Source organism: Streptomyces sp. CNX435 (genome assembly GCF_059570575.1).
In genome coordinates, this window is record NZ_JCANTA010000026.1 from 1 (window position 1) to 57,671 (window position 57,671).

Annotated in this window: 45 protein-coding genes (1 of these 45 running past the window's edge); 19 read left to right on the forward strand and 26 right to left on the reverse strand. The window is 73.3% G+C overall.

The features are described from left to right. The 3 genes from T328_RS30505 to ispH all read right to left on the reverse strand — a co-directional run. Positions 1-773 (reverse strand): AMP-binding protein (locus tag T328_RS30505; protein ID WP_496499453.1); only part of this gene is annotated, 773 nt, incomplete at its 3' end. A gap of 171 nt (positions 774-944) precedes the next feature. Beyond that, positions 945-2,093: a flavodoxin-dependent (E)-4-hydroxy-3-methylbut-2-enyl-diphosphate synthase gene (ispG, locus tag T328_RS30510; RefSeq protein ID WP_496499454.1), complete on the reverse strand. Its 1,149-nt coding sequence runs from the start codon at positions 2,091-2,093 to the stop codon at positions 945-947. Between the two features lie 111 nt (positions 2,094-2,204). Further along, positions 2,205-4,265: a 4-hydroxy-3-methylbut-2-enyl diphosphate reductase gene (gene ispH / locus T328_RS30515; RefSeq protein ID WP_496499455.1), complete on the reverse strand. Its 2,061-nt coding sequence runs from the start codon at positions 4,263-4,265 to the stop codon at positions 2,205-2,207. A gap of 560 nt (positions 4,266-4,825) precedes the next feature. Here ispH and dxs point away from each other — a divergent pair. Next, on the forward strand, positions 4,826-6,745 hold the full coding sequence (gene dxs, locus T328_RS30520) for a 1-deoxy-D-xylulose-5-phosphate synthase (RefSeq protein ID WP_496499456.1): 1,920 nt from the start codon (positions 4,826-4,828) through the stop codon (positions 6,743-6,745). 120 nt (positions 6,746-6,865) lie between these two features. Here the strand turns inward: dxs and T328_RS30525 are convergent, their stop codons facing one another. Beyond that, entirely contained in the window at positions 6,866-7,777 is a 912-nt protein-coding gene (locus T328_RS30525; protein WP_496499457.1) for a sigma-70 family RNA polymerase sigma factor, read from the reverse strand. A gap of 262 nt (positions 7,778-8,039) precedes the next feature. Between T328_RS30525 and T328_RS30530 the strand changes: the two genes are divergently transcribed. The 8 genes from T328_RS30530 to T328_RS30565 all read left to right on the forward strand — a co-directional run bounded on the left by T328_RS30530 (position 8,040) and on the right by T328_RS30565 (position 20,053). After that, positions 8,040-9,137 carry a type III polyketide synthase gene (locus T328_RS30530; RefSeq protein WP_496499458.1) on the forward strand — a complete coding sequence of 366 codons (1,098 nt, stop codon included), beginning with the start codon at positions 8,040-8,042 and terminating at the stop codon, positions 9,135-9,137. Between the two features lie 59 nt (positions 9,138-9,196). Continuing rightward, entirely contained in the window at positions 9,197-9,709 is a 513-nt protein-coding gene (locus tag T328_RS30535) for a cupin domain-containing protein (protein ID WP_496499459.1), read from the forward strand. A 33-nt stretch (positions 9,710-9,742) separates the two neighbouring features. After that, a complete protein-coding gene (locus T328_RS30540; protein ID WP_496499460.1) occupies positions 9,743-10,957 on the forward strand; it encodes a DegT/DnrJ/EryC1/StrS family aminotransferase in 1,215 nt (404 codons plus the stop codon). Continuing rightward, the gene (locus tag T328_RS30545; protein ID WP_496499461.1) at positions 10,954-11,961 is read left to right on the forward strand and encodes a methyltransferase; all 1,008 of its coding nucleotides are present in this window, start codon (positions 10,954-10,956) and stop codon (positions 11,959-11,961) included. Before T328_RS30540 ends, T328_RS30545 begins: the two co-directional genes overlap by 4 nt. Positions 11,962-12,105: 144 nt before the next feature. Next, positions 12,106-14,511, forward strand: a complete 2,406-nt coding sequence (locus tag T328_RS30550) for a LuxR C-terminal-related transcriptional regulator (protein ID WP_496499462.1) — start codon at positions 12,106-12,108, stop codon at positions 14,509-14,511. Between the two features lie 182 nt (positions 14,512-14,693). After that, complete coding sequence (locus T328_RS30555; protein WP_496499463.1) at positions 14,694-15,566, forward strand: hypothetical protein; 873 nt, start codon at positions 14,694-14,696, stop codon at positions 15,564-15,566. Beyond that, positions 15,563-17,692: a bifunctional serine/threonine-protein kinase/ABC transporter substrate-binding protein gene (locus T328_RS30560; protein WP_496499464.1), complete on the forward strand. Its 2,130-nt coding sequence runs from the start codon at positions 15,563-15,565 to the stop codon at positions 17,690-17,692. The genes T328_RS30555 and T328_RS30560 overlap by 4 nt, the downstream gene beginning before the upstream one ends. 12 nt (positions 17,693-17,704) lie before the next feature. Further along, positions 17,705-20,053, forward strand: coding sequence for a bifunctional serine/threonine-protein kinase/ABC transporter substrate-binding protein (locus T328_RS30565; RefSeq protein ID WP_496499465.1), 2,349 nt, complete (start codon positions 17,705-17,707; stop codon positions 20,051-20,053). Positions 20,054-20,213: 160 nt separating this feature from the next. Here T328_RS30565 and T328_RS30570 read toward each other — a convergent pair whose 3' ends face one another. The 8 genes from T328_RS30570 to T328_RS30605 all read right to left on the reverse strand — a co-directional run bounded on the left by T328_RS30570 (position 20,214) and on the right by T328_RS30605 (position 32,363). Continuing rightward, complete coding sequence (locus tag T328_RS30570) at positions 20,214-21,263, reverse strand: TIGR03086 family metal-binding protein (protein WP_496499466.1); 1,050 nt, start codon at positions 21,261-21,263, stop codon at positions 20,214-20,216. After that, positions 21,260-21,649, reverse strand: coding sequence for an ArsR/SmtB family transcription factor (locus T328_RS30575; RefSeq protein ID WP_496499467.1), 390 nt, complete (start codon positions 21,647-21,649; stop codon positions 21,260-21,262). Before T328_RS30575 ends, T328_RS30570 begins: the two co-directional genes overlap by 4 nt. Positions 21,650-21,795: 146 nt before the next feature. Then, entirely contained in the window at positions 21,796-23,994 is a 2,199-nt protein-coding gene (locus T328_RS30580; protein WP_496499468.1) for a glycoside hydrolase family 127 protein, read from the reverse strand. A gap of 192 nt (positions 23,995-24,186) precedes the next feature. Next, a complete protein-coding gene (locus tag T328_RS30585) occupies positions 24,187-27,141 on the reverse strand; it encodes an MGH1-like glycoside hydrolase domain-containing protein (protein WP_496499469.1) in 2,955 nt (984 codons plus the stop codon). Positions 27,142-27,172: 31 nt separating this feature from the next. Further along, the gene (locus tag T328_RS30590) at positions 27,173-29,167 is read right to left on the reverse strand and encodes a glycoside hydrolase family 127 protein (RefSeq protein WP_496499470.1); all 1,995 of its coding nucleotides are present in this window, start codon (positions 29,165-29,167) and stop codon (positions 27,173-27,175) included. A 36-nt stretch (positions 29,168-29,203) separates the two neighbouring features. Further along, complete coding sequence (locus T328_RS30595; RefSeq protein WP_496499471.1) at positions 29,204-30,034, reverse strand: carbohydrate ABC transporter permease; 831 nt, start codon at positions 30,032-30,034, stop codon at positions 29,204-29,206. Positions 30,035-30,048: 14 nt separating this feature from the next. After that, on the reverse strand, positions 30,049-31,044 hold the full coding sequence (locus tag T328_RS30600) for a carbohydrate ABC transporter permease (protein ID WP_496499472.1): 996 nt from the start codon (positions 31,042-31,044) through the stop codon (positions 30,049-30,051). After that, complete coding sequence (locus T328_RS30605; RefSeq protein ID WP_496499473.1) at positions 31,044-32,363, reverse strand: ABC transporter substrate-binding protein; 1,320 nt, start codon at positions 32,361-32,363, stop codon at positions 31,044-31,046. The genes T328_RS30600 and T328_RS30605 overlap by 1 nt, the downstream gene beginning before the upstream one ends. A 195-nt stretch (positions 32,364-32,558) precedes the next feature. On the opposite strand from T328_RS30605, the gene T328_RS30610 reads away from it, so the two are divergent. Beyond that, the gene (locus T328_RS30610; protein ID WP_496499474.1) at positions 32,559-33,587 is read left to right on the forward strand and encodes a LacI family DNA-binding transcriptional regulator; all 1,029 of its coding nucleotides are present in this window, start codon (positions 32,559-32,561) and stop codon (positions 33,585-33,587) included. 325 nt (positions 33,588-33,912) lie between these two features. Here T328_RS30610 and hemC read toward each other — a convergent pair whose 3' ends face one another. Further along, complete coding sequence (gene hemC / locus T328_RS30615) at positions 33,913-34,845, reverse strand: hydroxymethylbilane synthase (RefSeq protein ID WP_496499475.1); 933 nt, start codon at positions 34,843-34,845, stop codon at positions 33,913-33,915. Between the two features lie 200 nt (positions 34,846-35,045). Beyond that, positions 35,046-36,983: a CocE/NonD family hydrolase gene (locus T328_RS30620; RefSeq protein WP_496499476.1), complete on the reverse strand. Its 1,938-nt coding sequence runs from the start codon at positions 36,981-36,983 to the stop codon at positions 35,046-35,048. Positions 36,984-37,504: 521 nt separating this feature from the next. On the opposite strand from T328_RS30620, the gene T328_RS30625 reads away from it, so the two are divergent. Then, on the forward strand, positions 37,505-38,785 hold the full coding sequence (locus T328_RS30625; RefSeq protein WP_496499477.1) for an MFS transporter: 1,281 nt from the start codon (positions 37,505-37,507) through the stop codon (positions 38,783-38,785). A 224-nt stretch (positions 38,786-39,009) separates the two neighbouring features. On the opposite strand, the gene T328_RS30630 is transcribed toward T328_RS30625, so the two are convergent. Continuing rightward, a complete protein-coding gene (locus T328_RS30630; RefSeq protein ID WP_496499478.1) occupies positions 39,010-39,720 on the reverse strand; it encodes an SDR family oxidoreductase in 711 nt (236 codons plus the stop codon). Positions 39,721-39,805: 85 nt separating this feature from the next. Here T328_RS30630 and T328_RS30635 point away from each other — a divergent pair, with 85 nt between their 5' ends. Then, a complete protein-coding gene (locus T328_RS30635) occupies positions 39,806-40,399 on the forward strand; it encodes a TetR/AcrR family transcriptional regulator (RefSeq protein WP_496499479.1) in 594 nt (197 codons plus the stop codon). A gap of 200 nt (positions 40,400-40,599) precedes the next feature. Here the strand turns inward: T328_RS30635 and T328_RS30640 are convergent, their stop codons facing one another. The 5 genes from T328_RS30640 to T328_RS30660 all read right to left on the reverse strand — a co-directional run bounded on the left by T328_RS30640 (position 40,600) and on the right by T328_RS30660 (position 46,405). Beyond that, positions 40,600-41,748 carry a serine hydrolase domain-containing protein gene (locus T328_RS30640; protein ID WP_496499480.1) on the reverse strand — a complete coding sequence of 383 codons (1,149 nt, stop codon included), beginning with the start codon at positions 41,746-41,748 and terminating at the stop codon, positions 40,600-40,602. Between the two features lie 311 nt (positions 41,749-42,059). Then, positions 42,060-42,509: an SPW repeat protein gene (locus tag T328_RS30645; protein WP_496499481.1), complete on the reverse strand. Its 450-nt coding sequence runs from the start codon at positions 42,507-42,509 to the stop codon at positions 42,060-42,062. A 205-nt stretch (positions 42,510-42,714) separates the two neighbouring features. Next, positions 42,715-44,742: a sulfatase gene (locus tag T328_RS30650; protein WP_496499482.1), complete on the reverse strand. Its 2,028-nt coding sequence runs from the start codon at positions 44,740-44,742 to the stop codon at positions 42,715-42,717. A 156-nt stretch (positions 44,743-44,898) separates the two neighbouring features. Continuing rightward, complete coding sequence (locus T328_RS30655; protein ID WP_496499483.1) at positions 44,899-45,648, reverse strand: class I SAM-dependent methyltransferase; 750 nt, start codon at positions 45,646-45,648, stop codon at positions 44,899-44,901. Positions 45,649-45,748: 100 nt separating this feature from the next. Further along, entirely contained in the window at positions 45,749-46,405 is a 657-nt protein-coding gene (locus T328_RS30660) for a TetR/AcrR family transcriptional regulator (RefSeq protein WP_496499484.1), read from the reverse strand. 36 nt (positions 46,406-46,441) lie between these two features. On the opposite strand from T328_RS30660, the gene T328_RS30665 reads away from it, so the two are divergent. Next, the gene (locus tag T328_RS30665; protein WP_496499485.1) at positions 46,442-46,768 is read left to right on the forward strand and encodes a rhodanese-like domain-containing protein; all 327 of its coding nucleotides are present in this window, start codon (positions 46,442-46,444) and stop codon (positions 46,766-46,768) included. Positions 46,769-47,060: 292 nt separating this feature from the next. On the opposite strand, the gene T328_RS30670 is transcribed toward T328_RS30665, so the two are convergent. Beyond that, the gene (locus tag T328_RS30670; RefSeq protein ID WP_496499486.1) at positions 47,061-48,245 is read right to left on the reverse strand and encodes a methyltransferase domain-containing protein; all 1,185 of its coding nucleotides are present in this window, start codon (positions 48,243-48,245) and stop codon (positions 47,061-47,063) included. A 456-nt stretch (positions 48,246-48,701) separates the two neighbouring features. Beyond that, positions 48,702-49,154 (reverse strand): recombinase family protein, encoded by a 453-nt coding sequence (locus tag T328_RS30675; protein WP_496499487.1) that lies wholly within the window; start codon positions 49,152-49,154, stop codon positions 48,702-48,704. Between the two features lie 122 nt (positions 49,155-49,276). On the opposite strand from T328_RS30675, the gene T328_RS30680 reads away from it, so the two are divergent. Beyond that, positions 49,277-50,650, forward strand: coding sequence for an NsdA family TPR-like regulatory protein (locus tag T328_RS30680; RefSeq protein ID WP_496499488.1), 1,374 nt, complete (start codon positions 49,277-49,279; stop codon positions 50,648-50,650). Position 50,651: 1 nt separating this feature from the next. On the opposite strand, the gene cutA is transcribed toward T328_RS30680, so the two are convergent. Next, positions 50,652-50,993: a divalent-cation tolerance protein CutA gene (gene cutA, locus T328_RS30685; RefSeq protein ID WP_496499489.1), complete on the reverse strand. Its 342-nt coding sequence runs from the start codon at positions 50,991-50,993 to the stop codon at positions 50,652-50,654. Between the two features lie 68 nt (positions 50,994-51,061). Here cutA and T328_RS30690 point away from each other — a divergent pair, with 68 nt between their 5' ends. From T328_RS30690 to T328_RS30705, 4 genes are read left to right on the forward strand one after another with little or no spacing between them, the layout of a single operon-like run. Next, positions 51,062-51,310, forward strand: a complete 249-nt coding sequence (locus T328_RS30690; protein WP_496499490.1) for a hypothetical protein — start codon at positions 51,062-51,064, stop codon at positions 51,308-51,310. 14 nt (positions 51,311-51,324) lie between these two features. Further along, entirely contained in the window at positions 51,325-51,813 is a 489-nt protein-coding gene (locus T328_RS30695; protein ID WP_496499491.1) for a hypothetical protein, read from the forward strand. Between the two features lie 11 nt (positions 51,814-51,824). Continuing rightward, the gene (locus tag T328_RS30700) at positions 51,825-52,139 is read left to right on the forward strand and encodes a hypothetical protein (RefSeq protein WP_496499492.1); all 315 of its coding nucleotides are present in this window, start codon (positions 51,825-51,827) and stop codon (positions 52,137-52,139) included. A 2-nt stretch (positions 52,140-52,141) separates the two neighbouring features. After that, positions 52,142-52,759, forward strand: coding sequence for a nucleotide exchange factor GrpE (locus T328_RS30705; RefSeq protein WP_496499493.1), 618 nt, complete (start codon positions 52,142-52,144; stop codon positions 52,757-52,759). A 31-nt stretch (positions 52,760-52,790) separates the two neighbouring features. Here T328_RS30705 and T328_RS30710 read toward each other — a convergent pair whose 3' ends face one another. Continuing rightward, positions 52,791-53,690 (reverse strand): class I SAM-dependent methyltransferase, encoded by a 900-nt coding sequence (locus tag T328_RS30710; RefSeq protein WP_496499494.1) that lies wholly within the window; start codon positions 53,688-53,690, stop codon positions 52,791-52,793. A gap of 213 nt (positions 53,691-53,903) precedes the next feature. On the opposite strand from T328_RS30710, the gene T328_RS30715 reads away from it, so the two are divergent. Further along, on the forward strand, positions 53,904-55,394 hold the full coding sequence (locus T328_RS30715; protein WP_496499495.1) for an aminotransferase class V-fold PLP-dependent enzyme: 1,491 nt from the start codon (positions 53,904-53,906) through the stop codon (positions 55,392-55,394). Between the two features lie 65 nt (positions 55,395-55,459). Here the strand turns inward: T328_RS30715 and T328_RS30720 are convergent, their stop codons facing one another. Both T328_RS30720 and T328_RS30725 read right to left on the reverse strand, forming a co-directional pair. Next, positions 55,460-57,406 carry an ATP-binding cassette domain-containing protein gene (locus T328_RS30720; protein ID WP_496499496.1) on the reverse strand — a complete coding sequence of 649 codons (1,947 nt, stop codon included), beginning with the start codon at positions 57,404-57,406 and terminating at the stop codon, positions 55,460-55,462. Between the two features lie 125 nt (positions 57,407-57,531). Further along, a protein-coding gene (locus T328_RS30725; RefSeq protein ID WP_496499497.1) for a GNAT family N-acetyltransferase crosses the window boundary here: on the reverse strand, positions 57,532-57,671 show its end. Its footprint extends 400 nt past the window's final position; the window shows 140 of its 540 coding nt (coding positions 401-540); its start codon lies off the right edge, out of view; it ends in the stop codon at positions 57,532-57,534.

Genomic DNA, 57,671 nt, shown 5'->3' on the forward strand with positions numbered 1-57,671 from the left:
ATCAGACCGGGCCGGTTCCTGACGAAGAACTTCGCGACGTCCTCCGGGTCGTGGTTGTTGACCAGGATCGTCGGCATACCCTTCATCAGCACCAGCGCCATCGCAGCGAACAGCCGCGAATGGACGAACGGGATACTGATCGCGACCGTCTCCCGCCGCCGCATCAGCGCCAGCATGAACAGCTGCGGGCGCAGCCGGGTACGCATCGTCCGCGCAGTGTGCACCACCAGCTTCGGCAAACCCGTGGTGCCCGAGGTGTGCGTGATCATCGCCGGCTCGTCCAGCCCCGTGAACACGGGCCTGACCCCCGGCGAGTCCTCCAACTCCGCCAGAGAGGCGACCGTGATGACCGACTCCGCCAGCGCATCGAGATCCTCACCCGCCAGCAGCTTCAGCTTCGCCGCGTCGGTCAGCAGCCGGGGACGGCCCAGACGCTCCATCAACGCCGCGACCGTGGGGGCGTCCAGAGCCGGGGAGAGCATCACCGGTATCGCACCCACCCGGGCCGCGGCCGTGCCCAGGAGCCAGGAGTCGAAGTTCGGCCGCTTGTAGACCACCACATGGTCCCCGGCCCGCACCCCCGCCGCGGCGAGACGACCCGCCAGATCAACAACATAATGCGCCAGCTCGTTGACCGTGATCCGACGCCCCGCCTCGGGCAGCACATCCAGATCATGATCCAAAGTCAGCAGCGTCGACCCATGCCTGACGGCCGCACGCTGCGCGAGCACCCCCAGATACAAACCACGTTTGTGAATCGGATTCTGGCTCACAAGGCCCTCCACCCAGACCAGCGTCGTTCCCGAAAACCGCTCGATAAACGGGCCGTCCCGAAGCCACGCTCACCCAGCATCCGGCACCGCACTTGGCCACCACACACCAACGACTTGGCGTTCACTTGGCGATTCGTCATGGTTAATTCGACAGAGAGAGCCGGATCCGCCTCAGGGAGTGATGACCTGGGGCTTGCCGACGGGCGCGTCTTCCTCCTCGGTCATCTCCTCGGCGATGCGCATGGCCTCCTCGATAAGGGTTTCGACGATCTTGGACTCCGGAACGGTGGCGACGACCTTCCCCTTGACGAAGATCTGCCCCTTGCCGTTGCCCGACGCCACGCCCAGGTCGGCGTCGCGGGCCTCGCCCGGCCCGTTGACGACGCAGCCCATCACGGCGACGCGCAGCGGCACCTCCATGCCGTCGAGCCCGGCGGTCACCTCGTTCGCCAGCTTGTAGACGTCCACCTGAGCCCGGCCGCACGAGGGGCACGAGACGATCTCCAGGCGGCGTTCCTTCAGCGCGAGGGACTCCAGGATCGCCATGCCGACCTTGACCTCCTCGGCCGGCGGCGCCGACAGCGACACCCGGATCGTGTCGCCGATGCCCTCGGCCAGCAGGGCGCCGAAGGCCACCGCCGACTTCACCGTGCCCTGGAACTCGGGGCCGGCCTCGGTGACGCCGAGGTGCAGCGGGTAGTCGCAGGCCGCGGCCAGCTTGCGGTACGCGGTGATCATCACGACCGGGTCGTGGTGCTTCACGGAGATCTTGATGTCCCGGAAGCCGTGCTCCTCGAAGAGCGAGCACTCCCACAGCGCCGACTCCACCAGCGCGTCCGCGGTCGCGCTGCCGTACTTCTCCATGAGCCGCTTGTCCAGCGAACCCGCGTTCACGCCGATACGGATCGGCACCTCCGCCTCCGCGGCGGCCTTGGCGATCTCGCCGACCTTGTCGTCGAACGCCTTGATGTTGCCGGGGTTTACGCGGACCGCGGCGCAGCCCGCCTCGATGGCGGCGAAGACGTACCGCGGCTGGAAGTGAATGTCGGCGATCACGGGGATCTGCGACTTGCGCGCGATCTCCGGAAGCGCGTCGGCGTCGTCGGCCGAGGGCACGGCGACTCGTACGATCTGGCAACCCGACGCCGTCAGCTGCGCGATCTGCTGCAGCGTCGCGTTCACGTCGGCCGTCACGGTCGTGCACATCGACTGCACGCTCACCGGCGCACCGCCGCCCACCAGCACGGCTCTGTCGTCGTGCCCGAGCTTCAGCTGCCGGCTCTTACGCCGGGGAGCAACCTGCTGGGGCACCTTGGGCATGCCGAGGTCCACCACGTGTGATCATCCCTCTCTGTTCGGTCTTGCCAGGCCGGCACGAGCGGCGGCCCCTCCGGTTCGGTCTGCGGGTCTGCGGGTCTGCGGGTCTGCGGGTCAGCGGTCGCGGTAGGCCACCTGCTCCGCCATCTTGTCCAGCCGTTCCCGCCAGCCGTCCGCCAGCGGCGCGTCCTTGAGCGCCGCCCGCGCGGTCCGCACGAGCTGGTCGATCCGGTCCTCGACCTCCTGGCGGACGCCGGAGGCGAGCAGCGCGGCGCGGAGGCGGTCGGGGTCCCAGTTCTCGCCGTCGGCGACCAGGGCCGCCACGTCGGCGTCCTTGCTGGCCGCCAGGGCGAGCAGCAGGTTCATCTTGTGCTCGCTGACGTCCAGGCCCGCCGGCTTGCCGGTCGCCGCGGAGTCGCCGAAGGCGTCGAGGAGGTCGTCGCGGAGCTGGAACGCCTCGCCGGCGGCGACGCCGTACGCCTCGAACGCCTCGCGGAGGTCCTCGCGGCCGGCGATGGCGGCGCCGAGGGCCATGGGGCGGTGGATGGTGTACTGGCCGGACTTGCAGACGGCGACCCAGCGGGCCAGGTCCGGGTCCGGGGTCAACTCGGCGGCCAGGGCCATGTCGAGCTGCTGGCCGACGATCATCTCGGTGCTGAGGTACGCCCAGACGTCCCGGGCGGTGCCGGGCAGGTGGCGCGTGATCTTGTTGGCGTAGCTGAAGGCCAGGTCGCCGGCGACGATGGCGAAGCTGTCGCCGTAGCGGCGGGACTCGCCGGCCCAGCCGTGCCGCTCGTGGATGCCGGCGTGCTTCACGTGGGTGGTCGGCTTGCCGCGGCGGGTGGGGGCGTTGTCGAGGACGTCGTCGTGGATGAGGGCGAAGGCGTGGAGTAACTCCACGCCCGCGGCCGCGTTGACGACGGCGTCCTCGGCGGCGGAGCCGTCGAGCCTGCCGCCGGCGGCGAGGTAGCCGCTGATGCAGAAGGTCGGGCGCAGCCGCTTGCCGCCCGCGGCGACCAGTTCGGCGATGGACTCGATGGGCCGCGCGGCGCGGGTGTCCACGCCGCCCCAGCGGTCGGCGTCGTCGCGCAGCAGGGCCTCGATCCGTTCGACGGTGCGGGCGAGCAGCTTCTCCGCGTCGTCCCCGGCGGCCCCGCCGCCGGCCGGGGGGCTGCCGGCGGTCTCGGCGGTCTCGGCGGCGGCGTGCTCGCCGGGGAGTTCGAGCCCGGACGGCGGCCGGAACACGACGGTTTCCTTCGCGGTCACCTCCGACTCGACGTCGACGTAGCCGAGGGTGGCGAGACGCTCCATGACCTGCTGGACGAGGATCTCGGGCGCGCTGGCGCCGGAGCTGACGCCGACGGTCTCGACGCCCTCCAGCCAGCTCGGGTCGAACAGGTCGACGGACGGGAGCAGCCTGGCGGGGGTGCCGTGGGCTTCCGCGACCTCGACCATGCGGATGGAGTTGCTGGAGTTGGTGGCGCCCACGACCAGAACGAAGTCGCTGCGGGCGGCGATGGCCTTGATGGCGTTCTGCCGGTTCTGGCTGGCGTAGCAGATGTCCTCGCTGCCCGCGCCGACGATGCCCGGGAACCGCTCCTTGAGGATGTCCACGATCTCCGAGGTGTCGTCCAGCGACAGCGTTGTCTGGGTCAGGAACGCCGCCTCCGTCCCCGCCGGCAGCTCGACCTGCCGCGCCTCCTCGACGTCCTCGACGATGAGCGTGCGGTCCGGTGCCTCGCCGTAGGTGCCCTCGATCTCCTCGTGGTCGGCGTGCCCGATGAGCAGCAGGGTGCGCTCGTCACGGGCGTAGCGCCGGGCCTCCTGGTGCACCTTGGACACCAGCGGGCAGGTCGCGTCGATGACGTTCAGCTGCCGGCCGGCGGCGTTTTCGCGCACCTGCGGCGAGACGCCGTGGGCGGAGAAGATGCACACCGCGCCCTCGGGCACCTCTGTCTCGGAGTCGACGAAGATGGTGCCGCGCTCCTCCAGCTCGCGCACCACGTGCTGGTTGTGCACGATCTCCTTGCGTACGTACACAGGCGCGCCGTGAATCTCCAGCGCGCGCTCCACGATCTCGATGGCCCTCTCGACGCCGGCGCAAAAGCCGCGCGGCTCCGCGAGAATGACCTTCTTGCCGCCCGTTTGTTTCCTCTTTTCCACCGCGATAGCCATATGGTCCAGGGTGCGGAATCGCCGGGACGAGCGTCAAGAAACAAGGTGGGGCAACATATTGTCATCCCCCGCCCAGAACCCGTCTCACCTGCGCTTTCGCGGGTTACCGACGAACCGCCGGACCGTTGTGGGACGCGGCTGAAGTGCGCGTCAAAACGCGGGTTGGGTGGGAAATTCGGCAGGAGCCGACGCCGGGTCGACGTCTCGCGGAAATACGCCGGTAAGGTGCCGGCAAAGAAGGCCCGTTGCCGCGACGCGGTCGCGCAGAATGCGGCCAAGGCGTCGATACGGGCGGGAAGTTGAATAGTGAAGCGGCGGACGAGCGCTCCCGCGTTACATGAATTATTGTCTCGCCCTACCGCTCCACAGTCATGAGTATGGCGACGCTCCTTGGGTCAGACTGTGCTCCGAGTTGGCGGTGGCTTGGCGTCTTACGGGCCCTCGGCCCGATCGATCAGACGCCCGGAAAAATGACAAGAGTCTGTCATTTCGGGCGGCCAGCAACATGTTGCCTCTCGGGACTCCTTGCTGAATTCGGTTCGCGCCCCGAGTGTTGTTGCATGACACTTCTTGATTCGCTCCGTGGTCCGCAGGATCTGAAGGACCTTGGGCCGAATGAGCTCACCGGCCTGGCCGCGGAGATCAGAGACCGATTGATCTCCACGGTGTCGGCGAACAGTGGGCACCTGGGTCCGAACCTCGGGGTCGTGGAGCTCACCATCGCCATGCACCGTGTCTTCGACTCCCCGCGCGATCCACTTATCTTCGACACCGGCCACCAGGCGTACGTGCACAAGCTGCTGACCGGCCGGCAGGAGGAGTTCGCCACGCTGCGGCAGCCGGGTGGCATGTCCGGATACCCGTGCCAGGCGGAGTCGCCCCACGACCACGTGGAGAACTCGCACGCCTCGACCTCCCTGTCGTACGCCGACGGGCTGGGCAAGGCGTTCAAGCTGCGCGGTGAGGACGACCGGACGGTGGCCGCGGTCATCGGCGACGGCGCGCTGACCGGCGGCATGGCCTGGGAGGCGCTGAACAACATCGCCGCGGCCAAGTCGAACCGCGTCGTGGTCATCGTCAACGACAACGGCCGCTCGTACTCGCCGACGCACGGCGCCATCGCCACCCACCTCGCGCAGGTGCGGACGTCGCAGAAGTACGAGAACGTGCTCGCCTCCATCAAGTCGACGCTGCCCAAGACCCCGCTGGTCGGCGCGCCCCTTTACGAGACGCTGCACGGAATCAAGAAGGGTCTGAAGGACGTCCTGCAGCCGCAGGTGATGTTCGAGGACCTGGGCCTGAAGTACGTCGGCCCCATCGACGGCCACGACCAGGCCGGCCTGGAGCTGGCGCTGGCCCACGCCAAGGACTTCGGCGGCCCGGTGATCGTGCACGTGCTGACCCGCAAGGGCCACGGCTACGCGCCCGCGGAGAACAACGACGAGGACCACCTGCACCAGGTCGGGGCCAACACCGACCCGCTCACCGGCACGCCGGTGAAGAAGGGGGCGCGGACCTGGTCCCACGTGTTCGCCGACGAGATCCTGAAGATCGGCGGCAAACGCGAGGACGTGGTCGGCATCACCGCGGCGATGCTGCACCCCACCGGCCTCGCGCCGTTCGCCAAGGCGCACCCGGACCGGGTCTTCGACGTCGGCATCGCCGAGCAGCACGCCGTCACCATGGCGGCCGGGCTGGCGATGGGCGGGCTGCACCCGGTGGTGGCGCTCTACTCGACGTTCCTCAACCGCGCCTTCGACCAGATGCTGATGGACGTGGCCCTGCACAAGCTGCCGGTCACCTTCGTCCTGGACCGCGCCGGCGTCACCGGCCCCGACGGCGCGAGCCACAACGGCATGTGGGACGGCTCGATCAGCCAGATGGTCCCGGGCATGCGCGTCGCCGCCCCGCGCGACGCCAAGCGGCTCTCGGAGCTGCTCACCGAGGCGCTGGACGACTCCACCGGACCGACGCTGCTGCGCTGGCCGAAGGCGCCGGCCGGCGAGGAGGTCCCGGGCCTCGGCAAGCTCGGCGGCATGGACGTCGTCGCCCGCCCCGCGGAGGGCACCGCCACCGACGTGTTGCTCGTCGGCGCCGGCGTGATGGCCGGGGTGTGCGCGGACGCCGCGGCCCGCCTCGCCGACCAGGGCATCGGCGCGCTCGCCGTGGACCCGCGGTGGGTCAAGCCGGTCGACCCGGCGCTCGCCGCCGCGGCCCGCGACGTACGGCTCGTGGTCACCGTCGAGGACAACGGCATCTCCGGCGGCTTCGGCGACGCCGTCTCCCGCGACCTGCGCGACGCGGGCGTGGCCACGCCGGTGACGTGCTTCGGTCTGCCGCAGGAGTTCCTGGACCACAACACCCGTGGCGGCATCCTCGAACAGGCCGGGCTCACCGGCCAGCACATCGCCCGCTCCGTCACCGAGGCGGTCTCCGGCCGCCGCAGCGACAGCGCGGACACGGTGGTCGGTTCCCGCTGACCCCGCCCCGTGCGGGCCGGTTGCCCCGCTTCCGGGGCCGCAGACGGCGAGGGCCGGTGCCCCCCTTCCGGGGAGCACCGGCCCTCCTCGCGGCGTACGCCGCCCAAGACCCTTAAGACGTCAAGACACCGCCTGGCCGGCGAGGTCGATCTCCATCTCGTCCAGCTCGGCCTTGATGTCGATCGCCGAGATCCGCCCGTCCGTGACGGTGAGCCGGAACGCGACGTGCGGTCGCCCGGACACCAGCCAGACCAGCCCCTCCCTGCCGTCGACGTCCGCCAGCACCGGCGCCCACGTGCGCCCGGCGAAGACGCGGTTGACCGCGTCCGGCCCGTGCAGCTCCGCCTCGACGCCCATCCGGACGGCGGTCGGGTCCGAGCGCAGCACGATGTCCGGGTCCAGCATCTCCAGCAGGGCCTCGAAGTCGCCCTCCCGGGACGCCGCGAGGAACGCGCTCGCCAGGCTGGTCTTGCCCGTACGCGCCGCCGCGCCGCCCTCCCGGTAGACGCCGAGCGGCGTGGTCTTGGCGACCGGGGTGGCGTGCTGCACCCGCCGCCGGGCGCGGCTCGCCAACTGCCGTGCCGCGGCGGGGGACCGGTCCACGATCGGCGCTATCTCGTCGAACGGCACGGCGAACATGTCGTGCAGGACGAACGCCAGCCGCTCCGCCGGCGACAGCTGGTCCAGCACCACCAGCAGCGCGAGGCCGACGGAGTCGGCGACCAGCGCCTCCTCCTCCGGGTCGTCCGGCGCGTGCACGTCGCTCGCTCCGCCGGTCTGCTCCGTGTCCATCAAGTCCTCGGGACGGGACTTGCGGGACTGCAGCATGTTCAAGGAGACTCGGGCGACGATGGTGGTGAGCCAGCCGCCGAAGTTCTCGATCCGGCTGGTGTCCGAGCGGCTCAGCCTGATCCACGCCTCCTGGACGGCGTCCTCCGCCTCGTGGGTCGAGCCGAGCATCCGGTACGCGACGGCACGCAGGCGAGGGCGATCGGTCTCGAATCTCTCGGCCAGCCAGTCGTGTTCATGCATCTGGTCAGATCCTCCCACCCGTGGGCTCGTCAGTGAGCTTACTGGGTGTGCCGGCCGGTGTGACCTGCGCCCCCGCATGATCGGCGGGGTTAGCAAACAGGTTGCCAAGTCGACACCAAGCCGATCGCAAGCGAAATGAGCAAAGATATCGCTTGTGCACCGTGCGGAAAGCAGCGGTGCCACGGCCGAATTCGCGGTAACCCCGGGTCGGATTAACGGGAACTTCGGGGAAATCTCTACCTACAGAAGGTGGATGCCAGGCATGTCGACTCTTTGCAAGCCAGCGGTGAGCGTGCCGGAATACGTCATCACCATGGAAGAGACCCTGGAATTCGCCAAGAAGGTGCACGCGGGAAAGCCGCAGCTTCCGTTGGCGCTTCGTCTCATTCAGAAGACCGGGGTACGGAAAAGGCATATCGTCCAGCCCATCGAGAAGACGCTCGACCACCCCGGTCTGGAAGAGCGTAACCGGGTCTACGAGGTCGAGTCGAAGAGGATGACCCCGCCGGTCATCGAAGAGGCCCTGGCGAACGCGGACATGACCCCCCGGGACATCGACGCGATCATCTACGTGTCCTGCACCGGGTTCCTCATGCCGTCGCTGACCGCCTGGCTGATCAACACCATGGGGTTCCGCTCCGACACCCGGCAGATCCCCATCGCGCAGCTCGGCTGCGCCGCGGGCGGCGCCGCCATCAACCGGGCGCACGACTTCATCCGCGCCTACCCGGGCAGCAACGTCCTCATCGTCTCCGCCGAGCTGTGCTCGCTGTGCTACCAGCCGTCGGACGACGACATCGGCTCGCTGCTCTCCGACGGCCTGTTCGGCGACGCCGTCGCCGCCGCCGTCGTCCGCGGCCGTGGGGGCACCGGCGTGACGCTGGAGCGCAACGCCTCGTACCTCATCCCGGAGACCGAGGAGTGGATCTCCTACGCCGTCCGCTCCACCGGCTTCCACTTCCAGCTCGACCGCCGGGTCCCCGGCACCATGGAGCCGCTCGCGCCGGTGCTGCGCCAGCTGGCCACGAACCACGGCTGGGACGTCGAGAAGCTGGACTTCTACATCATCCACGCCGGCGGGCCGCGGATCCTGGACGACCTCAGCAAGTTCCTCAACACCGATCGGCACATGTTCCGGCACAGCTGGTCGACCCTGACCGACTACGGGAACATCGCCAGCGCCGTCGTGCTGGAGGCGCTGCGCCGCCTCTTCGAGGAGAACGCCGTCCTCCCCGGCGCCAGCGGCATGATCGCCGGCTTCGGGCCCGGCATCACCGCCGAGATGTCGGTCGGCAGCTGGGTCAGCGACGGGCCGCAGGAGCGGGCGACCGGTACGCCCGTCGCCGCCGCCGTCGGCTGAGACCGCGCCCCCGGCCCGCCCGCGAGCGCCTCGTCACACACCACGAAGGGGTAGAACGTATGACCAGCCTGGTCGTCCCGCCCGGTCAGGGACGGAAGCTCATCACCAAGGCGCAGGAGGTGACCTTCAAGGTCACCGGCGCGGACAACGGCTTCGCCTCGACCTTCGAGGTCATCGTGCCGCCCGGCTTCGACGTCGGCGCGCACGTGCACCAGGACGCCAAGGAGTTCTTCTACGTCCTCGAAGGCGAGCTGGAGCTGTTCGCCTTCGAACCCGTCACCCGCACCGAGGACACCTGGCACAACTGGGAGGCCCCGGACGGCGGCAAGCCCCTGCGGGCCGGCCCCGGCAGCTGCATGTTCGTGGACAGCGGGACCCCGCACGCCTTCCGCAACCCCACGGACACCCCGACGCGCATGCTCTTCCAGAGCTCGCCTCCACCGGACCACGAGCGGTACTTCGAGGAGATCTGCGAGATTTTCTCCAGTGGCGAGACCGTGGACCCCGGAGCCGTGCAGCTGCTGCGGGACCGCTACGACGTCAACCAGATCACGCCGCTTCGCTACGGGTAACCGGTCTCCGACCAGCGCCACCGAGAGGGCACGATGGACAGCATTCCCTTGGTTCACGCGAGTTTGGGCAAGCAGGAGCTGGCCGCCGTCGAGGAGGTGTTCGCCTCCGACTGGACGGCCGGCCAGGGCCCGCGGGGCAAGGCCCTGGAAGCCGAGCTGGCCCGCCGCTACAGCGTCGCCGACGCCGTCACGCTGAGCAGCTGCGCGGCGGCCCTGCACCTCGCCCTGCTCGCACTGAAGGTGGAGCCCGGCGCCGAGGTGATCGTCGCCGACTACACCTTCCCGGCGCCCGCCCACGCGGTGCGCTACGTCGGCGCGACGCCGATGTTCGCCGACGTACGCGCCGACACCGGCACCGTCGACCCGCAGGCCGTCGCGGACCTCATCGGCCCGCGCACCGCCGGCATCATCGCCGTGGACACCGTCGGGCTGCCCGCCGACTACGCGGAGCTGCGGCAGCTTGCCGACCGCCACAAGCTGTTCCTCGTCGAGGACGCGGCCTGCGCGATCGGCGCGACGTACCAGGGCCGCCCGGCGGGCTCGCTCGCCCCGGTCGCCTGTCTGTCCTTCCACGGGCGCAAGGGGATCACCAGCGGCGAGGGCGGCGCCCTGCTCGCGGAGGACCCGGCGATTGGCGCGGATGTGCGATTGCGCTCGTCGTTCGGCATCGGGAGCATTTTCGACAAGGCCCGGGTCATCGGCCTGCCGATCCCGATCTTCACGGACATCGGCTACAACTACAAACTGTCCGACATCTCCGCCGCGATCCTCCAGGTGCAGCTCGGCCGGATCGAGGAACTGCTGGACCGCCGCAACCTGGTGGCGGCGCGCTACGCCGAACTCCTCAAGGACGAGGACCTGGTCACCGTGCCGCACGTGCCGGCGGACCGCACCCACGCCTGGCAGTCCTACCTGCTGACGCTCGACCCCGGCGTCGACCGCGCCGGCGTCGCCGCCGACCTGCGCGCCCAGGGCATCGGCTGCGGCCACGGCACCTGGGCCAGTCACCTGCAGCCCGCGTACGAGACCGACCAGACCTGCCCCGTCTCCGCGGACCTCGCGCAGCGTCAGCTCGCCATCCCGATGCACGCGGAGCTGTCCGTCGACCAGGCCGAGCGCGTCGTCACGGCCCTGCGGGCCGCCCTGCGCAACAACGTCAGCGCACCGCGGCGTTACGAGGGGGCCTCCGGGTCCCGTACGAAGACTTCCGCCACCAGCCAGCAGGCCAACAAGGGAGGAGCGGCATGAGCGACGGCCGTCCGACGTCCGATCGGATAATGCGGCTCATCACGGGCTACTGGGCCACCGGCATCGTGGGCACCGCGTCGAAGTACGCGCTCTTCACCCACATCGAGGACGGCGCCCGCACCGTCGAGCAGCTCGCCGCCCGCGCCGGGATCTCGGTCCGCGGCGCGCAGGCCCTGCTCGACGGGCTCGTCAGCCTGGAGCTGATCGAGCTGACCGCCGGCGAGTACCGCAACACCGAGGAGGCCGCGGCCTTCCTCGTCGATCACCGGGCGACCAGCCTCACCGGCTTCGCCAAGGTCAAGATGGGCCACATGGGCTCCCTGGTGGACCTGCCCGACGTGGTACGCGAGGGCGCCCCGCTGACCACGTCGGTGGTCGAGGTCGCCGACAACCCCCACTGGGAGGCCCTGGTCCAGGCGCTGGCCGCGCAGTCCGTCGCGGTGGCCGAGGTCGCCGCCGACGCCCTCGGGCTGGCCGACGCCGGCGAGTTCTCCGTCCTCGACATCGGCGGCGGCTCCGGCATCTACTCCGGCACCTGGCTGGACCTGAACCCCGCCGCCCGCTCGACCCAGCTCGACTGGGCGCCGATCAACAACATCGCCCGCCGGCTGCTCGCCGACCGCGGCGTCGGCGACCGCGTCGACTACATCGACGGCGACCTGCACACCACCGAACTCGGCGACGCCGCCAACGCCCCCTACGACTACGTCGTGTACTCCAACATCGCGCACCAGGAGGGCCCCGAGGACAACATGGCCCTCTTCGCCAAGGTGAAGAAGGCCCTGAAGCCCGGCGGCACCCTCGTCATCTCCGACTACGTCGTCGACGACGACCGTAGCGGTCCGCAGTTCGCGCTGCAGTTCGCCTCGGAGATGCTGCTCAAGAGCAGGCACGGGAGCACCTGGCGGCGGGCCGACTACCACGCCTGGCTCACCAAGACCGGGTACGAGGAGATCACGTTCCAGCCCACACCTTCGCCCACCACACTGATCTTCGCCCGTTAAGGGACGAGCCGACTGTGTGCACGGGGGAGCGGGACAGGTTATCGGCGGAGGGAATGCAGTGAGCAGCCCTGTTGGCAATCGAGCGGACGTCTCGACGCGCACGTGGTCGGCGGACGTTCCCGGCACCTCCCGTGAAGCGACGTCATGAGCGCCGGCGCCGTAGTTGCAACCAAGGAGCCCGAGGAGACGCTGGGACTCGCCGACCTGTTCGCCGGCCGGATGACCAGTCCGGCCGGGTACATCGGCGCGACCCCCACGTCGCTCATCGGCCGCACCCGCGACCTCGACCGGCTCGCCACCGCGCTGTCCACGCCCGACGCCGGGCTGGTGACCGTCACCGGCCCGGCCGGGGTGGGCAAGAGCCGGCTCGTCATGGAGTACTTCCGGCGCTTCGGAACCGGACCGGGCGCCACCGTCGAGGTGTTCGACTTCGGCCAGGTCACGGACACCGCCATGTGCGCGCTGATGCTGCGCCAGCTGAAGGAGCAGTTCCACGAGGGCTCCACCTCCGTCCGCTCGGCCCTGGAACGCCTCGGACCCGGGCGGCACACCGTGCTGTTCGACCACTACGAGGACGTCGCCGATGAGCTGGCGCCACTGCTCGCCGAGTTCCGGCGGAGCTGCCCGCAGGTACGGATCGTCACCGTCGGTACCGCCCGGCTCGGCCTGTACGGCGAGCGGGTCGTACGGCTCCGGCCGCTACCGACGGGGAGCGGCGTGGCGGCCGACCTGTCGGCCGTCTCGCGGATTCCGGCCGTGGAGCTGTTCGTACAGTGCGCGCGGTCGGTACGGCCCGAGTTCAAGCTGACCGCGGCGAACTCCCGCTACGTGCTGGCCCTCTGCCGGCTCGTCGGCGGCCTGCCGTTCGCCATCGAGCTGGCCGCCGCCCAGGTGAAGCTGGCCGAGCCGGACCTGATCCTGGAGCGCTTCGAGCGCGGCTCCAGCGACCTGCAGCGCATCGACCAGCACCCGTACTCCCGGCACTCCAGCATCTCCGACATGGTGTCCTGGGTCTTCGCCCGGCTGCAGCCGGACGAGCGCACGCTGCTCAACCAACTGGCCATCTTCGAGGGCCCGTTCACCACCCGCGCGGCGGCCGGCGTGCTGACGGGCTTCGACGCCGCCGGTTACCGCACCATGGAACGGCTCATCGACGCCAGCGTGCTCATCCCCGACGAGCGGCACGACGGCGAGCTGAGCCTGAGCATCCCCAGCCCCGTGCGGTTCGCCGCGGTCCGCTCGCTGGCCCGGCTGCCCGCCTATCCGGCGCTGCGCAAGGCCCACGGCGAGTACTTCCGGACGCTCGCCGCCGCTCGCACCGGCCCCGAGCCGGGCGCCGCCGCCGGGCCGCCGCGCCCCGCGGTCGGCCCGGAGACGCAGGCGGACCTGCTGGCCGCCTTCGGCTACTGGCGGGAGGCGGGCGACGGCCGCTCCATGGCGGTGCTCGCGGGCGCGCTGCGCGAGCAGTCCACCGGCACCGCCCAGACCCGGCAGTGCCTGCGGCTGACCGAGGAGGTGCTGCGGACGGGTGTCGAGGACGCGCGGCTGCACGCCCGTACGCTGGAGGCCGCCGGCGAGCTGGCGATGCGGCTGGGCTCCGCCGCGGCCCGCGGCTACCTCGCCCAGGCCCGGGACGCCCACCGCGCCGTCCACGACGACGCCGGCGTGGTGCGCTGCCTGGGGCTGCTCGGCGACGAGGCGTACGCCGGCGGGGACCTGGAGCGGGCCCGCCGCCGGTTCGAGGAGGGCCTCGCCGTCGTCGCCTCGCCCACCCGCGCCGGCGGCACCGGCGCCCCCGGTGACATGGCAGCCGGCGCCGGCCGGTACCTCACCCGGCGGCTCGCCGTGGTGCTCCGCGAGGCGGGCAACCTCGCCCGCGCCGACGAGCTGGCCCGTACCGCCCTGGCGGCCGAGCTGGGCCGGGAGGACTTCGGCGGCGCGGTGCCCGCCCGCTACGTCCTCGCGTCCGTCCGGCTGCTGGAACACGACTCGGCGGAGACGCGCGCCCTGTTCGCCGACGCCGCGGAGCAGATCGGCGGGCTGCCGGACGTCGCGGAGCGGCCCGAGTGCCTGGAGATGCTGGCGATCGCGCTGTACAAGTGGCGCCGTATCACCGACTGGCGGCTGCTCACGGCCACGCTGGCCCTCGCCGAGCGGCTGCGCCGGCGCCAGGGCCTCACCCGCCCGCGCCCGCTCAACGAGCTGACCACCGTGATCCTCGCCACCGCCAGCCAGGAGCTGACCGCCGACGACTACACGTGGGCGTGGCGCTCCGGCGCCGACCTCACCTGGGAGGCGGCCATGCGGCTGATGCCGGCCGAGGAGGCGAAGCCCGCCGCCGGGCCCGAGGTGCCCACCGACATCGCGGACATCCTCACCAAGCGGGAGCTGGAGGTCGCGCTGCTGGTCTCCGAGGGGCTGACGAACCGGGTCATCGCCCGCAAGCTCGGCATCGCGGAGTGGACCGTCGTGAACCACCTGCGCAAGGTGATGCGCAAGCTGGGCTGCCAGTCCCGCGTCCAGGTGACCCGCCGGCTCGCCATCGGCTGACGACCGCGGCGTAAGGCGGTCCGCCCCGCCTTGCGCCGCGGTCGTCTTTCTTCAACTCCCCGGCGCTCACGCGGTGTTACGTGATCCGTACCCGCCCGTGCTGACACCGTGTGGACCGGCGCCGTACGATCCGGAACCGGGGGACGGGGAGAGCTGCGTCAGGTCAGGGGTGGGGGAGACTCGTGCGACGACGGCCTGTGGGGTACGTCGGATCCGTGCTGCTCGCCGCCGTGTTCGCCCTCGCGGGCTGCACCGGCGGCGGCGGTTCCGCCGGTGACCCGTCCGGTGGCCCGGCGAAGAAGGGCGGCCCGGGCCCGGCGCCGACCTCCGCGCTCGACGCCGACCCCGCGAAGGCACCGGCGGACCGCGCCGCGGCCCGGGCACTGATCGACGACGTCATCGCCGACCCCGCGATGTTCGGCCCGGACGCCGTCGCGGCCACGCCGTACGAGAGCGACTCCGGCCGGCGGCCGGTCCTCGGCGCGGACTGCGTGTGGCGGCAGGAGCCGCTGCCCGACGACGTACTGGCCACGCTCTCCCGGCACTTCGAGGTCCCGCCCGCGGGCGGCAGGGACACCGCCCGGCTGCTCGCCGTGGTCACCGTGCACCGCACCGCCGAGCGGGCCGACTGGGAGAACGCCGGAATGCTGGAGGAGATGCTCCGCTGCCCCGAGCAGCAGCTCGGCGCCGGCGAACGGCTCACGGACCTGATCTCCTCCGCCACGTACTTCGGCGACTCCGGGAACCTGTACGCCGACGACGTGCTGCGCGAGAGCGGCGACTACCGCGGCGCGGGCGCGGCGGCGGCCCCGTACGCCTGGACGCAGATGCGGCTCGGGCAGGTCACCGTCTCCGTCTCGGTCCGGGCCGGGCGCGGGTACGACATGGCGCGGGCCCAGGACATCGGGCGGGAGGCGGGCATCCGGATGCTGCAGCGGGTGCAGGAGTCCCTCGGGCGGGAGGAAGCCCTCGGGCGCGACGGCGGCGGCGCGGAGGGGAAGAGCGCGCAGGGGAAGCGCACGCGGGGCAACGGCGCGGAGGGGGACGGGCGGTGACGGAGGAGCTGACGCCCGCGGACCCGGTACGGATCGGCGGCCACCGCCTCCTCGCGCGGCTCGGCGCCGGCGGCATGGGCGTGGTCTACCTCGGCCGCGCGGACACCGGCGAGCTGGCCGCCGTCAAGGTGATCCGGCCGGAGTACGCCGCGGAAGCGGACTTCCGGGCCCGGTTCCGCCGCGAGGTCGCCGCCGCCCGGCGGGTGCGCAGCCCGTGGGCCGTGCCCGTCACCGGCGCCGACCCCGAGGCCGAAGCCCCGTGGCTGGCCACGGCGTTCGTGCCGGGTCCTGCGCTCGCCGAGGCCGTCGCCGTCTGCGGCCCGCTGCCGGAGCGCGGCACCCGGATCCTCGGCAAGGCCCTCGCGCGGGCGCTCGCCTCCGTGCACGCGGCCGGGCTCGTCCACCGGGACGTCAAGCCCGGCAACGTGCTGCTCGCCGTGGACGGCCCGCGGCTCATCGACTTCGGCATCGCCCGCGCCCCGGAGGAGACCGCGCTCACCGCGCCGGACGCCGTGGTCGGCACCCCCGGGTTCCTGGCGCCCGAGCAGGCGCGGGGGCGGGAAGCCGGCCCGGCGGCGGACGTGTTCGCGCTGGGCTGCGTGCTGGCGTACGCGAGCACCGGACGGCCGCCGTTCGGCACCGGCGGCGTGGACGCCCTGCTCTACCGCACGGTGCACGACGAGCCGGACCTGTCCGGCGTCCCCGACGGCGTACGGGACGTGGTGACCCACTGCTTCGCCAAGGACCCCGCCGTCCGCCCGACCGCCACCGCGCTCGACGAGGCCCTGGTCGAGGACGCGCCCGAAGGCGCCGCGGAGTGGCTGCCGGACGACGTCGTACGGCTGATCGCCGACCGCTCGGCGGCGCTGCTGGCGCTGCCGGACATCGACGCCACGGTGGCCGAGCCCCCGGCCCCGGAACCGCCCCCCGCGGCCACCGGCCGCCGCCGCTTCCTCGCGCTCGGCGCCGCCAGCGCGGCGCTACTCGCGGCCGGCGGGGGTGCGGCGGTGTGGGCCGGCCTGCGGGACAGCGGGGGCGGGGACGAGGCCGGCTCCGCCGGCCGCCGGTGGGTCATCGGCGTGCAGGCCGACCTGAGCGGGCCGCAGCGCGCGGCGGGCCGGGCGCAGGAGCGCGGCGTGCGGCTGGCCGTCGAGCGGTTCAACGCCCGTGCGCGCCGGCCCTTCGAGGCGAGCGTGGAGGTGGCCGACGACCGCGGCGACCCCGCCGCGGCCGAGCGCGCCGCCCGGCGGCTCGCGGCCGACCGCGACGTCCTCGCCGTCGTCGGCTCCACCGGCGACAAGACCACCGGCGCGGCCCTCGGCGCCTACGACGAGCGGCGCATCCCGCAGCTCACGGTCTCCTCCGCCCAGGGCGCGTACGGCACCGCCTCCCGCCGCTCCCTCCTGCAGACCGTGCCGACCTACGGCACCACCGGCCTGCCCGCCGCGCTGATGCTCCAGGCCGAGGGCGTGCGCCGGACGGGCATGGTGATCGACCGGGCGGCGGGCGAGTTCGCGTGGGAGGAGGGCCATCTGGCGTTCAAGACGATCGGGCTGGTGGAGATCGAGGTGTACCCGCGGGTGGTGCCGCGGAGCGCCGCGTCGCCGGTCGAGGTGCTCGACGACGTGCTGGACCGCGAGCCGGACGCCGTCTATTACGCCGGCTCCCCGCGGCGCGGCGCGGACCTCGCCCGCCGGCTCACCGCGCGGGGCTTCACGGGCGTACGGATCCTCGGCTACCCCGCCGCCGGGCCGGAGTTCGCGGCGCGGGCGGGCGCGGCGGCGGCCGGCTGGCAGGTGTACGCCCCGTACATCGACCCGGCGGCGGAGCCGGTCGCGGACTTCGCCGCCGCGTTCCGCAAGCGCTACGGGCAGGCCCCCGGGTACTGGGCGGCCGAGGCGTACGACGTGACGACGATGGTGCTGGACCGCCTCGCCGAGGCCGCCCGGGACGGCGGGCGGCCGGCGCGGGGGCGGCTGTTGGAGCGGCTGGCGACGGGCACGTACCGCGGGATGGTCCGCGAGTACGCGTTCCAGGACGGCTATCTGCAGGGCGTCGAGATGTTCCACTACCGCGCCGAGGGCGGCGGCTTCGTCTACGCCGGCCCCGCCGACGTGGGCGAGTGAGGGGACGGGGCCGTGGACGCGCTGCTCCCCGACGACCCCGGGGCCCTCGGCGGCCACCGGCTGCTGGCGCGCCTCGGCGCCGGCGGCATGGGCGTGGTCTACCTCGCCCGGACGCCGGGCGGGGCGCTGGTCGCGCTGAAGGTGATCCGCGCGGAGCACGCCGCCGACCCGCGCTTCCGGGCCCGCTTCCGGCGCGAGGTGACGGCGGCGCGGCGGCTGCGGGGGCGCTGGCTGGTGCCGGTCGTCGCGGCGGACGCCGAGGCCCGGGAGCCGTGGCTGGCCACGGCGTTCGTGCCGGGGCCGACGCTGACGGAGACGGTCGACGGGTACGGGCCGTGGCCGGCGCCGGCGGTGCGGCGGCTGGGCGGGTACCTGGCCCGTACGCTCGCGGACGTGCACCGCGCGGGGCTGGTCCACCGGGACGTCAAGCCCGGCAACGTGCTGCTGACGCTCGACGGCCCGCGGCTCATCGACTTCGGCATCGCCCGCGCGCCGGGGGCCACGGCCCTGACCGCGAGCGGCGTGGTGGTCGGCACGCCGGGCTACCTCGCGCCGGAGCAGGCGGGCACCGGCGCCGGGGACGTGGGCCCAGCGGCGGACGTGTTCGCGCTGGGCTGCGTGCTGGCGTACGCGGCGTCGGCCCGGCGCCCGTTCGGCACGGGCCACCCGGCGGCGGTGGTCTTCCGCACGGTGCACGAGCCCCCGGACCTGTCCGGGGTCCCGGCGGGGACGCTGCGGGGGTGGGTGGAGCGGTGCCTGCGGAAGGACCCGGGGGAGCGGCCGACGGCGGCGGAGCTGGCGGACGGCCTGGCGGCCGGGCTGGCGGGTGGGACCGAGGCCGGGTCGGGAGGCGGGGAGCCCCGACCCGCCGCGGGCGGCGCCGCGGGCGACCCGCTGAGGGCCGGGCCCGGGGGCGGGGCGAAGCCTCTGGCGGGTGGGTCGGCTGCGCGCGGTGGGTCTGGATCTGCCGTGGACGGAGCAGGAGGTGACCCGGCGGGGGCCGGGCCCTCGGCGGGCGGACCGGCTGCCGGGGCGGAGCCCGCGGAGTCCGCGTGGCTGCCGCCCGACGTCCTGCGGGTCGTCGCCGAGCGGTCCGCCCGGGCCCTCGACATTCCCGCACCCCTCCGCGACAGCGGCGCCACCGGGTCCGACCCGCCCGAACCCGCCACCCGGCCCGCCGGCTCCGCGCCCGCGCCCACCCGGCGGCGCTTCCTGGCCGTCGGAGGCGCCGCGGTGATCGCGACGGGCGGCGGGCTGTTCGCGTACGCGCGCACGCGTGGCAGCGGGCCCACGGACCCCGGGCCGCCGGTGCGCACCCTCGGGCTGCACGCCGACCTCAGCGGCCCCGGCAAGGACACCGGCCGCGCCCACGAGCGCGCCGCCCGGCTCGCCGTCGAGCGGCACAACGCCCGCGACGACGCCGCCTTTCTCCTCGCGCTTCAGGTGGCCGACGACGGCGGCGACGCGGCGCGCGCCGCCCGGGTGGCCCGGCGGTTCGCCGACGACGTCGCCGTCCTGGCCGTCCTCGGACCCACCACCGCCGCGAGCGCCGAGGCCGCCGCCGGCGTCTACCGCGCCGCCCGGCTCGGCGCCGTGCTCGTCGCCGTCGACGGCGCCGGCGTCCCGCAGGGCGACGGGGACGCGCTGTGCGTCACCCGGGCGCCCGAGGAACTGCTGCCCGCCGCGCTCCTGCACTACCTGGCCGACGTCCGCCCCACCTCCCGCACCGCCGTCGTCCGCGACGAGGGCCAGTCCGCCTGGGACTTCGCCGGCTCCTTCGTCGACAACCCGCCCCGCGGCGGCACCGTCACCGTCCACGACACGGACGACGGCATCGCCGCCGCCGTCGACGCCGCCCTCGCCGCCCGCGCCCAGGCCGTCGTCTACGCCGGCACGTCCCCGGACCGCGCCGCGCACTGCGCCCGCGCCCTGGCCGCCGCGGACTTCACCGGACCGCGCGGCGGCACCCGGCACACGCTGACCCCGGCGTTCCTGCGGGCGGCCGGCGCCGCGGCCGACGGCTGGCTGGCCGGCGCCCCGTTCAGCGATCCCGCCGCCGCCCGGGACTTCGCCGCCGCCTACCGCGACGCGTACGGCGCGGCGCCGCCCCGCTGGGCGCCCGAGGCGTACGACGCGGTGGGCCTGGCCGCCGCGGCGATGGGCCGGCTCGGCGGCGGCGTCGAGCGCGGGGCGCTGGCGCCGGAGCTGTTCCCGAGCACGTACCGCGGTGTGGCCAAGGACCTGCGCTTTGCACAGGACGTGACTCACCAACTGCGGCCGGAGGGCTCCCTCTTCCTCTACCAGGCCCGCGACGGCGAGTTCGCCTTCCTCGGCCCGTACGACGAGGTGCGGCGGACCTGACGAGCCCACCGCACCCGCGACGCCCGCCGCCCGGCGGCGGGCCCCGTCCCCGGGTCTCTACGGCTTGCGGGCCACCCCCGCGTACTGGGCGGGGCGCCGGGGCGGGCGCGAGGCGAGCGGGCGGCCGGAGCGGTACCGGTGGACCGCCGCGGGCTCCGCTTCAGGGCGTACGGCCGATGAACGCCAGCAGGCGGGTCTGCGCGTCGGCGCTCTGCGGGACCTCGGCGCGCGGCCCGTAGTGGCCGCTGCGGCGCAGCACCTCGTCCAGCGGCAGCATCCCCGCCAGCAGCGCGGCGCACTTGTCCGGATCCAGCCGCTCGTCCTGGCCGGTGGCCCGCGCCAGGTCCCAGGTGTGCATGAAGACGTCGCCGGTGTAGAAACGGTCGACGGCCTGGTCCAGCGGGAGGTCGCCGGTCTCCGGGTGCGAGAGCGTCTTCCCCGCCGTGGCCGGGTCGTCCAGGAGGGCCTGCACGGCGTCGTTATGGACCTGCCAGGCCGCCACCGGGTCGTCGTCCACCGACGGGCCCTGCGGCAGTTCGATGCCGGTGCCGGTCTTCAGGAAGCCCGGGAACCACTCGACCAGGTGCCGTACGACGTCCCGGGCCACCCACCCCTCGCACGGCGCCGGGGCGTCCCACGCGCCGGCGGGGACGCCGCGGACGCGCTCGGTGAAGGCGGCGGCGACCCTGCGGTGCTCGTCCGCCGCGGCGGACGCCTGCGGGCGGTCGAGCAGTTCGTCCAGCCGCTCGTAGCCCTCGCGGATGCCGGTCTCCGCGCCGCTGGCGATCATCCCGTCGCGGGACTCGACGGAGTCCAGCAGGGAGGTGGCGGTCAGCCGGGTGCGACCGCCGAGGTCCTCGAAAACGGCCGTCTCCAGGCTGACGCTGTCGGGCATGCCCTCGTAGGTGAAGGTCTGGACGATGCGCTCGACCGGGCGCACCTCGTGGAACACGCCGTGGAAGGCGTACTCGTTGCCGTCGTCGTCGCGGTTCAGATAGCGGTACGAGCCGCCCGTGCGGGCGTCGTACCGCTCGATCTCCATGCTCAGGCTGCGCGGGCCGAGCCACTGGACGACCAGGTCGGGGTCGGTGTGCGCGCGGAACACGCGCTCGGGCGGGGCCTCGAACTCCCGGGTGATCACGATGGTGGGGAGCACGGGGTCGACGGTGATCCCGGTCTCGTTGCGGTGGCCGTTGGGTGTGGTGCTCATGGTGCTTCTTCTTCCTTCGTCCGGGTTCCCGCCACCGGCTCCCCGTCCTGCGCGGCCATCCGCTCCAGGACGGCGTCCAGACGGCGGAACCGGTCCTCCGCCTCCCGCCGGTAGCGCTCGATCCACTTCGTCATGAGGTCGAAGACCTCGGCTTCCAGGTGGCAGGGCCGCCGCTGGGCGTCCCGGCTGCGGCTGACCAGTCCGGCGTCCTGGAGGACCCGGATGTGCTTGGACACGGCCTGCACGCTGACGTCGTACGGCTCGGCCAGCTCGTTGACCGTGGCGTCGCCGGAGGCGAGGCGGGCCACGATGTCGCGCCGGGTCGGGTCCGCCAGCGCGGCGAACACCAGCGACAGCCGCTCGTCGGGCTCGGGCACCGCGGTCACTCGGCCACCTCGCGTTCTCAACTGTTCGGTTGAATAAACGCTAGCGCGGGCTCCGGTGATTGGTCAACCGTTCGGTTGAATATCCTGGTACGGGTCGGAGGGGAAGCCGGTGGTGGCCCCGGCGCACGCCGGGGCCACTCGCCGCGTCACTCGCCCAGATCGGCCCGCGCCGCGGCCGTGACGATGCGCTGCGCCTCGGCCGCCGTGTAGACCCCGGCGGCCTGCCACTCGGCCGCGAGGCTCCGTACGCGCGCCACGAAATCGCCGTGGGTCGCGAACGGCGCGCCGGCCCACACCTCGTCGAGGAACGTCTCGCCCCCGCCGCCCGCCCGGTTGGGCACGCCCGCGTCCTCGTCCCCGAAGACCACGTCCGGCTCCGCGCGGCGGAAGTAGCCGTGGTACGGCTGCTCGTCGCCGAGGTGGAACGGGGCCAGCGTCACGCCGTGCGTGGTGAAGTGCAGCGGCCGGCCCTCCGGCCGGACGGCGGCGGCGAGGTCGCCGCTCAGTCCGAGGTGCCGGTAGAACGAGAACTCGCGCAGGGTCTGCTCGGCGCTCTGCGCCACCAGCAGCACCGGGCCGTAGAACAGCGACTGCACGGTGCGGTCGTCGGGCGTCCGCTCGACGCGCAGGCCGAACGGCATCTGGACGTCCACGACGTCCCCGCTGCGCCACGTCCGGCTCAGCGTCACGTAGCTCCCCGGACTGGCGTCGATGCTCTGGCTGCTCCCGTTGACCCGCACGTCGTAGCCGTGGACGGCCCACGCGGGCACCCGGAGCTTCAGGTCCAGCGGTCCGTCGCCCTCGATGGTGAGCCGGGTGGCGGCCTCGTACGGGAAGTCGGTCCGCTGCGTGACCGTGAGGCCCTTCTGCCGCCATTCCTCCCAGTGCAGCGCCGAGTCGACGAAGAGGTTGACGTACAGGGCGGACTCGTCGGCCGCGCGGAAGTAGACCGACTCCTGGTACTTGCTGTGGTTCTCCATTCCCGTGCCGCCGCAGCAGGTGCCGGTGTTGCCGAACTCGCGCCGCGTGCCCGGCGCCATGCCGACGAAGTACGTCACCTCCGGGCTGTCCGTGGCGCTCGTGTCCCGGCGCGAGGCCAGGATGTGGTTGAGGAGGCCGCGCTCGTAGTAGTCCATGTACGCGGCGTCCGGCCGGTGGAAGAACAGGTACCGGGTGAGCTTGAGCATGTTGTACGTCGCGCACGTCTCGGCGTTGTTCTCGGCCAGCGTGGCGGCGACGGCGTCGCGGGCGCGGAACATCTCGCCCTGGCCGGCACCCCCGAGGCTGTACGTGCGCGGGCCGACGACCATCGTCCAGAAGTTCTCCGCGGCGGTGCGGTGGCCGGTCTCGGCCGGGCTCTCGTCGTACATCCGCAGATAGCCGGAGAACTGCGGGATGTGCTGGTTGGCGTGCTTGCCGTCGAGGGTGTCGCGGCCGGCGGCGCAGTCCTGCAGCAGCCGGGTGTTGTCGAAGCAGTGCGCGGTCTCCAGGTACTCCGCGCGGCCGGTGAGCGCGTGCAGGTCGGCCATCACCTCGTTCATGCCGCCGTACTCGCCGGCGATGTAGATCGACCACATCTGGTCCAGCTGCTCGCGCGGCAGCCGGGAGAGCCGGCTGTGCACCCAGTCGGCCATGCCGGTGACGATGTCGAGGGCCTCGGCGTTGCCGGCGAGGGTGTGGGCGTCGAGCAGCCCGCGCATGATCTTGTGGCAGGTGTAGTACGGCGCCCAGATCGTCGGGTACGTCGTGAACTGCTCCAGCAGGATGAACTGCGTCTCCGGGTACGCCGCGAGGAATCCGGGGTGGCTGGCCGCGCCCTGCTCGGCCAGCGCCGCCCGGCACTCGCCGAGAGCGGCGACGAGGTAGTCCAGCTTGTCCTTGTAGAAGGCCGCGTCCGACTGCCCGCTACCCGCGTACGCCTGCGCGATCAGCGTGAGGAAGTGGCCCCCGTAGTGGCCGCGCAGGTTGCCGTCGGCGGTCTCCCAGCCGCCGGGCGGCTGGGCGCCGAGGGTGTCGAGGCCGGCGTTGGCGCGGAAGACGGCCAGGATGCGGTCGGCGGGGTAGTCGCGGGCGTACTGCAGGATCAGGTCCCGCTTGCGGCTGAAGACGCCCTCGCCCAGCGCCACGGCGTTCAGCGGGAAGGGGCGTACCGCCCAGCTCGCGGGGGCGGGCAGGGCGGCGCCGAGGGCGGCGGGCACGCGGCCCGGGCCTGCCGGGGGAGCGGCGGCCCGGGCCGCGGTGGTGGCCGGCCCGGCGAACGCGGGGGCGACGGCCACGGCGGAGGCGGTGCGCAGGACCTGGCGGCGGGACACCCGGGGCCGACGGGGTCGGGGTGTGTCGGACATGGTGGGGGCTCCTCTGCTCGGTGGATCTGCTGCTCGGCTGCTCGGCCGGGCCCGCCGCGCGGAACTTCGGCCACGCGTCCCCGCAGCGGGGCGGGGCCCCGGCCTCACTCGGCGACGGTGCCCGCCGCGCGGTCGGTGCCCGGCCGCGCGGCGGACCCTCGCCTTACTCGCGGTGCGGCGATCGCCTGGCGATCACCCGCCGCGTTTCCCGGCCGCCGGCTGGGCGGCGGCGGTCGCGTACGCCTGGATCTCCTTCAGTCCCGTGCTGCGGCCCGGCTGGTGGGTCATGACCACCCTCAGGCTGGAGGTGGTCACCTCCTCGAACCGCAGCCGGTTGCGGTTGGCGCGCGGCTCGGCGGGCTCGGCGTCGGGCGCGGAGACGTCGCGCCACGTCTGCGCGGCGGCGTCGAAGTACTGCACGGAGTACGTCGCGGGCTCGGCGTAGCCGCCGGTGCGCTGCTTGTCGGCGGCGAAGTACAGCCGCACGTCGTCCACCCGCGTCGGCTCCCCGAAGTCGAGCTGGTACCAGTCCTCGGCGGCGCCCGAGCCGCCGGCGCCCCAGAACGGCTCGTTGACGGTGAAGCCGTCGACCGCGCCGGCCACGCCGTGGCCGCCGTCGGAGTGCGAGGCGGTGGCGGTGGCGTCCGTGGCGAGGTTCGGCGCGTCGCTCGTGAGGTCGCGGCCGGCCTTGGCGAAGAGGTCGACGACGCGGTCGCCGGCGCCGAAGCGCACGTCCTCGGCCGCGGTCAGGTCGGCGGGGTGGCTCTGCACCACCTCGGCGTCGCCGCCGTCGGGGAAGGTGACCTCGCCGGTGGCCGGGTCGTAGACGAGGTGGGCGAGGGAGTCGACGGTGAAGGCGAGGTTGCCGTCGAGGTAGGCGGAGTAGCCCTCGGGGACCTCGGTGCCGTACGGGCGCTCGCCGTCGCCCGGTTCGTCCCAGAGCACGGTCAGGTCGCTGCCGTGGTAGTTGATGTCGGTGACGGCGAAGTGCGGCCAGTCGATGTCGATGGGCCACAGCTCGACCTTGTCGTCGCGGCGCGGCTGGAAGCCCATGGCGTCCTCGATCACCGTCCAGTTGGTGGTGCCGAGCATGGTGTGGTGGATCCAGGAGCGGTAGCCGATGTTCTGGGGGTCGGCGCTGCCGTCGGCCCAGAACTCGTTCTGGTCCGGCCAGCGGTTGTCGCCGCCGATGTAGTGCGCCCAGGCGTTCCAGGAGAGCAGCTTCTTGTAGTAGCTCGCGTCGATGTGCTCGCTCGGGTAGTGGCGCAGCACGGACGCCAGGAAGCGGAACGTGACGGTGGAGTTGATCACCGAGAAGTTGTTGCTGCCGGGGTGGCCCTGCTCGGCGGCCTCCTTCTTGTCGGCCTGGTTGGCGGTGTAGAAGGGGAAGACCGGGTACTCCCCGGCGTCCTGCCACAGCCGCAGCGCGTCCAGGTACTGCGGGTCCTCCTCGGGTGTGGGCATCAGGCCGACGCTGTACGGGTAGTAGTTGTTGATCTCCTTCCAGGGCACCAGCTCGTCGCTCGCCACGTGCCGGTGCTTGAGCAGCCGGTCCTCCGGGTCCCAGAGGTGGTCCAGCACCGCTTTCTGCACGCGCTCGGCGATGCCCCGCATCTCCTGCGCCTTGGCGTCCTCGCCGACCAGTTCGTACGCGCTCGCCGCGGCCTGGGCGTTGCTGTAGACGTACGCGGACTCGGCGCGGTCCAGCGCGCCGGGCCGCCAGTCGAACGACACCGCGTCGGCGTCGTTGCCGGTCATGGCGCCCCAGTCGTACTCGATGAGGCCGTTGCCGTCGCCGTCGTACGCCGCGAGCTGGCCCTTGACGTCGCTCTCGGCGTAGCGGGCGAGGTTGCGGGCGATGCCGGCGGGGCCGCCGTGCACCTGGTACGAGCTCCAGGCGGCCTCGGAGAGGTACTGGGTGTAGCTGTTGGACCAGTTCTCCGGGTCACCGGGGTTGTCGGTGTACTTGCCGCTCCGGGAGACCTCGCCGGCGGAGACCCACGGGCCGTAGGAGTAGGCCGGGTCGCGCAGGTACTTGAGGTCCTCGGTGAACATCCCGACGGTCAGCACGATGGCGTTGTTGTAGCCGAGCACGCCCTCCATCGAGGTGGGGAACTGGTAGTCGCTGCCGGGGATGTCGGCGTCGAGGTAGTTGTAGCGCAGCAGCCACCAGCGGTAGTACAGCGTCTTCTCGATGTTGTCGTCGGGCACGTCGAGGTACGGCAGGTTCTCGGCCCACCAGCGGTTGTACGCGCGCACGTGGTCGCGGAAGGCGGCCTCGGGCGTGGCCTCGCGGACGTCGTCGTAGGCCGGGGCGGACTCCTCGATCTCCTCGGTGACGAAGCCCAGTTGCACCTTGGCGCCGGTGCTGCCGCCGGCCGGCACGTCCGCCGTGCGGGTCAGCGCGCCGCCGTCCGGCTGCATGCCGTCGCCGGAGAGCCGCGGGTAGAGGGTGGTGAGGTTGTTCTTGGCGGGCACCGTGCCGGTGAGTTCCCCGCCTTCGGCGACGGTCGTGTACGGGGACGAGGCGCGCAGGGTGACGGTGCGGTCGGTGCCGCCGGAGTTGGCGATCCGCAGGTCGGTGACGGCGACGTTGGCGTCGGTGATGAACTTGGTCTCGGTGACCCGCAGCCCGTCGCCCGCCGAGCCCGTGGGGGTGAACTCGCTGCGCCAGTAACTCGGGGTCTGCACCCGCGCGGACACGTCCTCGCGCAGCCCGATCTCCTCGCCGCCCTCGGCGAGCGTGACGGTGTAGGCGGCGCGGTCGTCGATGCTCTCCCAGTACGCGACCTTCCCGGCGAAGCCGAGCTGGGAGGGGTCGTGCTCCTTCATGAACACCGCCCGGCCGCGGGTGAACAGCCAGTCGCCGGCCGGGTCCGCGCCCTGCCGGGCGAGCATCCGGTCCATGAAGAAGTCGGTGCCGTCGCCTTCGGCGAGGTCGGCGTCGTACTGCGCCTGCATCGTGCCGTGGACGCGGAAACCGGCGGGCAGCTCGGGTACGGGGCGGTCCGAGCCGGCGAAGACCGGGTAGCCGATCGCGTCGTTGTCGGCGGCGGCGGGCGGGCCCGCGACCAGCGATGCCAGCAACCCGGCGGCCGTCACACCGATCGCGGCGAGCCGGCGGGGCCGTCCTCCTCTTCTGTTCACGTGTGCCTCCTGCGGTGGGGGATGGGCGAGGTCAGGTGCGGGGCGGGCCGGCGACGGGCAGCCAGACCCGCATGGTGGAAGGGCCGCGGTTGGCCCAGGAGTGGTACGGCACGAGGGCGATCTCCGCGGGGGTGTCCGGGGCGGCGGGCGCGTCCGGCGGCGGGTACGGCCATTCGCCGTCGGCCCGGTCGGCCCCGTCGGCCCGGCCGCCCCGGTCCGCCCGGGTGCCGTGGTCGGCCAGCGCGCCGGAGACGGCGACGCGCGCGGCACCGGCGTCCGTGTCCCGGGGCGGCACGGCGGGGTCCACGGCGATCGCGTCGACCTCCCGGCCGTCGGGCAGGTCGGCGGACTCGGCGCACAGCACCAGCGGCCCGCGCTCGACGGCCACGCAGCCGCGGACCGCGTCGACGCGCGGATCGGCGGCGACCCAGCGGGGCGCCACGGGCAGCCGGAGCCGTACCTCGTCGCCCGGCCGGAAGGCGCGGGTGACCGCGACGGCGCCGCGGGCGGCCGGCCGCCGGGTGCCGTCCGGCTCGACCAGCTCGGCGCCGTCGCCGGCCCAGGCGGGCACGCGCAGCGTCAGCGTCCACGGCTCGGGCCGGCTGCGGGTGATCCGTACGGAGACGTCGCCGTCGTACGGGTAGCCGGTGCGGACGGTGAAGCCGGCCTCGCCGGCGCCGGGGGCGCCGGTCGCGTCACCCAGCGTCGTCGCCACCTCGGCGTCGGCGTACTGGTGCAGTTGCACACCGCCCTCGTCGGCGGTGGCGACGTAGCCGTCGAGCGACGCGAGGGTCCTGGCCACGTTGCCGGGGCAGCACGACACCGCGAACCACGGGGCCCGCAGGCCCACGGCGGGGTGCGGGCTGTCGACGGCGGCGTCCGGCACGGCGCCGCGGCGGCGCTGGTGCAGGGTGTTGGCGTAGAAGAAGGCGCGGCCGTCCTCGGCGGGCGAGGCGGCGACGACGTTGTACAGCGTGCGCTCGGCGAGGTCGGCGTAGCGCGGCTCGCCGGTGGCCAGCAGCAGCCGCCAGTTCAGGCCCACGGAGGCGACGCCGGCGCAGGTCTCGGAGTACGCGCGGTCCGGGGGCAGCACGAAGTCGTCGCCGAACGACTCGCCCGTGTGGTGCGCGCCCATGCCGCCGGTGAGGTACGTGCGGCGGGCGACGGTCGCCTCCCACTGGCGCACCACGGCGGCGAGCAGCTCCTCGTCCCCGTACTCCACGGCCACGTCGACGGCCCCGGCGGCCAGGTACAGGGCCCGTACCGCGTGCCCGCTCAGCACGGTGGCGTCCCGGACGGGGACGTCGTCCTGGAAATACGCGCGGCCGAACTCGATGTCGCCGAGCGTGCGGTGGCCGCGCCGGTCGACGAACAGCCGGGCCTGGTCGAGGTAGCGCTCCTCGCCGGTGAGCCGGGCCAGCTCGACCAGCGCCGTCTCGATCACCGGGTGCCCGCAGACGCCCTCGATGCCGCCGGGGCCGAAGGCGGCGCACACGTGGTCCGCGGCGCGCCGCGCCACGGCCGTCAGCGCGCCCTCGCCGCGGGCCCGCGCCTGCGCCACGCCGGCCTGGATCAGATGGCCGTAGCAGTACAGCTCGTGGCCCCACTCCAGGTCGCCGTAGCGCCCGGGCCGGCCCGGCACGCCGAAGGCGGTGCTGAGGTAGCCGTCGGGCTGCTGGGCCTGTTCGATCAGCGCGGTGGCCTCGGCCACCGTGGCGTCGAGGGCCGGGTCGGCGGAGCGGCCGGCCTCCCAGCACATCGCCTCCAGCAGCTTGTACACGTCGGAGTCGGAGAACACCGGCCCGCGCCGGTCCCGCCCGGCCCGGCCGTCGGCGGCGGCGCGGAAGTTGTCGAGCCAGCCCGCCTTGCGCTGCCAGCCGAGGCAGTGCTCCAGCGTGGCGGTGGCGTTGATCTGCCGGCGCCGGGCCCAGAAGCCGCCGGTGATGCGGACCTCACCGAGGCCGAGGGGGCGCAGCCGTCCCCGGGTGGGCCGCACGGGGACGGGGTGCAGGGAGGTGGTCGTCACGCGTCGGACACCTTTCGTGCGGGGGCGTACGGGGGCTCAGCCCTTGAGGGCGCCGGACATGAAGCCGCGGACGTAGTGGCGCTGCAGCAGGACGAAGAGCACCAGGCACGGCAGCGCCAGCACGGTGACGCCGGCCTCGGTGGCCCCGTAGTCGATGGCGCCCATGCTCTGCTGCCGCAGGTTGGCGACGGCCAGCGGCAGCGGCGCCTTGTCGCTGTCGCTGATGAGGATGAGGGGGGCGATGAAGTCGTTCCAGGCCGCGAGGAACGCGAACAGGCCCACGGTGATCAGCCCGGGCCGGACCGCGGGCACCAGGATCCGGCGCAGCGCGCGGAACGTACCGCAGCCGTCGACGAGCGCGGACTCCTCCAGCTCCCGGGGCACCGCCTCGAAGGAGATCCGCATCATGAACGTGGCGAACGGCAGCTGGTACATGACCAGCACGAGGCTGAGCCCGACCAGCGAGTTCTGCAGGCCGGCCATGCCGAGCAGCACGTACAGCGGGATGAGCAGCGTGGCGTAGGGGACCATGAGGATGGCCAGCGTGAGCAGGAACAGCACGTTCTTGCCGGGGAAGTCGAAGCGGGCGAAGGCGTAGCCGCCGAGGACCGAGACGCCGAGCGTCAGGGCGACGGTCAGCGCCGAGACGACGAGGCTGTTGCCGAGGTAGCGGAGCAGGCCCGCGTCGTACTCCAGCAGCGTGCGGTAGTTGCCGAGGCCGAAGCCGGACTCCTGGGCGGTGCCGGGTGCGCCGGCGACGGAGGCCCAGGCGGTCCACAGCAGCGGGAAGAGGAAGATGACGGCCAGCCCGCCGGCGAGGACGTAGTACGGCGTCCGGCCGAGGGCACGGGCGGCGGCGGATCCCATGGCGACTCCACTCCTCAGGGCGCGTCGGGGCGGCGCAGGCCGCGGAACTGGGCGACGTTGAGCACCAGCAGGGCCGCCAGCACGAGCACCGACAGCGCGGCGGCGGTGCCGAGGTCGAGCCGCTGGAACGCCTCCCGGTAGATCAGCTGGACCACCGTGACCGTGCTGTTGTCCGGCCCGCCCTTGGTGAGGACGAAGAACTGGTCGAACGCGAGCAGCGAGCCGGTGACGCTGAGCAGCAGCGTCAGCGCGAGCGACGGGCGCAGCAGCGGCAGCGTGATGTGCCGGAAGAGCTGGCCGCGGGTGGCGCCGTCGATGCGCGCGGCCTCGTAGACATCGGGGGAGATGCCCTGGAGGCCGACCAGCAGGATGAGCATGTAGAACCCGGCGAACTTCCAGACCACCAGGAAGACGGTGGACAGCAGCGCGGCGGTGGGGCTGCCGAGGAACGAGACCGGCTCGTCGATCACGCCGAGGGCTTCGAGGAGGTCGTTCAGCGGCCCGATCGACGGGCTGTAGAAGCCCCAGAAGAGCAGGGAGGCGGAGGCCAGGCCGAGCACGCTGGGCAGGAAGTACGCGGTGCGGAAGAAGCCGGTGCCCGGGCGGGACTCCTGCACCAGCAGGGCCAGGAGCAGGGCGAGGCCGATGAGGATGACGGTGACGAGCGCGGTGTAGAGCAGGGTGAAGCGGACGGCCGGCCAGAAGAGCGCGTTGTCGGAGACGTCGGTGTAGTTCTCCGGCGCGTTGAGGCCCTGGTAGCCGGTGAGCAGGGGCCAGTCGCTGCCCGACATGCGGCCGACGAGCAGCAGCGGCAGGACGAACAGGACGGTGACGAACGCGGCCGTGGGCGCGGCGTACGCCAGGCCCTTGGCCTTGCGGGAGCGCCACCAGGGCGCCCCCCGGCGTCGCGGCGCGCCGCCGGGGCTGAGCCGCCGGGGGTGGGACGGACGGCGGCGGGCCTTCGGCTTCGGCGGGAGCGCGGGCGGCCGGTCGGCGACGTCGGCGGGCATCAGTCGGCCAGCGATTCGGTGATGTCGCCGTTGTCGGCGCCCACCGCCCCCGGATCGCCGTAGACGGCGTCGCGCATGAGCTTCAGCCAGGGGCCGTTCGGGTCGTTGAAGGTCGGGCCGGTGTTGACCGCGTACGGGGTGCGCCCGTCGGCGACCAGCTCGTTGACGGCCACCTGCCGCGGGTCGGTCTGCGCGTTCTCGTTCTGCGCGAGGTCGGTGCGCGCGACCACGTCGTGAGCGCCGGCGACCACGTCGACCTGCGTCCGCTCGCTCAGCGACCAGCTGAGGAAGTCCCACGCCTGGTCCGCCTTGTCGCTGGTGGCCGAGATGCCGACGGCGTCGCCGCCGACGAAGGTGGAGCCCCCGCCGTCGGGGCCGGGGATCGGGGCCACGCCGAAGTCGAGGTCTTCGGGCATCAGGCCCAGCGTGGTCGACGGCATGGGCATCACGCCGACGTTCCCCTTGGGGAACAGGCCGGTCCAGGTCGCGCCGGTCTCGTCGCGGTGGCCGGGGGCCGCGATGCCGTCCTCGGCCCAGCCCCGGTAGACCTCGTAGACCTCCTTGGCGGTGGGGGAGTCGAGGAAGGACTCGGTGCCGTCCTCGTTCATGACCTCCTCGCCGGCGGCCCAGATGGACGGCCACCAGGTGAAGATGCCGCAGCCGCCGCAGTTGCCGCCGAAGAACGTGCCGTTGACGTCGCCGCCGAGCTTGTCGATCTTCCGCGCATGCTCGTCCCACTCGGCGAGCGTGGTGGGCGGCTGCTCGGGGTCGAGCCCGGCCTGGCGGTAGAGGTCCTTGTTGTAGAACAGCACCGACAGGTCGAGGGTGTGCGGCACGACGTACTTCTTGCCGTCCACCGTGCCGGCGTCGACGTGTGACCGGGCCAGGTCGTCGGCGTACGGCAGGGCGTCGATCCGCTCGGTGAGGTCGGCGAAGAGGTTGCTGGAGGCGTAGTTGGGGACGAAGACCACGTCGGAGGCGAAGAGGTCGGGCAGGTCCTGGGAACCGGCCGCGGCGCCGATCTTGGCCTGGTAGTCGTCGGTCGGGATCACGGTCAGCTCGACCGTGTTCTCGTGGGTCTTGTTGTACGCCTCCACCAGCGCCCTGCTCTGGTCGTCGGTGGCCGCGCGGGTCCACATCGTCAGCGTGGCCCCGTCGTCGACGCCCTTGACGCCGCCGGAGCCGCCGCCTCCGCCGTCGTCCCCGGCGGCGCCCATGCCCTCGCCGCAGCCTGCGAGCAGACCGCCGGCGGCGAGCACGGCGACCAACCCGGTGACGACGCGGCGGACGGGACCGCGGGCGGTGGCGGCTCTCCTCATGGTCGAACCCTCCCTCAGGACCGGGAAAGAAAAGTTCCGAAAAGCTTTTCTGCGGAAGGTAGAGATGTGAAGCGAACGCGTCAATAGGCGCCTCAGGGTCTTCCTGAGTCTGGCGGGATGACCTGCTACGGCCTGCTAGGGCCTGCCTGACGAAAACCTTTTAGGCCGGTGGGGAGCTTGGTTAGACTCCCCCACATGGCCCAGACCACCGACCCGTCCCGCCCGCGGGCCGCCACGCTCACCGACGTGGCCCGGCTCGCCGGCGTCTCCGTGGCGACCGCGTCCAAGGCGCTCAACGGCCGGGACCAGGTCCGCGCCGAGACCCGCGAGCGGGTGGTCGAGGCCGCCGAGCGGCTGGCGTTCCGGCCCAACTCGCTGGCCCGCGGGCTGCTCGCGGGGCGCACGGGCACCGTGGGGCTGCTGACCAGCGACCTGGAGGGCCGGTTCAGCATCCCGATACTGATGGGTGCCGAGGACGCCTTCGGCGCCGGCCAGGTCTCGGTGTTCCTCTGCGACGCGCGCGGCGACGCCATCCGCGAGCAGCACCACGTGGAGGCGCTGCTCAGCCGGCGGGTGGACGGCCTGATCGTGGTCGGCAGCAGCACGGACCCGCGCCCGTCCCTGGGCCGCGACCTCCCGGTCCCGGTCGTCTACGCGTACGCGCCCTCGGCGGACCCCGCGGACCTGTCCATCGTCCCGGACAGCGTCGGCGCGGGCCGCCTCGCGATCGACCACCTGCTGGCCTGCGCCCGCACCCGTATCGCGCACATCACCGGCGACCCCGCCTACGCGGCGGCCCGCGAACGCGCCGACGGCGCCCGGGCGGCGCTGACGGACGCGGGGCTGGCGCTGGTCGGCGAGCCGCAGTTCGGGAGCTGGTCCGAGGGCTGGGGCAGGGCGGCGGCGACGATGCTGCTGGAGCGGCACGCGGAGATCGACGCCTTCCTGTGCGGCAACGACCAGATCGCCCGCGGAGCGATGGACGTCCTCCGCGAACGCGGCCGCCCGGTGCCGGACGAGGTCGCCGTCATGGGCTTCGACAACTGGGAGATCCTCACCTCCGGCGCCCGCCCCCCGCTGACCAGCGTCGACCTGAGCCTGGAACAGGTGGGCCGGCTCGCGGCCCAGGCCCTCTTCGCCGCGATCAGCGGCTCACCCCGCGCGGGCGTGGAGATCCAGCCGGGCCGGCTGGTCATCCGCGGCTCCACGGCCCCGCTCTCGTAACCCGCCGCCGAAACCCTTCACCCCGGCCGGCTCACCGTTCACGCGCGGGTTCGCCGCCTCCGGATCCCCCTCCGTCTGGGGCTCGTACGCTCGGCGACCGGTGGTGAAGGGAGGGTGGCAGTGCACCGCTGGACTGACGCCTGACCTGCACAAACCCTCTGGGATCGACCCGCCTGCCCTGGAACGCTCGGACACCGCTACGTCATAGCAGCTCCGGGTATGCGTGCGCTCAGCCGGTCTTTCCGGCCCGCTATGCCCGAATCCGCTGCGTGCGCGGGCACGGAAGCCCTCCCGGCAACCCGCCCCCGCCCGCGTCAGAGCGCGGTCAGTGCGCGATGCCGTCGATCAGCTCGCGCGCACCCTGCCGCAGCAGCGCCAGCGCGACCGACGTGCCGAGGTCCGGCGGGGTGAGCCGGCCGGCGGACTCGCGGGCGTCGAGCACGGTCTTGCCGTCCGGGCTGAACACCCGCCCGCGCAGCCACAGTTCGTCCGGTGCGGCGGTGGCGAAGCCGGCGATCGGGCTGTTGCAGTGGCCCTGCAGCACGTGCAGGAACATCCGCTCCGCCATGGCCTCGCGGTACGTCTCCGGGTGGTTGAGGTCGCTGACGACGTCGATGGTCGCGGTGTCGTCCTCGCGGCACTGCAGCGCCAGGATCCCGGCGCCCAGCGGCGGGCACATCTTCTCGACCGGCAGTACCTCGGTGATGACGTCGGTGCGGTCGATGCGCTCAAGACCGGCCACCGCCAGCAGGAGCGCGTCGACCTCGCCAGCGTACAGCTTCGCCAGCCGGCGGTTGGCGTTGCCGCGGAACGGCACGCACTCCAGGTGCGGGTGCGAGGCGGACAGCTGCGCGATCCGGCGTACGGAGGAGGTGCCGATCCTGGTGCCCGCGGGCAGGTCGTCGAGCCCGAGCCCGCCGGGGTGGACCAGCGCGTCGCGGATGTCGTTGCGGCGCAGGAACCCGGCGAACGTCGTCCCGGCCGGCAGCGGCCGGTCCGCGGGCACGTCCTTGACGCAGTGCACCGCGAGGTCCGCCGCCCCGGTCACCAGCGCGGCGTCGACCTCCTTGGTGAACGCGCCCTTGCCCTCGACCTCCGACAGGGCGCCCTGCCACTTGTCGCCGGTGGTCTTCACCGGCACGACCGCGGTGCGGATGCCGGGGTGCAGCGCGGCCAGTTCGGCGCGGACGCGCTCGACCTGGGCGAGGGCCATGGGGGAGTCGCGCGAGACGATGCGGATGAGCTCGGGCACGGACATGGCGTACACGATAGACCGTCAGAAACGGGCCCCTCGGCCGGGCCCGGTCCACGCGGTCGGACCCGCCCCGAACACGCCCCGGCCGCTCCCGCACGCGCCCCAAGCCGCTCCTGCTCGCGCCCCCGGCGCACGGCGCCGCCCGGGAGCGGCTGCGGCTCCCGGGCGGCGGACGCGCTGTTCGGCGCTTGAGCAGCCGGCGGTCAGCGGTTCCCGACCCCGGGGACGGTGAACGACGGCGGGCCCGCCGGGAGGTCCACCGTGTACTGGCCCAGGTACGCGTCGAGGTACGGCGAGCGCTCGCCGCCCGTCGGCACGTCGTCGGCGGGGCCGTCCAGGGCGAGGTGCAGCGTGGCACCGCGGACCTCGACCGTCTCGCCGGACGGGGTGTCCAGCCACGAGCCGGTCTGGATGGTGCCGATCTCCACGGCCAGCACGTGCCCGGCCGCCAGCCGCCAGTCGGTCGCCTTCAGGTCGACGGTGAACCGGCCCCGCTCCAGCAGCGAGACCTGCTCGTCGAACATCACGGCGGAGCCGTCGGGGCCCACGTCGTACAGCTTGAGCATCACGTTCCCGACGGCACCGCCCGCGCCCTTCGCGGACAGCGAGACCTGCGGGGTGCCGGTGACGCGCACGCCCCGCTGCAGCGGCTTCGACCACACGAAGAAGCTCGACGTGACCTCGCCCGCCCGCTGCCGCTGCGCGGCCTCCGCCGCCAGCCCGTCGGGGGCGGCCGGCTCCCTGGCGGGCGCGTTCTCCATGTCCCACCTGCCCGACGGCTGCGCGGGCTGCTGCGCGGGCTGCTGCGCGGGCCGGTCCGGCGCCGCGCGGCCGGAGGCGGTGAGGTCGGCGCGCGCGGCGGCGCCGCCGTCGTCCACGTACGAGCCGCCGCCCAGCGGGATGTCCGCGCGCCGCTCCACGACCGGCCAGGTGCGCTGCGCGCGCCAGTCGCCGGTGTTGTCCTCCATGGCGTACTCCGGGTAGCGGACGGTGGGCTTCTCGCCCTTCAGATACTCGTCGAAGAACGCGAGCGTCTCCTCGTACCAGCCCTCGCGGCCCATCGCCAGCCGGCCGTCCGGCACCCGGTCGCCGCCGCGGACGTGGTCCCACTGGCCGAGCCAACCGCGCTCGGGGCCGCGGTGGTTGCGCAGGTACTCCGCCATCTCCTCCGGCTTGGTGTTGGGCTCGATGAAGCCCTGCGTGACGAAGAGGGGCGTGTCGCTGCCCTTCGCCAGCCGCGCCAGGTCACGCGCCTTCCAGTGCTCGCTGCGCTGGTCGGCGATCCGGTAGCCGGCGGAGTTCTCCGTCAGGCATTCCGGATGGGTCTCCTCCCAGCGGGCGTTGGCCTGGTAGCGGGGGTCGTCGTCGGCCATCGGGGGGATGGTGGCGATGGAGTTGTACGCGTCGGCGGTGCCGGTCACGTTGGGGCGGGGCACGCCGTTGGAGTAGATGTACTGGTACATGTCCCAGACCGGCTCCTGCGCCACGACGGCCTTCAGGGCCCGCTGGTCCAGGTTGTTGCCGATCAGCCCGGTCACGGCGTCGTACGACTTGCCGTACATGCCCACCGCGCCCGTCGACCACGGCCGGCTCGCGGCCCAGTCCACCGCGGCCTCCACGTCGGCCTGTTCGCCGGGCCCGGCCCAGTCCAGACAGCCTGTCGAGCCGCCGAAGCCGCGCAGGTCGACCATGACGAAGGCGTACCCCTCCGCGAAGACGTCGGCGCCCTCGGTGAAGTCCTGGAAGCGGCTGGAGGGTCCGGTGTGCGACCAGCCCTCGTCGCCGGTCGCGCCGGCGTGGCCGAAGTACGGCCCGACGGACAGGATGACGGGCACCTCCTGGCCCTTCTCCAGCCCTTCGGGCAGCAGCACGTCGGCGTGCAGCTCGGTACCGGAGTCGTCGGCGGCGGGGAAGTAGTGCTGCGTCCACTCCGCGCCCTCGGGGACGCGGTCGTTCTCCTCGTGCGTGACGGGGTCGGTGGCGGTGGCCGTCGCGGTCGCGGTGGCCGTCGCGGTGGCGGTACGGGCCTGGGGGGCGGTCGCGTCGGGCGCCGCGGTGGCGGGGCCGGCGAGCGCGCCGGTCGCCGCGAGGGTGGCGGCGAGTGCGGAGGCGGCCCAGGCGGCCGCGTGGCGTCTCTTCAAGGGCAACTCCCGGGGTGACGGTACGGAGTTGTGGGGACGGCGGACGGGCGCGCGCACCGGAGGAGAAGCACACGTGGCGGGCGCGGTCCGGCCGACGCGTGGAGCGTATGATCACATCGCGTACACGTCAACGAGCCCCGGCGCGCGGTCCTGCGACGCCGTGCTGCGCGGTACCGCGCAGCACCCGCGGACGTCGTGACCGCCCAACTCGGCCCGCTCACCTGACCCTCGCCGGCCGGCGGCGCACCGAGTGGTGCCGTGGATGCGCCCTGACGGGGCGCGATCGCTCGCCTTAAACTCCTACCGTCCGGGCGCTCGCCCGGACCGCCGCTGACAAGTACGCAACCGGACGGTGACGGAGCCGGTGCGGCCGCGCGTGTCCCCGCGCCGTACCCGAGGTGGAAAGGCTCCGGGCGTCGATCGCGGGTCGCACTCTTCCCGGTGCAGCCTTCCTGCACCGGCCGGGCGCCGGCGACCCCGCTGCGGTCCGCCCCTGCCGGCCGGAGAATTCCGGGATATTCGTGAACACCGCATCCCCGGCTCGGCCGGGGTATCGGGGGCTGCTGCGCATGCGCGGGGCCGCTGCCTTCTTCTTCACCGCGGCCGTCGGCCGCATCGGTATCGCCATGACCGGCATGGGCCTGGTCTGGCTGGTGCACCACCGGACCGGGTCCTATGCCGCGGCCGGCACCGTCACCGGGGCCTTCGCCATCACCGAGGCGCTGGCCGGACCGCAACTGGCTCGGCTGATCGACCGGTTCGGGCAGGTTCGGGTGCTGCCGCCGGCCGTGCTGGCGCATGCCGTGGCGGTGGGCGCGCTGCTGACGGTGCCGGGGGCCGCGCCACGGTGGGTACCGGTCGCCTGCGGCGCGCTGGCGGGGGCCGCCGTGCCGCAGTTGGGGGCGTTGTCCGCGGCACGGTGGACGACGCTGCTGCGGAAAGAGGAGGCTGGAGGGCCGGGTCCGGAGGCGCTGCCCACCGCCTTCTCGCTCGAATCGCTGGCCAACAGCACCGCCTTCCTGGTCGGCCCGGTGCTGGTCAGCACGCTCGGCGCGCTCGGGCGGCCCACCGCCGCCACCGTCCTGGCCGCCACACTGATCACCGTGGGCGGCCTGGCCCTGGCCGTTCAGCGCCGCACCGCGCCCCCGACCGTCGCCGACGCGGCGGAGCGCGGCCGTGCCGGGCGTACCCTGCTGCGCCCCGGGTTCGCGATGGTGGTCGCGATGAACCTTGCCATCGGCGTGCACTTCGGTGCCATCGGAGTCTCCATGACGGCCTTTCTCGTGGAGCGCGGCGCCGCCGCCACCGCTCCGGCGGTCTTCGCAGCCGGGAGCCTAAGCGGGCTGCTCGCCGGATGGCTGTACGGGTTGCGCCGGTGGCGGGCCGCGCCGTTGGCCCAGCTTCCAGTGACCACAGCGGTGTTGGCGGCCGGCTGTGCACTGCTGCTGTTTGCCGGGTCCCCGGTGCAACTGGCCGGGGCGGCGGTGGTCGCGGAGGGGATGATCCCGCCGACCCTGGTGCTGTTCTCGGTGCTTACGGAGGCGGGCGTCCACCGCGCCGCCCTGACTCGGGCACTGACCTGGCTCAACTCGGCAAGCGCCGCGGGTTCCGCGGCCGCCGCCGCGGTGGCCGGGCGCACCGTGGATGCGGTCGGCGCGGACGGCGGATTCGCCGTCACGGTCGGGGCCTCGCTGGCGATGACGGCCCTGGCGGCGGGGTGGTGGGCAGCGGCCCGCCAACCCACGCGCAGCGCATCCCAGCCCACGCCCCCTCCTGACAATCCCCGAGCCGGAACCCGGTGAACGTTGCCGGACTCCCCCTGCGCCCAGAGGGCGTGGGCGGTGCACCCTGCGACGCAGGTGGGAGATCGACGGCAGGTCGTAGGGCCGCGCTCCTTGTGGAGTGCGGAGCTGGGGCACGACCAGCCGGTCGCGCCCCAGCTACAGGTGCGGGTCGTCATCTGATTTCGACGCGGCTGCCTCCCGGGCCCGACGGGGCCGGCGGCTCGGCAGGAGGGGCAGAGGCGTCAGGCGGTGAGGCGGGCGCCGCCGTCCGTTTCGAGGGTGGTGCCGGTGATGTTGGGGTTGGTGGCCAGCAGGACGACGGCCTCGGCGATGTCGTCGGCGGTGGCGATGCGCTTGGTGGGCAGGGAAGCGGCTGCCTGCGTGAAGAGGGTGGTTCGTTCCTCGGCGCCGAGTCCGTCCCACCACGGGGTGTCGACGTAGCCCGGGGAGACGGCGTTTATCCGGATGGGCGCGAGTTCGGCGGCCAGCGGCTGGACGAGCCCTTCGAGGGCGGCGTTGAGCGAGCCGAGGCCGGCCGTGCCGGGCATGGCGGCCCGGGCGGTGACCGCCCCGACGAGGGTGACCGACGCCTCCTCGGCGAGGTGAGCGCGGCTGGCCTGGAGCGCGGTGAGCGTGGGCCAGTACTTCTCTTCGAATGCCTGTCGCAGGACGTCGAGGGGCAACTCTACGAACGGGCCCGCCCCGCGGTTGCCGCTGAGGGTGATGATCAGGCGCTGGATCGGTGCGATCTGGGCCGCGAGCGCCGTGACCGCCCCGGCGTCGGCGGCATTCAGGACGTGACCGTGGACTCGGCCGCCGACAGCGGCCTTCGCCGCAAGCATCCGCTCCTCGTTGCGTCCGGCGATGTGGACATCGTCTCCCTTGGCGGCCAGGTGCCGGGCCGTGGCCAGGCCGACCCCTGACGTTCCGCCGATGACGAGCGTGGTGGGCATGGTGACTCCCTATTTCGAGACGTGACGTCTCGAAGAGTACCACGTCTCCTAGACGTCGCGTCTCGAAATGGGTAGGCTCAGGCCCATGACCAGCGCCAAGACCCCGGCCCGCGGCCGGAAGCGCAGCGAGCACACCAGGCTCGCGATCCTCACCGCCGCGTACGAGCTCACGACCGAGGTCGACTACCAGGCCGTCACCATCGAGGGCATCGCCGCCCGCGCCGGGGCGGGCAAGCAAACCGTCTACCGCTGGTGGCCGACGAAGCCGGACGTCCTGCTGGAGGCCCTGGCCGTCAAGGCCGATCTGAAGGTCTCCACCGCGGACCAGGGCTCATTCGAAACAGAGCTGGCCGTGTTCCTACGTGATTCCGCCGCCTTGATGGCGCAGCCGGGGGTGGTTGCCGTACTGCGCACCCTGATGAGCGAGGCGCAGCGAGATCCGGACTTCCGCCGCCGCTTCCAGGACGGCTTCATGAAGAAGCGCAGAGCCGCCCTGGAATCCATCGTCGAGCGGGCCTCGGCACGCGGCGACAAGCCCGCCCACCTCACCACCGCCTTCGCGGCCGACGTGGTGTTCGGCCTGATCTGGTACCGCATCCTCGCCACCGAGCGCCTCCTCTACGAGGACGACGTCGCCGCCCTCCAGCACCTGCTCACCGAACACCACGGCAAGGAGTAGCCACGTGCCTGAGCAGGTCATCGTTCTCGCCGGAGCAACCGACGGGCTCGGCCGCGCCCTCAGCGGCGAGCCGGCCCGCAGCGGGCGCTGTTCAAGGACGTCGGCAGCGAGATGCTGCGCAACGGGCTGCGCGCGCTGATGACGACGGCTGACGACGACCGCCCCGCGCGCGCCTGAGCGCGCCCGCCCCGCGCCGCCGGTCAGCCGCAGAAGACCTCGTCCAGCAGGGCGTCCACGGAGTCGTCCAGGTCCGCCCTGTGGTCCGGCGTGACCGCGACCGTCACCCGGCGGCGCAGGTCCGCCGTCGTGAACGACCAGCTCTGGTACGCCAGGGCGTCGCCGTCGTTGCCGTATACCGTGCTTCCGCACTCGGTGTCCTGCCAGGTCAGCCCCAGCCCGTACCGCCCGTCCGCGGACGACGGCGTCCGCATCTCGGCGAGCAGCCGGTCCGGCAGCAGCCGCCCGCCGAGCAGCGCGGCGAAGAACCGGTCGAGGTCACGGGCCGTGGAGATCATCTCGCCGCCGGCGCCGAGCATCGACGGGTTCATCTCCGTGACGTCGACCAGCCGGGTCCCGCCGCTGTCCGGCGCGATCGGGACGTAGCCGCGCGGGTGCGCCCCGCGGATGCGCGGGTACGTCCCCGGCAGCGAGGTGCCGCGCAGCCGCAGCGGCCGGATGATCCGGCGCCCGATCTCCCGGGCGTACGAGCGGCCGGTGGCCTCCTGGACGATCTGGCCGAGGAGGACGTAGCCGGTGTTGGAGTACGCGTAGGCCGTGCCGGGCGGTGTCGAGGTCGGCGGGTGGGCGACGGCGCGCCGGACCTGCTCGGCGGGGGTCCAGGTCCGCCACCGGGAGTCGAGGAATGCCGGGTCCGGCGGCACGGTCAGGGTGCGCTTGTAGTCGTACAGCCCGCTGGTGTGGCCCAGCAGGTGCCGCAGGGTGATGCGGCGGCCGTCCGGTACGGCGCCGGGCAGCCATGCCTCGACCGGGTCGTCCAGCCGCAGCCGGCCTTCGTCGACGAGCTGCAGGACGACGGTGGCGAGGAACGTCTTCATGATGCTGCCGGCCCGGAACCGCCCGCGGGCCGGGACCGGTCGCGACGTGCCGCGCTCGGCGACGCCGCTGGTGCCCCGCCACACGCGCCGCCCGTCGTGCACCTCCACGAGCACGCCGACCGCGCCCTCGGCCACGAGCCCGTCCAGCCGCTCCTGCATCCGGCCGGGCCCGCCCGCCGCGCCCGCCCCGTCCGCCCGGTCTGCCCCGCCCGCCGCCGGTAGGGCGACCACCGAGCCGGCGGCCACCGCCAGCGCCGTCGCCGCCGTCACCAGCACCCGCTGTACCCGCGTCACCCGCGTCACCCGTGCCCCCTGCGCTCTCGCGCGGCTCGCCCGTCTCGCCGTTCCCGTACGCGACGAGCCTGCGCCAAGCGCCGGGCGGCGGCGATGGGGCTGGTGGGGGTATCGGCCCGGGGGCTGTCCCCATCCGGGGCGGTGTCCGCCGCGCGGGCGCAGTCAGTTGAGCGATGCGGTCAGTTGAGCGATGCGGTCGTTCCGGTCCTCACCTCACCTCCGCCGTCGCACACCGCCCGGCACCGGGTCGTCCCCGGGGGCGTACCCCGGTCGACCCGGCCCGGGCGGTGCAACGATGTGCGTGTCCGGCCTCACCCCTCCGCCTTCTTCTGGCGGAATCGCACGGTCAGACCCATGGCGAGCAGCCCCAGCAGGGCCGTGGCGCCGCCGACGCAGACGTTGCTCCAGATGGCGCCGTCGGATGCGGTGTTCGCGGTGGTGACCACCCAGGGGGAGATCACGAGCCAGGCGCCGAGGGGCACGGCCAGCCAGGCCAGGCCGGACGTCCGCTCCGGGACGAGGGCAAGCCCGAGTCCGAGCAGACCGATGGCGATGCCGACGATGAGGTTGTTGATGGCAAGGTTGGTGTTCCCCGTGAAGTGCACGACCCAGGCGGAAATCGCGGCGTACAAGCCGGCGAGCAGGATCAGACCTTCGAGGGCAACCACACCACTTCCGGCCGTCGTGCGATCGAAACGCTCTCGCATCTCGCCCACGTCGGGGTGCGAGGTCATGTCGGTGGTGCGTTGCGGATACGACATGGTTGCTGCCTCCTCTCTATGGAAAGTCGGATGCATCCCCTTCTGTCACGATACGCCCCTTTGGGTGACGGTGGGTACGCCGCCGGGTCAGGTCGCCGGTTCACCGCTCCGGAGGCGGACGATCCCGGCGATCCAGACGGGCACGTACGGTGACGTACGGCCCTGGGGTGCCGGACAGTCCTCCGGCACCCCAGGGCGCTCACCGTTACGGGCGGCTGGCGGCGTGGAGGCCGTTCAGTGTGATCGTGCCGCTGTCCAGGCGCACGCTCGCCGCGTAGCGGTACGACGCACGCACCTCGGGGTCCGTCAGGTCCAGCACCCCGCCCGCGTCCGCCGTGAACAGGAACTCCCAGCCCGCACCCTGGTCCACGTACGCCGTGGCGACCCGGCCGCGGACCACCATGGCGTAGCGGGAGCCGGGGCGGGAGAGGTCCACCGTGCCGTCGAGGTTGTCCAGCGGCTCCATGCCGACGGTGATCAGGCTGCCGTCGACGCACAGGTCCCAGCCGGCCCGCCGCAGTCCGTTGTGGTGCCGGAACAGCAGGTAGTTGTCGGCGTCCTTGGCGAGGCCGACGAAGACGGTGTCCTGGCCACCCGTACCCGCGAACGAGCCGGTGTCCAGCACCAGCGCGAAGGTGTCCGTGCGCGGGGCGGTGCCGGAGAGGAACAGCAGGTGGGTCGGCGACTGCGTGGTCACCGTCAGCCTGCCGCCGCCGGCCTCGGCGGTGCCCAGGAACGAGCCCGGCGGGACGGGCTGGACGGTGAAGCGCGCGAGGTCGGTGTCGAACGGCTCGTCCAGTTCGACCACGGGATACGCTCCCGCGTCCGGCGGGGGCGGGAGCAGGGCGACGTCCGCAAGGTGGTCGTCCAGCAGGGCGTTCAGCTCGCGGAGCCTGGCGGGGTGACGGCCGGCGAGGTCGTCGGTCTCCCCGGGGTCGCGGCCGACGTGGTACAGCTCGCCGGTGCCGTCGCGGAGCCGGCGGACCAGCTTGAACTCGCCGTGCCGGACGGCGGCGTGGGGGTGGCGGTCCTGGTTGAAGTGCGGGTACACCCAGAAGAGGGTGTCGCGGCGGAGCGGGCCGCTGCCGGTGAGCAGGGGGGCGAGGCTCGTACCGTCGAAGCGCGCGGCAGGACCGCCCGCGGGTTCGCGCCGCCCGTCGCCGGCGAGGTCCAGCGCCGTCGGGAGCACGTCGATCGTGGAGACGGGCGTGGCGTCCGTACGCCCCGGAGGCACCCGGCCCGGCCAGTACGCGATCAGCGGGACCCGGATCCCGCCCTCGTACAGCTCGCTCTTCCCGCCGCGCAGCGGCGCGGTCGCGTCCCGGAAGGGGCTGCCGTTGTCGGACGTGACGAGGATCAGCGTGCGTTCGGCCAGCCCGTGCTCCGCCAGCGCGGCGACGATCCGGCCGACCTGGTCGTCGATGCTCTCCAGCATCGCGGCCAGCACCGGCTGGTTCGGCGGCTCGCCGGCCCCGGGCTTCGCCTCGTACTTGGCGACCAGCTCCGGCTTCGCGGCCAGCGCGGTGTGCACGGCGTAGTTGGAGACGTGCAGGAAGAACGGCCGGTCGCGGTGGCGGCCGACGAAGTCGACGGCCTCGTCCGCGAGCCGGTCGGTGAGGTACTCGCCGGGCCGGCGGGCCGGCAGGTCGGGCATGAAGCTGTACGGGTGGAAGTAATCGCCGCCCGCGATGTACAGCCGCTCGGAGGCAATGGCCTCGTCCAGGCCGTGGGCGAAGGGGTTGCCGGGCCGCTCGGTGTACTCGCCGCTGTAGGTCTCGGTGAGGTGCCACTTGCCGATCAGCCCGGTGGTGTACCCGTACGGGCCGAGGAAGTCGGGGACGGTCGGGACGTCGGGGGAGAGGAACTTGTTGCTCGCCGCCGGCGCCTCGCGGAGGAAGTCGGTGATGCCGGTACGGGCCGGGTACAGCCCGGTCATGAGCGCGGCGCGGGTCGGGGAGCACAGCGGCGCGGCGGAGTATGCGCGGGTGAAGCGGATCCCTTCGCGCGCGAGGCGGTCGAGGTGCGGGGTCTCGTTGAAGGTGTTGCCGTACGAGCCGAAGTCGCGCCAGCCGAGGTCGTCGACGGACACGATGATGACGTTGGGCGGCGGCGGGTCTGAGGCGGCGGCGCCCCCGCGCGCGAGCGCGGGGGCGACGACCGCCGTCAGTCCGGCGGCGGAGGCGCCGCGCAGGACGCTGCGGCGCGAGGGTCTGCGGAACGTCGTCGGGGGCATACGGGTCAGCGTCGGACCGGCCGCGAGCGGGCGTCAACACGCGGGTGAATTAGTCCGGATGCGGCGCGGACCTGGCGCAGGGGCGGGCACGGGGCCGGGCGCGGGGCCCGGCGCGGGCGCGGGCCCCGGCGCGGGGGGCGGGCGCGCGGGGCGGGGTCAGCCCGTGGCGCGTAGCCGTACGTGGACGTCGTACGCGTCGGCGGGCGCGGGCCCGCCCTCGGGGTCGGTGACCCCGGTGACGGCGAGGCCGGCGACGGCGGCCAGGGTCTCGAAGCCGTCGCGGGTGTACCAGTGCAGCACCCACGGGCGTTCGGTGATGCTGCTGCCCGAGGGGTGGTAGCGCTCGTAGCGCAGCAGCGTCGTCTGGGTGCGGGTGTGCTCGTCCCGGTTCTCGGCGACGACGCGGACCCGCAGCTCGGCGCCGTCGGGTGCGGTGGCGGTGCGGGCGCGGCCGACCTCGTCGGACGGGGTGGGCGCGGGCAGGTGCAGGGGGACGAGGGCGGTGCCGCCCGCGGCGAGGTGGGCGCGGATGGCGCGCAGGGCGGCCAGCGCGCTGGCGTCGTCGGGCAGCAGGTTGAACGTCGGCCCGGCGAGGAAGACCGCCGCGTACCGGCGGGGCAGGTCCAGGGCCTCCATGCGCTGGTGGAACACGGCGACGTGCAGGTCCTCCGCGGCGGCGCGGCGGCGCAGCCGGTTCAGCATGTCGGACGACGAGTCGACGCCGTCCACGTCCAGCCCGCGGCGGCGCAGTTCGAGCAGCGGCTCGCCGTCGCCGCAGCCCAGCTCCAGCGCGGGGGAGCCGGCCTCCTCGACGAAGGCGGCGTACGGCTCGGGGTCCGGGGCGTCGGACTTCAGCGGCCCGTACAGCTCGGCGACGATTCCGGTGTAGAAGTCTGCTGGATCCATGTTCGCCACCCTATGACCCGGCGGCCCGGACGGGGGCCGGGTCGGTGTCGGCCGGCAGCGGGCCGGGCCGGCAGCGGGTCGGGCCGGCGCCGCGGTGGCGCTACGGGGCGGGGCGCCGCAGCGCCGCGCGGGCCAGCCGGACGACGCCGGCCCGGATGCGTTCCTCGCCGAGTTCCGGGAGGAGCGCGGCGACGTGTTCGGCGCCCAGGGCGGCGAGCAGGGCGTGGGCGGCGTGGTCCGGGTCCGGGGCGCCGTCGAGCAGGATCGCGAGGTGGCGGTGCCAGAACCGGTAGGCGCCGATGCGGTAGCGGGCGCCGACCGCGGCGGTCTCCGAGGTGCGGACCAGCGACAGGTTCTCCAGCAGGTAGTCCACGTACGCCTCGACGAACGCCGCGAGCCGCTCCTCGGCCGCCGCCGCCGGCCCCGGCTCCGCCGGCCCCGGCCCCGGCCCCAGCGGCGCCGGGCCGAACATGATCGCCTCTTGCAGGACGCGCTCGCGGGCGTCCAGCAGCGCGGCGGCCAGCCCCGACTTGTCGCCGAAGCGCCGGTACAGGGTCCCTTTGCCGACGCCGGCCTCCATCGCCACCTGGTCCATGGACACCGCCTCCACCCCGTGTTCGGCGAAGAGCCGGCCGGCCGCTTCGAGCACGGCCGCGCGGTTGCGCGCCGAGCGCGCCTGTTCCTTCGGCGGCGGGGTGCGGAGCAGTGCGAGCAGCGTTGCAGAATCGGACTGCGGTCCGTTATTGTCGTCAGGCACAAGCGGACTATAGTCCGAAACCTGAAAGGCAGTGCCATGACCGCACTCATCACCCGAGAAGAGCTGCAGACGGCCCTGGACGCGGGCACGGTGACCGTGCTCGACGCCCTCGGCGGCGACTACTACGCCAAGCAGCACCTGCCCGGCGCCCTCCCGCTCGTCCCGGCCGACGTGGACGCCCGGGCACCCGCGCTGCTCCCCGACCGCGACGCCCCGATCGTCACCTACTGCTCCAACCCGGCCTGCCCCAACAGCGGACAAGTGGCCGACCGGCTCACCGCCCTCGGCTACACCGACGTCCGCAAGTACCGCGAGGGCATCGAGGACTGGGCCGCGGCGGGCCTGCCCACCGAAACCGCCTGAACTTTCGTCTCGGGTATCGATCACATACGCAGGCGCCGCCGACCAGCCGACCGCGACGCCCGTGGAGGTGGGCAGGCCGCCGGAGAGCCGATTTACTCGGCGGCCCGCCCGCCCCGCCGACCCAGAGATGACCGGACCGGCAGGGCGCACCCGCCCTCCTCCGCGTCCAGAGCGCTCTGCACGCGAACCCTTCAGGCCACCCCCGCCCTCGTTCTTCTCATCGAGCCGCACTGCGCGCGCCGTAAGGCGACTCGGATGAGATGGGAGAGACGAGGGCGGAAGCCGGTTCAGGTCACCCCATGCGGGGCACAGCGTGGTCCGGGCGGTCCAGCCACACCAGGTGCTCGCCGTCGGTCGCGTCGACGGTCAGGCCGAAGCAGTCGACGGGCGGACGGTCCTGGCTGTTCCACCATTCCAGGCCGAATTCGACCTCCGTCCACAGCTCCCGCTTGCCGTGCTGGCAGACCCGGCCCGGCTTGCCGTCCGAACTCCACGACACCGCGGCCCAGGAAGGGTCACCCTCGGCCAGGCTGTAGACCCAGGCGTCGACGCGGTCGTCGGGCCGGCGGGTCACGTTGTGCGTCGCGTCCGGCACGACGAGGCCGAGCACGAAAGCGGCGGTGGTCAGGTCGTCGGGGCTTAGGTCGGTGCTCGACTCGCGCACGTCGTCGGGCCAGGGGTCGGGCACGTAGTCCGCGTGCTCCGGCCACCGGTCGCGTTGCGCGCGGGCCTTCATGAACTCCACCGGGCGCAGGAAGTCGCCGCTGGCGCTCTTGCCGTCGGCGGCCACGGTCAGCTTCACCAGCGCGTCCTGGTTGCTGAACGGGGTGCCCCACGGGGCCAGGATGATCCCGCCCGGCTTGACCTGGGAGATCCACGCGGACGGGATGGTGCGCAGCCCGCACGTGGCGATGATCCTGTCGAACGGCGCACCGGCCGGATCACCAGCCAGCCCGTCACGGGCCACGACGGCAGGGCGCAGCCCAGCCGCATACAGCCGCCTCCTGGCGCCGTCGGCGATGTCCTCGTCGATGTCGAGGGTGACGACGTTCTTGTTGCCGAGGCGGTGCGTGAGCAGGCCGGCGGTCCAGCCGGTGCCGCTGCCGATCTCCAGCACCCGCATACCCGCGGCGATCTCAATGTCGCGGAGCATCGCCATCACCAGCGACGGCTGCGACGCCGAGCTGGTTGGCACGGTGCCGGGGTCGCGGCCGGGGTGCGTACCGTCGTCCCACTGGGTGACGATCGCCGCGTTGCTGTCGGCGTAGTGGATCCACAGTCGCGGGTCGATGCTGCGCGAGATGGCATCGCGGGTCGTGCCGGTGATGTGGTTGTGCGGCCAGATGCGATCTGGCAGAAAGCGAGCACGGTCGACGGCGGCCCACGCCGGCGCCCAGTCGGAGGTCATGTCCCGGCAGTCGACCAGGGCGCGGCCCAGCTTCTCCCAGCCGGGCCGCACCTCGTAGTTCTCGTCCATCACTTGCGGTGGCCTCCGTCACCGGGGGGCGGACCACCGTCCGGGGACGGCGGGGGCGGCGGCGCCGGGGGCTGGATCGGGGCGGGGTTGCCGCCGTGCCCTCCATCATCGGCCGTGATCATCGTGCGTACCTCCTCCATATCGATGCTGCGGTGCGGGCCCGCGGGGGCGGGCCGGGTCGTACGGCCGGCGCGTACAAGCTCGATGAACGCGCCGGCTGACACCCGCCCTGCCATCCGTCCGACAGGCCGGGCACCGCTCCCGGGCCAGGTCATGACCCGAGAGCGGGAGATCAGGTGCCTGAGGGTCGCCGCCGACCGGGCGGGTAGCCGCGCCAGTCCGGCGCCTCCCCCAGGCTCGCGAGCGCGGGTCTTTGGTTGAACGGCTCGGGCTTCTTCTTCCGCCGGTTCACCGGGGGGAGCCGGGGCGGCGGCGCGATGGGCCGCTCACCGGTGCTCACCGCCGCCCCCGCAGCGACAACGGCGCGGCGGCGATGGTCCGCCCGAGGGCCAGCTCGCGGTTCGTCTCCCCCGCGGTGGTGACGCAATACCCGCGGGCCAGATGGACAGCGCGGCACAGGACCGCGCGGCGCTCCCGGTCCCTGCTGATCCGGTCCCACGAGTCGACCAGGCACACCGCGGTTGCGGCGGCCTGCCGCATGGCCAACGCGAGCGCAGCCCACTGGGGCCGCGGCGCATCCGTCAGCGCACGGTCACCGCGGTCCACCCACTCACCCGCGACCACCCAACCCCGCTCGTCGGCGTACCGGCGGCACCGCTCCAGACGCTCGTCCAGAGCAGCGGGCGTCAACGTGGCGTGCCGGTCGTAGATGAACGCCAACGTCTGCGGCGCACACCGCTGCCATGTCATCACCCCGTGTCCGTCGCCTGTCGCCGCCGTCGTCCTCATGCCCAACAGGATGGGAGGACAGGTATCGATCTCGATTCCCAGCGAGGGGGGTACCCACGATGGGTACACTCCGGGGACGGATTGGCTGATGATTCCGTAGAGACAGATGGCGGGGAAATCGCATGTCAGACCGCATGTCGCCAGCCGCTCTACCGGCGCACGTCCTCAACCGTGCCGATGTGCAGGCCGCGCTGCGATGCCATGATTTCGGCAAGGTGTTCAAGCTGGCTCGGCAATGGGGCGGAATCAGCTTCGTGAAGATCGCCGATGCCTGCGACATCAAGCCCGAGCGGGTAGGGAAGTTAGCCCGAGGCGAGGGCGCGATCACCACCTACGAGAAGATCACGCGCATTGCGGATGCACTGGCCATTCCTGGTCACCTGGTCGGTTTGACGCCACGCCCTTGGGGGCAGGCGCAACCGGATGAGGCACCGAGCGGTCAAGGGAGTCACCCGCTGCTTCTGCCTGATCATTTGAGGGCGAAAGATGCCCCTCGGCCCGGCAGGGCGGCAACAGCCGATCAAGAAGGAGACGACGTGCAGCGCAGGAGGTTCCTCGCGGCAACTGGACTCGCAGGAGTCGCCGGCATGCTCCCCGCGGGCGGGGCGGGGTCTCGTCTTGGGCGTCGAGATGTGGAGCATCTGCAGTTGCGCTCTTCCCGGCTTCGCCGCCTGGACGACGTTCTAGGCGGGGCAGACACACGCCACGTCTACCGCGCCGAGCTGGACGACACGGTGCGCCTCATGCGCCGCGCCAGTTACTCGGAGGCGACCGGACGGCAGTTGCTCACGGTTGTCGCCGAACAGGCGCAGCAGGCGGGTTGGGCCGCATTCGATGCTGGAGACCAGCGGGAGGCATCCACCCTCTACCGGCGAGCGCACGAGGCTGCCAGAGAGGCGAAGAACACGGCCCTTGAGGGGAATGCCCTTGCCTTCCTCGCATACCAGCAGGTCAGTAGCGCAGCGTCGGGAGTGGCCACCGCGGTCGCATCGTGCAATGCCGCGGGATCCGATGTGCCGCCCACCGTCCGTGGTCTGCTGTACGAGCGCCGGGCCTGGGCTCATGCGCGTGCCGGGGAGGCGAAAGAGACGGAGCGTGCGCTTGCTCAAACAGAGGAGGCCCTCAACGGCAGCACCGACGATCCGGGGCCCGATTGGGCATCATGGGTCGACGCGCGCGAGCTGCAGATCATGAGGGGGCGCTGCTGGACGGAGCTGCGCCGCCCGCTGCGTGCCGTCCCCGAACTTGAAGCCGCGCTTGCCGACTTCGACGACGCACACGCCCGAGACAAGGCGCTATACCTCTCCTGGCTCGCCCACGCCTATCTGGACGCCGGGGAGATCGAGCAGTCTGCGAAGGTGATCGGCAGAGCCATCGATCTCTCGGCCGGAGTCGGCTCCGTCCGTCCCCGGCAGCGCGCCCGCACCTTCTTGACCCGCTTGCACCCTCACCGGTCGTTGGACGCCGTCGCCGAGGTGCTGCGCCTAGCCGCATAACTCAGGCCGGTTCGTTGCCCGGTTCCTCTGCCACCGTCTGACGTACCCAGTCCAGACAGCCCCGCGCGCCGGCGGTAATCGGGACGGCCGTGATCTCCGGGTTGTTCCACGGATGGTGCTCCAGCAGGTGCGTTTCAAGCTCCGCGTAGCGGTCAGCGGTGGTCTTGAAGATCACCTGCCATTCCTCGCCCTCTCCGAACTCCCCCAGGTGCCAGAACAGCGAGACCACGGGACCGACCACTTGCACCCCGGCCGCCAGCCGCGCCTGCGTCGCACTCCTGCCCAGCGCCACCGCTGCCTCGCGGGTCTCCGTCGCCGTGTAGACCTGTACGAAGTCACTCATGCCCCGAGCCTAGCGACTCGCCGCCCGCCCGCCGCCCCGCGTTGCCGCACATCCAACGAGCGCTGTTGATGCGCAATCCCGACGCAGGGCGCAGCCGCGCACTCGACCGCATCGGCCTGGCAGAGTGCGCGTTCCTCATGGGCGACAGAACCGCGGCCGCCGAGCACACTCACGAGGCGGTCGACGCAGCCGCGCAGACCCAGTCCAGCCGAGTCCGCGACCAACTCGCCGACCTCTACCCATACACCGTGGGCCACAGTGCGTCGTCGGCTGTTCGCGAGGCGCGCGGTAGGATCCGCGAACTGCTGGCGAACTGACGATGGGGCTGAACGTGACAACCCTGGCAGTAACCGGGCACATGGACTTGCAGAGCGAGACCGTCACCCTGGTGCTGGACGCCTTGCATGAACTGGTCGCCCAGCACGACACTGCCGAGCTGGTGGGCGTGTCCTGCATCGCGGCCGGCGCCGACAGTCTCTTCGCCCAGGCAGTCATTGAGGCCGCCGGCCGACTGATCGCCGTGATCCCTTCCGAGGACTACCGACAGACCAAGGTCAAACCCGAACACACGACGACATTCGACCTCTTGGCCGAAGCTGCCCACGAGGTGGTTGTCATGCCTTTCAAGACAGCGAACCGCCAGGCGTACGAGGCGGCGAACGCCGAGCTTCTACGACGCGCAGACCGGCTCATCGCCGTATGGGACGGGCAGCCGCCCTGTGGCAAGGGCGGCGGCACCGCGGACACCGTACTTGAGGCACGCACGATCGGCCTGCCAGTCGATGTGGTCTGGCCGGAAGGATCAGCAAGGCGAGGCTAGCCCAGCGCTCCATGCCTGCTGTCGCGCACTGCGCCGAGCAGGGGATGGCCGTCGGCGTCGCCGACCCGCAACTGGTGCGGAAGCTGACGGCGCACCGCGTCGAGGCCGGTCTGGCGGTCCAGAAGACCTGGCGCTGGCGCAAGCGCATGGGCCCGGTCGTGGGGGCCGGTTTCTTCGTCGGCGTGGTCGCCTCCGCCGGTCACTCCGCCGGCTCCGTGCTCTTCCTCCTCGCGTTCGCGCTGGTGGTGGGCATGGGCCTCAGGCCCTGCTGGCAGCACGCGCGCGACGCACTCCCGCCGCACTTCCGCCCACCGCAGGGGAGATGACGATGACCGACCCCGTACCACCGCGGACCCCGCCGGCACCCGGCTGCCCGCCCGATGCCGTCCCGGCGCCCTCGGCGCCTTCGGCGCCCGGCGCGCCCCCCGCGGCCGACCCCGCGGTGCCGCATCCCGGCGCGGACGACCCCTTCGCGGTCGTCGCGGACGCCGTCGACGGGATGCGCGAGGAGCTGGCGGCGCTCGGCGACCAGTTCCGCCGCCGGCTGCTCAACGACCGGGAGGCCCGGCGCGGCCTGGACGTGCTGCACGACGAACTCGCCCGCGCCCGCGGCGCCGCCGAGGGCCGTACCGTACAGCCGCTGCGCTACGATCTCGTGCTCCTGCTGGACCGGGTGGAGCGGCACGCGGCGACCGGCGACGCGTTCGCGGACTCGGTGCGCGCGGAGCTGGAGGTGGTGCTCGAGAAGTACGGCATGACCCGGCTGCCGCCGGCCCCCGGGCCGTTCGACCCCGGCACCCAGGAGGCGGTGGGCACGATCCCGGCGCCCTCGCCGGGGCACGACGGCATGGTCGCCGAAGTCGTACGGCACGGCTACCGGATGGCGGACCGTATCGTCCGCCCTCAGCAGGTCCGCGTCTACGCGGCGGCCCGGCCGACGGCGTGAGGCGGGCTCAGGGCCGGACTCAGTGCCCGGTTCAGCGCCCGGCCCGGCGGAAGTGCCAGACGAGCCCCGCCGGAACGCCGGCGTCGGCCGCCGCCGTGGCCTCCGGGACCAGCTCCCGCAGGGACCACGGCCACGCCTCCCACGGCCCCGGGTCCGTCGCCGGTTCCGGCGGGGGATCCGCCGGCGCCGGGCCGCCGCGGGTCGGCAGCCCCGGCTCCTCGCAGCGCAGCACCCCCAGCCCCGCCGCGAGCGCGGCGCGCACGTAGTCCCCGACCGCGTGGCGGTACGTCTCCACCCGCCCCGGCGTCCCGTCCGGCAGCCGTACCGCGGGAACCGACCCGAGCGCCACCCGCTCCGGGTGGATGTCCGACGTCACGAGGTGCCCGCCCGGGCGCAGCACCCGGGCGAACTCCGCCAGCACCGGCCCCAGGTCGGGTACGTGCGCCAGGGCCAGCGAGCAGACCACCACGTCCACGGCGCCGTCGGCCACGGGCAGCCGGTCCAGCTCGCCGAGGCGGAAGTCGCCGGCCGGGACCCGGTTGCGCGCCCGCGCCAGCATGTCCGGCGAGCTGTCGACGCCCACCGTCCGGTGGCCCCGCGCGGCGAGCAGGGCCGTCATCCGCCCGGTGCCGCAGGCGGCGTCGAGGGCGGCGCCCGGCGGCAGCGGGTCGAGGATCCCGGCGACCACCGGCTCGTCGACGTCGAACGCCGAGTTGGGCCCGTCGTACGACTCCGACCAGATCCGGTATCCCTCGACCGTGCCCACCCGGCGCACGTCCACGCCCGCGTCCGCCAGCGCCTCGTCGTCGAGCAGCCTGCGGATCTCCCCGAGCCGCGCGGCGACGAACGCGCGGTCGTGCTCCCCGGTGAACGAACGCAGCAGGCCGACGCCTTCCAGGCCCACCAGGTAGGCCAGCGGATCTTGATGCATCACGGCCGTGACGCTAGTGACGCGCCACGTGTCCACGCCACCGATTTGCGCGCGCCCGCCGCCCGCCCGTATGCCTCCCGCCTGCCGTCCGGCGGCTCCGGCCGTTCGGCTGAGGAGAAGAACCGACCCCGGCCGCGTTGACCGGTGACGCCGGGCGCGGCCGGTGTCATCCTGGTATGGCTACCTTTGGCGGATTTTATAGGGAGGGGTCCCATGGGCAGGGCAGACACCACCCGGCACGTACGCGCGGACGCGGCGGACGCGGCGGACGCCCCCGACCTCTTCGCGGAGCTTCGGGCACGCGAGTTCGGCTATCTGGACGAGGGCGGGCACACCTACCTCGACCACACCGGCGCCGGCCTCCCGCCCCGCTCCCTCGTCGCGGGGAGCGCGAAGCGGGTCACCGGAGGGCTGTTCGGCAACCCGCACTCCGAGAGCCCCGCCTCCCGCGCCTCCGGGGACCTGCTCGCCGAGGCCCGCGCGGCGGTGCTGCGGCACTTCAACGCCGACCCCGCCGAGTACGCCGTGATCTTCACGCCCAACGCCACGGGCGCGCTGCGCCTGGTCGGCGAGGCGTACCCGCTCGGGCGCGGCAGCAGGCTCGTCATGCCGCTCGACAACCACAACTCGGTCAACGGCCTGCGGGAGTTCGCGCGGGCGCGCGGCGCGACCGTCGAGTACGTCCCCCTGCGCACCCCGGACCTGCGCATCGACGAGGACCGGATGTGCGCCGCCCTGTCCGTACGGGACCGGCGCCCCGGCCTCGGGCACGTCCCCCGGCCCGGCGGCGCCGCCGCCGACCGGCCGCGCGGGCTGCTGGCGTATCCGGCGCAGAGCAACTTCACCGGCGTACAGCACCCGCTGGAGTGGATCGGGACCGCCCAGTCCCACGGCTACGACGTCGTCCTCGACGCGGCGGCGTACGTACCGTCGAACTCCCTGGACCTCGGCCGCCACCACCCGGACTTCACCGTCGTCAGCTGGTACAAGGTCTTCGGCCACCCCACCGGCGTCGGCGCCCTGGTCGCCCGCCGGCCGGCGCTGGCGAGGCTGCGGCGCCCGTGGTTCGCCGGCGGGACGATCTACGCGGTCAGCGCGCAGGCGCAGTGGCACGTCCTCACCGACGGCGAGGCCGCGTTCGAGGACGGGACGGTCAATTTCCTGGCCATACCGGACGTCACCGCCGGGCTCGCCTGGATCGGGCGCATCGGCATGGACCGCGTCCACGACCACGTCGCCGCGCTGACCGGGCAGCTCCTCGCGGGACTGCGGACGCTGCGGCACAGCGACGGCTCGCCGCTGGTCCGGGTGTACGGGCCGGACTGTACCGGCACCCCGCGCGGCGGCACGGTCGCGCTGAACGTACTCGACGCCGACGGCCAGGTCGTCGATGAGCGCGTCATCATCCGCGACAGCGCCGCGTCCGGCATCTCCCTGCGCACCGGCTGCTTCTGCAACCCGGGTGCCGGCGAGGCGGCCTTCGGCCTGCCGCCGCGCCGGCTGCGCCGGGCGGCCCGCCGGCGGCTCGGCTCGCTGGAGGACTATCTGGAGCTGCTGCGCCTGCCCTCGGCGGGTGCCGTGCGCGTCTCGTTGGGGGTGGCGTCGCAGCCCGGGGATGTCGAAACGTTTCTGTCGTTCGTGACGCGGACGTACCGGGACCGGGTGCCCGGTGTGGCGGGGCTGGCGCCGCGGCTGGGCTGCTGACGCCCTCGCGGCCCCCGGACCCCGGATCCCGGATCCCGGATCCCGGACCCGGATCCCGGCCCGTGCTAGCGACCCCGGCGGCTCCGCACCGCCCCGTCCCGGCACTTGCGCACCAGCACCCACCACGTCAGCGCCACGAACAGCACCGCGAAGCCCGCCAGGACCGCCCACCCGCGCGCCGCCGGGTGCACGAAGGAGTCCCCGTACGACGCCAGCAGCGGCGGCCCCAGCGGCGACCCGCCCGTACGCCACAGCGACTCCAGGCCCACCCCGCTGCCCAGCGCCTCGAACGCCCAGCGGTTGGTCATCGCCCAGCTGATCATCTCGCCGCCCAGGGTCATCCGCGGCACCGGCACGAACGCCCCCGAGAACAGCACCTGCGGAAAGCACAGCAGCGGCAGCATCAGCGTCGCCTGCCCCGGCTCCGACACCGCCGCCGACGCGAGCAGCCCGAGCGCGAGCGCGGCGGCGGAGGCCAGCACGCTCGACGCGAACAGCGACGCGTACGTGCCCCAGCCGGCCGCGGGCAGCCGGTCCAGGGCGCGGAGCACGGCCAGCAGCAGCGCGTCGGCGAGGGCGAGCACGGGCAGCATGGTGGTGAGCTTCGAGGCGACGTACGGGCCGATCCGCAGCCCGGCGTGCCACTCGCGGCGCAGGACGGGCAGCTCGGTGCAGATCTGCAGCAGGCCGTACGTCAGCCCGAAGAAGAAGGCGCCGAAGGCGATCCAGAACATGATCATTGCCGTGGACCCGGGATCCGGCGATGCGGGATCGAACGCGCCGGCGCGGAAGAGCACGGCGAACATCGCCACGATCACGAGCGGCGAGCCGGCGAGGACGGCGACGGAGAGCCGGTTGTGGAGCATGACGGCGGTGCCGCGGCGGGTGAGCAGGGCCCACTGGCGCAGGGCGCCGACGCGGGCCGCCCTGCCGGCGGGGGCGGCTGACCCCGTGGTCCGGGGCGGCGCCGCGGGCCCGTCAGGTGCTCCCGGCTCGTCCGGCGCCGCGGGTCCGTCCGGCGCCGCGCGCTCGGTCGCTGTCGCCGGCCCGGCCGTCCCCGCCGGCCCAGCCGTTGTCCCCGCTGTCCCCGCCGTTCCCGCTGTCCCCGCCGTTCCCGCTGTCCCTGCCGTCCTCGCCGCGTCCGCGGGCGGCGGGGCGTCGGGCTGCTCCGGGATCTCGCCGGCAACCGCGCCGTCCCCGCCCCCGGCCCCCGCCGCCCGGGCGCCGCCCGCCACCGCCTCGTACACCTCCTCCGCCGTCCCCACCCCGAACGCCGCGCACAGGCCCACCGGATCGCCCGCGTACGCCACCTCACCCGCCGCGGACAGGAAGATCACCTGGTCGCAGCGCGGCAGGTCGGCGAGGACGTGCGTGGTCAGCACGACGGTGGTGCCGTCGTCGGCCAGCCGGCGCAGGGTGCGGATCAGCTCCGTACCCGTGGCCGGGTCGAGTCCGGACGTCGGCTCGTCGAGGAACAGCACCCGCGGCCGGGTCAGCAGCTCCACCGCGATGCTCGCCCGCTTGCGCTCGCCCCCGCTCAGCGCCCGTACCGGGGTGTCGCGGCGCGACGTCAGCCCGAGGGTGGCGAGCACCCGGTCGACGGTCGCGGCGACGGTCGCGGCCGGGACGCCCGGCGGCATCCGCAGGCCGGCCGCGTACACCAGCGTGCGGTGCAGCGGCAGCTCGCGGTGGATGATGTCGTCCTGCGGTACGAACCCGAACCCCGGCCCCGGCGCCCCCGGCGGGGCGCCGTCGTGCCGCACCTCGCCCTCGCTCGGCGCGCTCAGCCCCGCCAGCGTCTGCAGCAGCACCGTCTTGCCGGCGCCGCTGCTCCCGGCGATCACGGCGAGAGCCCCCGGCGCGACGTCGAGCGACACCCCGCCGAGCACTCGCCCCGCCCCGCGTACGTCCCGGCTCACCCGCCGCGCCCGCAGGCGCATACCGGCCGGCGGAACGGAGGCACCGGCCGAGGCACCGGCGGAGACACCCGAGCGCAGGGGCGGCGTCGACATGAGTGCAGCATGCCAAAGGAACCGCGTTCCGAGCCCTCGCGGCTCGCGAGTCGTACCGGCGATCGGATGATCGTCAAGTGCCTGGAAGGTCCCGGAAGAGGCCGCCCGCCTACGCCGCCACCCGCCTACGCCGCCGCCGGCTTCCACTCCTCGGCGAGCAGGCCGAGCAGCACCTCGTCCAGGAACTCGCCCAGCACCCAGGCCGAGGAGCGCAGCACGCCCTCGCGGACGAAGCCGTTGCGCTCGGCGGCGCGCAGCATCGGGG

Coding starts and splice junctions, on each gene's coding strand:
- T328_RS30570 (WP_496499466.1), bottom strand. CDS start 21,263: ATGAGCACCACACCCAACGGCCACCGCAACGAGACCGGGATCACCGTC.
- ispG (WP_496499454.1), bottom strand. CDS start 2,093: ATGCCCAAGGTGCCCCAGCAGGTTGCTCCCCGGCGTAAGAGCCGGCAG.
- T328_RS30530 (WP_496499458.1), top strand. CDS start 8,040: ATGTCGACTCTTTGCAAGCCAGCGGTGAGCGTGCCGGAATACGTCATC.
- T328_RS30535 (WP_496499459.1), top strand. CDS start 9,197: ATGACCAGCCTGGTCGTCCCGCCCGGTCAGGGACGGAAGCTCATCACC.
- cutA (WP_496499489.1), bottom strand. CDS start 50,993: ATGAGTGACTTCGTACAGGTCTACACGGCGACGGAGACCCGCGAGGCA.
- dxs (WP_496499456.1), top strand. CDS start 4,826: ATGACACTTCTTGATTCGCTCCGTGGTCCGCAGGATCTGAAGGACCTT.
- T328_RS30540 (WP_496499460.1), top strand. CDS start 9,743: ATGGACAGCATTCCCTTGGTTCACGCGAGTTTGGGCAAGCAGGAGCTG.
- T328_RS30680 (WP_496499488.1), top strand. CDS start 49,277: ATGTCAGACCGCATGTCGCCAGCCGCTCTACCGGCGCACGTCCTCAAC.
- hemC (WP_496499475.1), bottom strand. CDS start 34,845: ATGTCCGTGCCCGAGCTCATCCGCATCGTCTCGCGCGACTCCCCCATG.
- T328_RS30670 (WP_496499486.1), bottom strand. CDS start 48,245: ATGGACGAGAACTACGAGGTGCGGCCCGGCTGGGAGAAGCTGGGCCGC.
- T328_RS30720 (WP_496499496.1), bottom strand. CDS start 57,406: ATGTCGACGCCGCCCCTGCGCTCGGGTGTCTCCGCCGGTGCCTCGGCC.
- T328_RS30630 (WP_496499478.1), bottom strand. CDS start 39,720: ATGCCCACCACGCTCGTCATCGGCGGAACGTCAGGGGTCGGCCTGGCC.
- T328_RS30550 (WP_496499462.1), top strand. CDS start 12,106: ATGAGCGCCGGCGCCGTAGTTGCAACCAAGGAGCCCGAGGAGACGCTG.
- T328_RS30700 (WP_496499492.1), top strand. CDS start 51,825: ATGCCTGCTGTCGCGCACTGCGCCGAGCAGGGGATGGCCGTCGGCGTC.
- T328_RS30705 (WP_496499493.1), top strand. CDS start 52,142: ATGACCGACCCCGTACCACCGCGGACCCCGCCGGCACCCGGCTGCCCG.
- T328_RS30650 (WP_496499482.1), bottom strand. CDS start 44,742: ATGCCCCCGACGACGTTCCGCAGACCCTCGCGCCGCAGCGTCCTGCGC.
- T328_RS30600 (WP_496499472.1), bottom strand. CDS start 31,044: ATGCCCGCCGACGTCGCCGACCGGCCGCCCGCGCTCCCGCCGAAGCCG.
- T328_RS30580 (WP_496499468.1), bottom strand. CDS start 23,994: ATGTCCGACACACCCCGACCCCGTCGGCCCCGGGTGTCCCGCCGCCAG.
- T328_RS30655 (WP_496499483.1), bottom strand. CDS start 45,648: ATGGATCCAGCAGACTTCTACACCGGAATCGTCGCCGAGCTGTACGGG.
- T328_RS30595 (WP_496499471.1), bottom strand. CDS start 30,034: ATGGGATCCGCCGCCGCCCGTGCCCTCGGCCGGACGCCGTACTACGTC.
- T328_RS30690 (WP_496499490.1), top strand. CDS start 51,062: ATGCGCAATCCCGACGCAGGGCGCAGCCGCGCACTCGACCGCATCGGC.
- T328_RS30545 (WP_496499461.1), top strand. CDS start 10,954: ATGAGCGACGGCCGTCCGACGTCCGATCGGATAATGCGGCTCATCACG.
- T328_RS30665 (WP_496499485.1), top strand. CDS start 46,442: ATGACCGCACTCATCACCCGAGAAGAGCTGCAGACGGCCCTGGACGCG.
- T328_RS30710 (WP_496499494.1), bottom strand. CDS start 53,690: ATGCATCAAGATCCGCTGGCCTACCTGGTGGGCCTGGAAGGCGTCGGC.
- T328_RS30645 (WP_496499481.1), bottom strand. CDS start 42,509: ATGTCGTATCCGCAACGCACCACCGACATGACCTCGCACCCCGACGTG.
- T328_RS30610 (WP_496499474.1), top strand. CDS start 32,559: ATGGCCCAGACCACCGACCCGTCCCGCCCGCGGGCCGCCACGCTCACC.
- T328_RS30635 (WP_496499479.1), top strand. CDS start 39,806: ATGACCAGCGCCAAGACCCCGGCCCGCGGCCGGAAGCGCAGCGAGCAC.
- T328_RS30525 (WP_496499457.1), bottom strand. CDS start 7,777: ATGCATGAACACGACTGGCTGGCCGAGAGATTCGAGACCGATCGCCCT.
- ispH (WP_496499455.1), bottom strand. CDS start 4,265: ATGGCTATCGCGGTGGAAAAGAGGAAACAAACGGGCGGCAAGAAGGTC.
- T328_RS30675 (WP_496499487.1), bottom strand. CDS start 49,154: ATGAGGACGACGGCGGCGACAGGCGACGGACACGGGGTGATGACATGG.
- T328_RS30605 (WP_496499473.1), bottom strand. CDS start 32,363: ATGAGGAGAGCCGCCACCGCCCGCGGTCCCGTCCGCCGCGTCGTCACC.
- T328_RS30715 (WP_496499495.1), top strand. CDS start 53,904: ATGGGCAGGGCAGACACCACCCGGCACGTACGCGCGGACGCGGCGGAC.